General features: G+C 66.3%; 46 protein-coding genes and 4 pseudogenes (1 of these 50 cut by a window edge). 25 read left to right on the forward strand and 25 right to left on the reverse strand.

Features of this window, described 5'->3' with window-relative positions:
• Nucleotides 1–404: 404 nt before the first annotated feature.
• Nucleotides 405–1445: an ABC transporter substrate-binding protein gene (locus C265_RS28255; RefSeq protein WP_037025562.1), complete on the forward strand. Its 1041-nt coding sequence runs from the start codon at nt 405–407 to the stop codon at nt 1443–1445.
• Nucleotides 1446–1619: 174 nt separating this feature from the next.
• Nucleotides 1620–3197, forward strand: coding sequence for a phospholipase D family protein (locus C265_RS28260; RefSeq protein WP_010812451.1), 1578 nt, complete (start codon nt 1620–1622; stop codon nt 3195–3197).
• Between the two features lie 25 nt (nt 3198–3222).
• Here C265_RS28260 and C265_RS28265 read toward each other — a convergent pair whose 3' ends face one another.
• Together C265_RS28265 and C265_RS28270 are read right to left on the reverse strand one after the other, a co-directional pair.
• Nucleotides 3223–3486 (reverse strand): hypothetical protein, encoded by a 264-nt coding sequence (locus C265_RS28265; RefSeq protein ID WP_010812450.1) that lies wholly within the window; start codon nt 3484–3486, stop codon nt 3223–3225.
• 122 nt (nt 3487–3608) lie between these two features.
• The gene (locus tag C265_RS28270; RefSeq protein ID WP_010812449.1) at nt 3609–4868 is read right to left on the reverse strand and encodes a M20/M25/M40 family metallo-hydrolase; all 1260 of its coding nucleotides are present in this window, start codon (nt 4866–4868) and stop codon (nt 3609–3611) included.
• A 185-nt stretch (nt 4869–5053) separates the two neighbouring features.
• On the opposite strand from C265_RS28270, the gene C265_RS28275 reads away from it, so the two are divergent.
• Nucleotides 5054–6136 carry a GlxA family transcriptional regulator gene (locus C265_RS28275; protein WP_010812448.1) on the forward strand — a complete coding sequence of 361 codons (1083 nt, stop codon included), beginning with the start codon at nt 5054–5056 and terminating at the stop codon, nt 6134–6136.
• A 20-nt stretch (nt 6137–6156) separates the two neighbouring features.
• Here C265_RS28275 and C265_RS28280 read toward each other — a convergent pair whose 3' ends face one another.
• Nucleotides 6157–6888, reverse strand: coding sequence for a BON domain-containing protein (locus tag C265_RS28280; RefSeq protein WP_010812447.1), 732 nt, complete (start codon nt 6886–6888; stop codon nt 6157–6159).
• 148 nt (nt 6889–7036) lie between these two features.
• A complete protein-coding gene (locus C265_RS28285) occupies nt 7037–8689 on the reverse strand; it encodes an AMP-binding protein (protein ID WP_010812446.1) in 1653 nt (550 codons plus the stop codon).
• A 240-nt stretch (nt 8690–8929) separates the two neighbouring features.
• Here C265_RS28285 and C265_RS28290 point away from each other — a divergent pair, with 240 nt between their 5' ends.
• On the forward strand, nt 8930–9604 hold the full coding sequence (locus C265_RS28290; RefSeq protein WP_010812445.1) for an SOS response-associated peptidase: 675 nt from the start codon (nt 8930–8932) through the stop codon (nt 9602–9604).
• A 51-nt stretch (nt 9605–9655) separates the two neighbouring features.
• Here the strand turns inward: C265_RS28290 and C265_RS28295 are convergent, their stop codons facing one another.
• The 4 genes from C265_RS28295 to C265_RS28310 form a co-directional block, all read right to left on the reverse strand.
• Complete coding sequence (locus C265_RS28295; RefSeq protein WP_010812444.1) at nt 9656–11863, reverse strand: TonB-dependent siderophore receptor; 2208 nt, start codon at nt 11861–11863, stop codon at nt 9656–9658.
• Between the two features lie 217 nt (nt 11864–12080).
• Complete coding sequence (locus C265_RS28300; RefSeq protein ID WP_010812443.1) at nt 12081–12629, reverse strand: TetR/AcrR family transcriptional regulator; 549 nt, start codon at nt 12627–12629, stop codon at nt 12081–12083.
• Nucleotides 12630–12739: 110 nt separating this feature from the next.
• On the reverse strand, nt 12740–14131 hold the full coding sequence (locus C265_RS28305; RefSeq protein WP_010812442.1) for a dihydrolipoyl dehydrogenase: 1392 nt from the start codon (nt 14129–14131) through the stop codon (nt 12740–12742).
• 138 nt (nt 14132–14269) lie between these two features.
• Complete coding sequence (locus tag C265_RS28310) at nt 14270–15001, reverse strand: glutathione peroxidase (RefSeq protein ID WP_010812441.1); 732 nt, start codon at nt 14999–15001, stop codon at nt 14270–14272.
• A 304-nt stretch (nt 15002–15305) separates the two neighbouring features.
• Between C265_RS28310 and C265_RS28315 the strand changes: the two genes are divergently transcribed.
• Complete coding sequence (locus C265_RS28315) at nt 15306–17024, forward strand: dipeptidase (RefSeq protein WP_010812440.1); 1719 nt, start codon at nt 15306–15308, stop codon at nt 17022–17024.
• 129 nt (nt 17025–17153) lie between these two features.
• Here the strand turns inward: C265_RS28315 and C265_RS28320 are convergent, their stop codons facing one another.
• The gene (locus C265_RS28320; protein WP_010812439.1) at nt 17154–17633 is read right to left on the reverse strand and encodes a nuclear transport factor 2 family protein; all 480 of its coding nucleotides are present in this window, start codon (nt 17631–17633) and stop codon (nt 17154–17156) included.
• 234 nt (nt 17634–17867) lie between these two features.
• On the opposite strand from C265_RS28320, the gene C265_RS28325 reads away from it, so the two are divergent.
• Together C265_RS28325 and ada are read left to right on the forward strand one after the other, a co-directional pair.
• On the forward strand, nt 17868–18644 hold the full coding sequence (locus tag C265_RS28325; RefSeq protein ID WP_371258385.1) for a 2OG-Fe(II) oxygenase: 777 nt from the start codon (nt 17868–17870) through the stop codon (nt 18642–18644).
• Between the two features lie 8 nt (nt 18645–18652).
• The gene (ada, locus tag C265_RS28330; protein WP_010812437.1) at nt 18653–19723 is read left to right on the forward strand and encodes a bifunctional DNA-binding transcriptional regulator/O6-methylguanine-DNA methyltransferase Ada; all 1071 of its coding nucleotides are present in this window, start codon (nt 18653–18655) and stop codon (nt 19721–19723) included.
• A gap of 11 nt (nt 19724–19734) precedes the next feature.
• Here the strand turns inward: ada and C265_RS28335 are convergent, their stop codons facing one another.
• Entirely contained in the window at nt 19735–21471 is a 1737-nt protein-coding gene (locus C265_RS28335; RefSeq protein ID WP_010812436.1) for an FAD-dependent oxidoreductase, read from the reverse strand.
• A 192-nt stretch (nt 21472–21663) separates the two neighbouring features.
• Here C265_RS28335 and C265_RS28340 point away from each other — a divergent pair, with 192 nt between their 5' ends.
• From C265_RS28340 to C265_RS28350, 3 genes are all read left to right on the forward strand, one after another.
• Nucleotides 21664–22395, forward strand: coding sequence for a YceH family protein (locus C265_RS28340; protein ID WP_010812435.1), 732 nt, complete (start codon nt 21664–21666; stop codon nt 22393–22395).
• Nucleotides 22396–22620: 225 nt separating this feature from the next.
• A complete protein-coding gene (locus C265_RS28345) occupies nt 22621–23523 on the forward strand; it encodes a patatin-like phospholipase family protein (RefSeq protein WP_010812434.1) in 903 nt (300 codons plus the stop codon).
• A gap of 152 nt (nt 23524–23675) precedes the next feature.
• Nucleotides 23676–24269: a TetR/AcrR family transcriptional regulator gene (locus C265_RS28350; protein WP_010812433.1), complete on the forward strand. Its 594-nt coding sequence runs from the start codon at nt 23676–23678 to the stop codon at nt 24267–24269.
• A 15-nt stretch (nt 24270–24284) separates the two neighbouring features.
• Here the strand turns inward: C265_RS28350 and C265_RS28355 are convergent, their stop codons facing one another.
• The 3 genes from C265_RS28355 to C265_RS28365 form a co-directional block, all read right to left on the reverse strand.
• Entirely contained in the window at nt 24285–24791 is a 507-nt protein-coding gene (locus C265_RS28355) for a hypothetical protein (protein WP_010812432.1), read from the reverse strand.
• Between the two features lie 214 nt (nt 24792–25005).
• Nucleotides 25006–25686: an Hpt domain-containing protein gene (locus C265_RS28360; RefSeq protein ID WP_010812431.1), complete on the reverse strand. Its 681-nt coding sequence runs from the start codon at nt 25684–25686 to the stop codon at nt 25006–25008.
• A gap of 39 nt (nt 25687–25725) precedes the next feature.
• Complete coding sequence (locus tag C265_RS28365) at nt 25726–26352, reverse strand: response regulator transcription factor (RefSeq protein ID WP_010812430.1); 627 nt, start codon at nt 26350–26352, stop codon at nt 25726–25728.
• A 763-nt stretch (nt 26353–27115) separates the two neighbouring features.
• Here C265_RS28365 and C265_RS28370 point away from each other — a divergent pair.
• Nucleotides 27116–28942, forward strand: a complete 1827-nt coding sequence (locus C265_RS28370) for a PAS domain-containing sensor histidine kinase (RefSeq protein ID WP_010812429.1) — start codon at nt 27116–27118, stop codon at nt 28940–28942.
• A gap of 139 nt (nt 28943–29081) precedes the next feature.
• Here C265_RS28370 and C265_RS28375 read toward each other — a convergent pair whose 3' ends face one another.
• On the reverse strand, nt 29082–29555 hold the full coding sequence (locus C265_RS28375; protein ID WP_010812428.1) for an Lrp/AsnC family transcriptional regulator: 474 nt from the start codon (nt 29553–29555) through the stop codon (nt 29082–29084).
• Between the two features lie 230 nt (nt 29556–29785).
• Here C265_RS28375 and hppD point away from each other — a divergent pair, with 230 nt between their 5' ends.
• The 9 genes and pseudogenes from hppD to C265_RS28410 all read left to right on the forward strand — a co-directional run bounded on the left by hppD (nt 29786) and on the right by C265_RS28410 (nt 38890).
• On the forward strand, nt 29786–30865 hold the full coding sequence (hppD, locus tag C265_RS28380) for a 4-hydroxyphenylpyruvate dioxygenase (RefSeq protein WP_010812427.1): 1080 nt from the start codon (nt 29786–29788) through the stop codon (nt 30863–30865).
• Between the two features lie 174 nt (nt 30866–31039).
• Nucleotides 31040–32434, forward strand: coding sequence for an amino acid permease (locus tag C265_RS28385; RefSeq protein ID WP_010812426.1), 1395 nt, complete (start codon nt 31040–31042; stop codon nt 32432–32434).
• Between the two features lie 109 nt (nt 32435–32543).
• Nucleotides 32544–33740: an amino acid aminotransferase gene (locus C265_RS28390; protein ID WP_010812425.1), complete on the forward strand. Its 1197-nt coding sequence runs from the start codon at nt 32544–32546 to the stop codon at nt 33738–33740.
• 445 nt (nt 33741–34185) lie between these two features.
• Nucleotides 34186–34230, forward strand: a pseudogene (locus C265_RS33245) (hypothetical protein); the annotation flags it as partial.
• A gap of 80 nt (nt 34231–34310) precedes the next feature.
• Nucleotides 34311–34804 (forward strand): annotated as a pseudogene (locus C265_RS28395) (molybdopterin cofactor-binding domain-containing protein); the annotation flags it as partial.
• 111 nt (nt 34805–34915) lie between these two features.
• Nucleotides 34916–35776 (forward strand): MipA/OmpV family protein, encoded by an 861-nt coding sequence (locus tag C265_RS28400; RefSeq protein WP_010812422.1) that lies wholly within the window; start codon nt 34916–34918, stop codon nt 35774–35776.
• Nucleotides 35777–35951: 175 nt separating this feature from the next.
• Complete coding sequence (locus C265_RS28405) at nt 35952–36953, forward strand: tripartite tricarboxylate transporter substrate binding protein (protein ID WP_010812421.1); 1002 nt, start codon at nt 35952–35954, stop codon at nt 36951–36953.
• Between the two features lie 440 nt (nt 36954–37393).
• Nucleotides 37394–37518 (forward strand): annotated as a pseudogene (locus tag C265_RS33035) (IS5/IS1182 family transposase); the annotation flags it as partial.
• 295 nt (nt 37519–37813) lie between these two features.
• Entirely contained in the window at nt 37814–38890 is a 1077-nt protein-coding gene (locus C265_RS28410) for a porin (protein ID WP_010812420.1), read from the forward strand.
• Between the two features lie 45 nt (nt 38891–38935).
• Here the strand turns inward: C265_RS28410 and C265_RS28415 are convergent, their stop codons facing one another.
• From C265_RS28415 to C265_RS31915, 4 genes and pseudogenes are all read right to left on the reverse strand, one after another.
• The gene (locus tag C265_RS28415) at nt 38936–40072 is read right to left on the reverse strand and encodes a 3-deoxy-7-phosphoheptulonate synthase (protein WP_010812419.1); all 1137 of its coding nucleotides are present in this window, start codon (nt 40070–40072) and stop codon (nt 38936–38938) included.
• 500 nt (nt 40073–40572) lie between these two features.
• Nucleotides 40573–41298, reverse strand: a complete 726-nt coding sequence (locus tag C265_RS28420; protein ID WP_037025498.1) for an SDR family NAD(P)-dependent oxidoreductase — start codon at nt 41296–41298, stop codon at nt 40573–40575.
• Nucleotides 41299–41617: 319 nt separating this feature from the next.
• Nucleotides 41618–41907, reverse strand: a pseudogene (locus C265_RS28425) (hypothetical protein); the annotation flags it as partial.
• 284 nt (nt 41908–42191) lie between these two features.
• A complete protein-coding gene (locus C265_RS31915) occupies nt 42192–42584 on the reverse strand; it encodes an alcohol dehydrogenase catalytic domain-containing protein (RefSeq protein ID WP_371258384.1) in 393 nt (130 codons plus the stop codon).
• Between the two features lie 518 nt (nt 42585–43102).
• Between C265_RS31915 and C265_RS28430 the strand changes: the two genes are divergently transcribed.
• Entirely contained in the window at nt 43103–43492 is a 390-nt protein-coding gene (locus C265_RS28430) for a cupin domain-containing protein (RefSeq protein ID WP_037025501.1), read from the forward strand.
• Nucleotides 43493–43694: 202 nt separating this feature from the next.
• A complete protein-coding gene (locus tag C265_RS28435; protein ID WP_010812414.1) occupies nt 43695–44462 on the forward strand; it encodes a sulfite exporter TauE/SafE family protein in 768 nt (255 codons plus the stop codon).
• A 368-nt stretch (nt 44463–44830) separates the two neighbouring features.
• Here C265_RS28435 and C265_RS28440 read toward each other — a convergent pair whose 3' ends face one another.
• A complete protein-coding gene (locus tag C265_RS28440) occupies nt 44831–45625 on the reverse strand; it encodes an alpha/beta fold hydrolase (protein WP_010812413.1) in 795 nt (264 codons plus the stop codon).
• A gap of 853 nt (nt 45626–46478) precedes the next feature.
• Between C265_RS28440 and C265_RS32400 the strand changes: the two genes are divergently transcribed.
• Complete coding sequence (locus tag C265_RS32400; protein ID WP_143010660.1) at nt 46479–46970, forward strand: hypothetical protein; 492 nt, start codon at nt 46479–46481, stop codon at nt 46968–46970.
• Between the two features lie 793 nt (nt 46971–47763).
• A complete protein-coding gene (locus C265_RS28445; protein ID WP_010812412.1) occupies nt 47764–48093 on the forward strand; it encodes a DUF1484 family protein in 330 nt (109 codons plus the stop codon).
• Nucleotides 48094–48304: 211 nt separating this feature from the next.
• Here C265_RS28445 and C265_RS28450 read toward each other — a convergent pair whose 3' ends face one another.
• The 3 genes from C265_RS28450 to C265_RS28460 form a co-directional block, all read right to left on the reverse strand.
• Nucleotides 48305–50485: a phosphocholine-specific phospholipase C gene (locus C265_RS28450; RefSeq protein ID WP_010812411.1), complete on the reverse strand. Its 2181-nt coding sequence runs from the start codon at nt 50483–50485 to the stop codon at nt 48305–48307.
• A gap of 48 nt (nt 50486–50533) precedes the next feature.
• Nucleotides 50534–50719, reverse strand: coding sequence for a hypothetical protein (locus C265_RS28455; RefSeq protein ID WP_010812410.1), 186 nt, complete (start codon nt 50717–50719; stop codon nt 50534–50536).
• 230 nt (nt 50720–50949) lie between these two features.
• A complete protein-coding gene (locus tag C265_RS28460) occupies nt 50950–51909 on the reverse strand; it encodes a MurR/RpiR family transcriptional regulator (RefSeq protein ID WP_010812409.1) in 960 nt (319 codons plus the stop codon).
• 289 nt (nt 51910–52198) lie between these two features.
• Between C265_RS28460 and C265_RS28470 the strand changes: the two genes are divergently transcribed.
• The gene (locus tag C265_RS28470) at nt 52199–52681 is read left to right on the forward strand and encodes a hypothetical protein (RefSeq protein ID WP_010812408.1); all 483 of its coding nucleotides are present in this window, start codon (nt 52199–52201) and stop codon (nt 52679–52681) included.
• Between the two features lie 18 nt (nt 52682–52699).
• Here the strand turns inward: C265_RS28470 and C265_RS28475 are convergent, their stop codons facing one another.
• The 3 genes from C265_RS28475 to C265_RS28485 form a co-directional block, all read right to left on the reverse strand.
• Nucleotides 52700–53353, reverse strand: coding sequence for a hypothetical protein (locus tag C265_RS28475; RefSeq protein ID WP_010812407.1), 654 nt, complete (start codon nt 53351–53353; stop codon nt 52700–52702).
• Nucleotides 53354–53364: 11 nt separating this feature from the next.
• Complete coding sequence (locus C265_RS28480; RefSeq protein ID WP_011616989.1) at nt 53365–54318, reverse strand: 5'/3'-nucleotidase SurE; 954 nt, start codon at nt 54316–54318, stop codon at nt 53365–53367.
• Between the two features lie 285 nt (nt 54319–54603).
• Nucleotides 54604–57671: the 3' portion of an error-prone DNA polymerase gene (locus C265_RS28485; RefSeq protein WP_010812405.1), read on the reverse strand. Its footprint extends 343 nt past the window's final position; the window shows 3068 of its 3411 coding nt (coding positions 344–3411); its start codon lies beyond the right edge, outside the window — the gene reads right to left on this strand; the stop codon is at nt 54604–54606.

Genomic DNA, 57671 nt, shown 5'->3' on the forward strand with positions numbered 1-57671 from the left:
AGCAATTCCCGGCCATCCGGCGTGCGTCTGCGACGCGCCGCGCGGATGGTGAACGCTTCTACTCTTGCCCGAGGTTATGCAGGTTCCGGGCCAGGGGTTTTTGCACCGGGATCGCAGCGATTGCGCCGGGGCTTGCGCCGTGATGGCGCATGCCGGGCAACGGCTTGGTGCATGGCGCCGCGCAGCGCCCGGCACGGATCCTGCTGAAACCGCAGCGGAGTAGAAGCGTTCAGCGGCACGCCGCCCGGAAATTGCTCCCGATGATGTGCACGGTCCCCGCGCATGCCCTGGCCGCATGCCGGCGCGGCGTGGTGCCGGCGTCCTGGGAGGCCACGCTCTCCTTCCGCACCCGCGCCACCGGCCCGCGCACGCATCGTCCAGTGACATTCGTTCCGGAGAAAGACATGCGTCGCCGTTCCTTCCTGCGCGCCACTGGCGCCACCGCCCTGCTTGCCGCCGCCCCGTTCGCGGTGCCCCATGTCCGCGCGGCGGGCTCGCTGCAGAAGTTCAAGTTCAATCTCGGCTGGAAGGTGGAAGCCTCGGGCGCGGGGTTCCTGCTGGCGCACCAGCGCGGCTACTACAAGGACGCCGGGCTAGACGTCACCATCGATACCGGCAACGGCTCGGCCTCGGCCATCAGCCTGGTCGCGGGCGGCGCCTATGACTGCGCCTCGGCCGACCTCGCGGCGATGATCGAATTCAACACCACCAATCCGTCCGCCGCGCTCAAGGCGGTGGCCATCCAGTATGACCTGAATCCGAACGCGATCCTGGTGCGCAAGGGCAGCGGCATCGTCAGGCCAGCGGACCTGGCCGGCAAGTCCATCCTGGGCCAGCCGTTCAATGCCTCGCGCAAGCTGTTCCCGGTCTTCGCCAGGGCACAGGGCTTCGACCCCGGCGGCGTGAAGTGGGAGAGCATCACGCCCGATATCGGCGACACGCGCTTCGTCAAGGGCGACTTCGATGCCGCCGCCTACTTCTTCTTCACCGGCCTGGTGAACCTGAAGGCGCGCGGCATGGGGCCAGAGAAGATCACCGTGTTCCGCTTCTCGGACTACGGCATGAAGTCCTACGGCAACGGGCTGGTGGCCAACCGCAAGAGCATGACATCCGATCCGGAGGTGATGAAGGCCTTCGTCAAGGCCTCTACCCGCGGCTGGCTCGACGCCATTGCCGATCCCGCCGCGGGCGGTGCCGCGGTCAAGGCGCGCGAGCCGCTGGCCGACCAGGCGCTGGAGACTGAGCGCCTGCGCCTGATCGTCGACGGCACCATGAAGACGCCCGACACCCGGCGCGACGGCTGGGGCGCGGCCACGCCGGCACGGCTGCAGGCAACGCTGGATGAAACCGTCGGCGCCTTCGGCATCAAGGCGCCGCTGACGGTGGCGGACATCTGGACTGACCAGTTCCTGCCAGCGCCATCGGACCGCCGCCTCAAGGCGTAAGGAGAGCACGCCCGTCTCTATATCGTCCCTGGCCTGAGCGATGCGCCGGAGCCCCGTGGCGCGCCACCACTTCCCGCTCCCGGTGCGTAATTAAGCCCGCGGCCCGCGCGGCATGGCAACATGGCGGCATTGCCGTAACGATCGGACCCCGCGAGGGGCCCGACAGGACCCGCCATGCCATCGCCGACAGACGCCGCGTTCGCCCCCCACCGCCGCCTGCGCGCCAATTCGCTGCTGCTGTGCTGTGCGGCCCTGCTCGGCGGCTGCGCCTTGCCGCCGCTGGATCCCCGCACCGAATCCTTTGCGCTGACGCCCGCCGAATCCCAGGCCACGCCGCTGGGCCAGGCGGTGGCCGGCGAAGTGGTGCGCCATCCGGGCCTGAGCGGCATCCATCCGCTCGAGAATGCCTACGCTGCCCTCGCCGCGCGCGTGCATCTGGCGCGCACCGCGCAGCGCACGCTAGACGTCCAGTACTACATCTGGCGCGACGACCTGACCGGCACCCTGCTGCTGGAAACGTTGCATGAAGCCGCCGACCGCGGCGTGCGCGTGCGCCTGCTGCTTGACGACAACGGCATCGCCGGCATGGACGAATGGCTGGCGGCCATGGACGCGCATCCGCAGGTCGAGGTGCGGATATTCAACCCGTTCGTGATCCGCCACCCCAAGGCGCTCAATTTCCTGACTGATTTCCGGCGCCTGAACCGGCGCATGCACAACAAGTCCTTCACCGCCGACGGCGTCGCCACCATCATCGGCGGGCGCAATGTCGGCGACGAATACTTCGGCGCCACCGATGGCGTGCTGTTTGCCGACCTCGACGTGATCGCCATCGGGCCCGCGGCCGGCGACGTGGCGCACGATTTCGACCGCTACTGGTCCAGTGCGTCGGCCTACCCGGTGGACCGGCTGGTGCCGCCGGTCAGCGTCGAACGGCTGCAGGCGCTGGTCAGCAATGCCCGCGCAGTCGAGCAGAACCCCGCTGCCGCCGCCTACCTGGCCGCGGTGCGCGACCTGCCTGACGTGCAGCGGATGCTGGACGGCACGCTGCGCTTCCAGTGGGCAAGAACGCGCATGGTCAGCGACAACCCGGCCAAGGCGCTCGGCGAGGCATCGCGCGACACCCTGGTGGCGCACCAGCTGCGTGAAATCCTGGGCGACCCGCAGCGCGAGCTTGACCTGGTCTCGCCCTACTTCGTGCCATCGACGGGCGGCACGTCCTATTTTGCCGACATGGCCAGGCGCGGCGTGGCGGTGCGCGTGCTGACCAATGCGCTGGAAGCCACCGACGTGGCCGCCGTGCATTCGGGCTATGCCAAGCGGCGCAAGGCACTGCTGGAAGCTGGCGTGGACCTGTATGAGCTGCGCCGCTCGGCCGCGCCCGGCAAGAAGGAAGAGCGCGCCGGCCCCTTTGGCAGCTCGGGCTCCAGCCTGCACGCCAAGACCTTTGCCGTCGACGGCACCCGGGTCTTCGTGGGCTCGTTCAATTTCGACCCGCGCTCGGCCACGATCAACACCGAACTGGGCTTCGTCATCGACAGCCCGGATCTGGCCGGCCGGATCGAATCCACCTTCGCCAGCGTGGTGCCGCGCGCGGCCTACCAGGTCAAGCTCGATGAAACCGGCAAGCTGTACTGGCTGGAACGGCGCGACGACGAAGTCATCCGCCACGACACCGAGCCGAACACCAGCTGGTGGCGCCGGCTTGGCATCTGGTTCCTGTCGATCCTGCCGATCGAGTCGATGCTGTAGAACGGGTTCCCGGGAGCACCGCCCCTCAGATCTGGTCGAGCAGGCTGCGCACCACATCGGCCAGCCGGCCGGCGCGCTGGCGCCCCTTGGTGTCCAGCGCCATGCCGCTGCCGCCGGCCAGCGCCTTCAGGCCAAACAAGGCATCGCCCACGTCGCGCCAGGCCGGGTAATCGGCGTGGATTTTTTCCAGCGCGGCGGCACCGGCGGCCACCTGCGCGGGTGCGGGGGTGCGGCCGGCGGCCAGGTCTTCCAGTGCCGTGGCCGCGTCCAGCAAGCCTTTGCGGTTCATCTCTGTCTCCCCCTGCAAGGTCTCTTTTGTCATGGCCGCCGCATGCGGGCAGCCATGACACTGTAGCAGGCTTGCCGGGAGGGGCAACCGGGCGCCGGCAACGCAGGCCTGGCGGCGCCGGCTCAGTTGCGCCCGATATCCTGCAGGATGCGGGTCATCAGGTAAAGGCGCGGCACGATCGAGTCCAGTTCGATGTACTCGTCGCGGGCGTGATAGCCGAAGCCGGCCAGCCCGAAGCTTTCCACCACCGCGGGCTTGCCCGAGCGCGCGGCATAGCTGGCGTCAGTGGCGCCGCCGGTGCCTTCGGCCAGGGCCAGCGTGCGGCCGTCCAGCTCGGCGTAGATCTCCTGCGCGCGCTTGGCCAGCGCGCGGCCGCGCGCGTCGGCCACGAACGGCGGGCGGCCCTCTTCCATCGTCACCGTGGTCTGCGTCTCCGGCACCAGCTGGCCGGACTTGACCTTGTCCTGCAGCGCCACCTTCAGCTTCTCGGCGGCGCCGGCCGCGGTGGTGCGCACATCGCCGTAGGCGACAGCGCTTTCCGGGATCTGGTTGCGCACCGTGCCGGCCTGCGCCTGGGTCCAGTTCAGCTGCGAGCCCGGCACCAGGCTGGCGGTGTCGCGCGTCTGCTGCAGCTGGTGGGCGAGTTCGAGCAGCGCATTGCGGCCGCGCTCCGGCGCGGCGCCGGCGTGGGATGCGCGGCCCTTGACCTGCATCGTGGCGGTGGCGGTGCCGGAAGCGCCCAGCAGCAGCGACTCGGCCTTGACCACGTCCTTGGCCGCGGTCGGCTCGCACGACAGCACCACGTCGTGCTGCGCGGCCAGCGCGGCGATGGCTTCGCCGGAGCCGACCGAGCCGACCTCCTCGTCCGGGTTGAACAGCACCGTGATCTGCGCATAGTCGCGCCAGCCCTGGTTCTTCAGGATCTCCAGAGAGTGCAGGATCACGGCGATGCCGCCCTTGTCGTCGGCAATGCCCGGCCCGTACAGCCGGTTGCCTTCCTCGCGGATGGGCTGCGTGGCGAGGGTGTTGTCCGGATACACCGTGTCCATGTGGGCAATCAGCATGATGCGGCGCTTGCCGGTACCGGTGAAGGTGGCCTTGACCATGGTGCCCGGACCCTTGGTGACGGGCATGCGTTCAACCTTCGCGCCCAGCGCATGCAGGCGCTTCTCGGTATAGCCGGCCATCTGCGCCAGCCCCTTCGCGTTGGCGCTGCCGGATTCGATCGACACCATCTCCTTGAGCGACTGCACCAGCGCGGGCTGGGCCGACTGCGCGGCGGACAGCAGCGCGGCATCGGACTGGGCGGCACTGGCCAGGGTACCGGCCCCGGCAAGCGTCAGGGCGGCGGCAACGGCAACGTGGCGAACGGAAAACGGCATGGAATCTCCTCGGATTGGTCTTGTTGGTGCCATGCCCCGGCGCACGGGCGGCGCCGCGGCACAACGGCACGATGCTAGCCCTTGCCAGAACCTTAGTGGAGGATCAATATCGCCAATCCGGATGCCGATCCCGCCACGGCATCCTGCCAACTCTTCGCGCCATGCACCCGACCACGCCCCCAGGCATGCCCGCCGCCATCGCGCCGCCGTCACAGAACATCCCGCTGCATGTCCGCCTGCTATGGCTGCCGCAAGCCATGCCGGGCAGCCTGTTCACCACGCTCGACGTGCTCCGCACCGTGGCCGGCGTCGCCAGCCTGCAGCGGCCCGACGCCGCGCCCACGCTGAGCTGGCAGCTGTGCGGCAGCAACGGGCGCACGCTGGCGGCGGACCTGCCGGGGCTGGTGTCCTCCACCCGGCGCGCACGGGCCGCGGACCGCCGCACGCTGCTGGTGATCCCGGCCCTGCTGGCCAGCAATGCGCTGCAGCTGGGCGAGATCGTGAAGCGCGATGCCGCGGCGCTGCGCCTGGTGGAACGCCATGCGCAGGCCGGCGGCTGGATCGCGGCGTGTTCGTCGGGGATGGTCTTTCCGCTGCAGCTGGGGCTGCTCGACGGCGCCAGGACCGGCGCGCCGTGGATGTACCAGAGCTGGATGATGCGCCAGTATCCGCATTGCGACCTGGGCAGCGACCAGGCCATGAGCGTGCACCAGCGTGTGTTCTCGTGCGTGGCGCCGGCGCTGCAGGTGGAATTCATGCTGCGCGTGCTGGGCCACCTGCACGACCCGGACCTGGCACAGGCGGCGTCGCGGCTGATGCTGTTCCAGCCCGAGCGCCAGCGCAGCGTGCCGGCACTGGTGTCGCAACGCTGGCTCAGCCGCACCGCCGACAGCCCGGTGTATCGCGCCATCCAATGGCTGCAGGACCATGTGTCCGAGCCCTACAAGCTGGCCGCGGTGGCCCAGGCGGCCGCGGTCAGCGAACGCACGCTGCTGCGGCATTTCCGCCAGGTCACCGGGCTGAGCCCGCTGGACTACCTGCACACCCTGCGCGTGGAGCGCGCACGCATGCTGCTGGAAGTCACGCTGCACGGCACGCAGGGCATTGCCGAAGCCTGCGGCTACAGCGACGCCGCCGCGTTCCGGCGGCTGTTCCAGCGCACCACGGGCATGTCGATGTCAGACTATCGCGCCCGCTTTGCGCTGCGGGCGCGGCGGCGCTACTGGCGCATGGAAGATGCCGCGGTACGGCGCGGCACCGGGGAGTGACCGCGCCCAGGGCAGCGCGCTCAGGTGCGCAAGGCGATGTGGTTGACCACGTTCTCAACGCCCTGCACGTACCATGCGTCGCGCTCGGCCTGGCGCCGCGTGTCCTCGCTGGCGACGCAGCCTTCCAGCGTCACCACGCGGTTCTCGGTGCGCGCGCTGACCTGGCCGGCATCGATGAAGGGATCAGTCTCCAGCACCAGCATCAGTGCCTCGGTGATTTCGTCGTCGCGGTCGGCTTCGGCGGGCGCTACCACCAGTTCATTGACCACGCAGCGGCAACCGCGCGACCACCAGGCCAGCACCCCTGCCAGGCGCATGTGCGACAGGCTGATTACCTGCCCCCACAGCGTGACCACGCCGTCGTGCACTTCCACTTCAATCCAGCCGCTGCGTTCGCCCACGGCTTCGCGCATGGCCTCGGGCTTGCCCTTGACGCGCGCGCAGATCCTGCAATTGCGGAAATCGATGGCATTGAGCAGGCGCTCGCACACCGCGTCGCGCAGTTCGCCGTCGCCTACCTGCATGCCGCCATTGGCCACGCGCAGGTGATCAATCACGCTGGTTACACCGTCCACGCGCCGCACCGTCGCCGCGGCCCGGGTCTTGTCGACGATATCGGCCACCTCGCCTTCCAGGATCAGCGCGCCGTCGGAAAGCCGCAACTGGATGGTGGGATGGAGGACATGACCCTGATAAGGCACATGCGCCAAGGCTGCGCGCGCCTGCGTCAGCACCGCTTCGCTACTCTGCATTTTGTTCGCCTCGCCCGATTGGTCTGGAGATGGAAGACGCGCGCCCCTGCCTGCAGGCGCGCCTTGCGCGGCGCCGCAGGCTCCTTCACCCCCGGGGCCTGGCAACCGCTTCCTCATTATAGGAAGCGGTCCGGGAACGGCTCAGGCCTCAGGCAGCGGCCGCCTCGCGCGCGCGGGCCACTTCCTGGTTGCGCAGGATAAAGCGCTGGACCTTGCCGCTGGGGGTCTTGGGCAGCTCGGCGACGAACTCGATCTCGCGCGGGTAGGCATGGGCGGCCAGGCGCTTGCGCACGTGCTGGCGCAGCGCCTCGGCCAGTTCCGGCGCGGCGCCATATTGCGGGTCCAGCACGACAAAGGCCTTGATCAGCTCGGTGCGCTCCGGATCGGGCTTGCCGATCACCGCGGCCTCGACCACGGCCGGGTGCTCGATCAGCGCGCTTTCCACGTCGAACGGGCCCACGCGGTAGCCAGAGGTGGTGATGACGTCGTCGGCCCGGCCTATGAAGCTGATGCTGCCGTCGTCATTCAGCTCGGCGGAATCGCCGGTCAGGTAGTAGCCGCCGGCAAACCCGCTGGTGGGCGTGCCGTGATAGCCGCCGAACCAGCACATCGGCGAGCGCTTCAGGTCCAGCGCCAGCGTGCCCGGCCGGCCCGGCGGCAGTTCGCGCTGTTCATCGTCCACCACCACCACGCGGTGCCCGGGGCTGGCAAAGCCGGCCGCGCCCATGCGCACCGGATGCGCCAGCGCATGGTGGTTGCACAGCACCATGCCCAGCTCGGTCTGGCCGTAGTGGTCGTGGATGGTCACGCCCAGCTCGCTGGCAAACCAGCGGATCACTTCCGGGTTGAGCGGCTCGCCCGCGCTGCTGACCGCGCGCAGCCGCCCGCGCAGCGGGCCTGACACGGCCTCGCCCGCGGCGATCAGCAGCCGGTATGCCGTGGGCGAGCCGGCCAGGTTGGTGATGCCGTACTTGCGGATCACACGGCATGTGCTCTCCACGGTGAACGGGCCATCGTAGAAGGTGGTGGGATGGCCCAGCGCCAGCGGGCCCGTGACCGCGTAATACAGGCCATAGGCCCAGCCCGGATCGGCCAGGTTCCAGAAAGCGTCTTCCGCGCGCAGGTCGACCGCGTCGCTCATATAGCCGGCAAACGCGGCAATGGCCTTGAGCGGCACCAGCAGCGGCTTGGCCGGGCCGGTGGTGCCGGAGGTGAACATCATCAGGAAGGGGTCGTCGCCCCGGCGCGGCACCGGCTCGAACGACGCCGGCTGGCGTTCCAGTTCGGCCCAGAAGCTGAAGTCGCCGCGCACCAGGCCGCGGCCCTTGTCGCCGGCCACGGTGACGATGGCGGGACAGCCATCCACGTCATCCAGCTTGGGGCGGTTGGCGCCATCGGTGACCACAACCTTCGCGCCGGACGCATTGAGCCGGTGCTCGATGGCCTTGGGGCCGAAGGCCGTGAACAGCGGCTGGTACACCGCGCCGGCGCGCCAGGTGCCGAGAATCGTCACCAGCAGTTCCGCATTGCGCGGCAGCAGGCCCGCCACGCGGTCGCCCGGCTGCACGCCCTGCGCCTTCAGGAAGCCGGCAAACTGCGCGGACAGTGCCTGCAGCTCGGTAAAGGTCCAGCTGCGCGAATTGCCGTCTCGCCCTTCCCAGAACAGCGCGATACGGCCCGGCAGCGCGTGGCGGTCGCAGCATTCGACGCAGGCGTTCATTGCCTCCACGCTGCCGTGCAGTTGCCGTGCCACGGCGTCGTCATAGGAAAATCCGTCGAAGGCTTGGGCGTAGTCGCGCATGATGTCTCCTGTATTCCGGCTGGTGCCTTTTGGTAGGTGGCCGCTGCGCGCGGGGTGCCGGCGCGCAACGGCTGCCGCAAGAGTGTGCGCGAGCGCCACGGGAGCAGGCAATAACCGATTCCGCCAGCGCGGCTGACGGTTTTTGCCATCCCTGCCGTGAACCCTGACGCACCTCCGGGCACCCTTGACGCGGCACCGCCCGGCGCCGACGATACGGGCATCACCGCCACGAGACAGCGCATGTGCACCAACTACGCCCCGGTCCAGAGCCGGATCCTGCGCGAGATCTTCGGCGTGGAACCGCCGCCGGGGCTGTACAAGGCTGAAACCTATCCGGACTACGCGGCGCCGATCGTGCGCGCCGCGGACGATGGCACGCGCAGTGGCGCTCTGGCCTCGTTCGGCATGGTGCCGCGCCCGCGCATCCCGCCCGGCGCACGGCGCTTTGACACCACCAATGCCCGCAGCGAGACCGTGGGCGAACGCCCCGCCTTTGCGCGCTACTGGCGCCAGGGCCAGCTGTGCCTGGTGCCGGCCACGGCGTTCTATGAGTTTGCGTATCCCGAAGATGCAGCGCCCGGCGGCCCGCCCGGCAAGCCGGTGCGCTGGCGCGTCTGGCTGCCCGGCGAGCCGGCCTTCGGCATTGCGGGCCTGTGGCGCAGCTGGCCGGACCAGTCGCTGTCCTTCACCATGCTGACCATCAACTCGGCCCAGCACCCGGTGATGCAGCGCTTTCACAAGCCGGGCGAGGAAAAGCGGTCAGTGGTGATCGTGCCGCGTGAACAGTGGGACGACTGGCTCGCCTGCCGCGATCCCGAGGTCGCGCGCACCTTCCTGACGCTCTGGCCCGCAGACGCCATGCGGGCCGAACCGGCGCCCAAAGTGCAGGGAGCGCCAATCCCCGACTCGGAGTAAGCGCGCCGCTATCGCCGCCCCGGCCGCAGGCGCGCTTCCCTGCAAGGCGGCTCAGAAGCGATAGGTAACGCTGCCCACCACCGTGCGGCGCGCGCCGAAGTAGCAGTCACCGCGCGCCAGGCAGGTGGTCAGGAATTGCTTGTCGAACAGGTTGCTGGCATTCAGCGAGACGCGCAGCGGGCCGTGGTCATAGGCAATCATCGCGTCGTAGAGCGTGACGCCGCCCACCCGGTTCTGGTCGGCACCGTCATAGCTGGGACCGACATAGCGCACCCCGCCGCCGGCGACAAAGCCCGGCACGCCAAACAGCTTGAAGCGATAGTTGGCCCACAGCGACGCCATGTTCGACGGCGTGCTCGCCAGCTTCTTGCCCACCTCGGCCGGCGTGCCGTCGATCACGCGCGCATCCAGGTAGGTATAGGTTGCGATCAGGTCCAGCCGGCTGGACAGCGAGGCCAGTGCCTCAACCTCGATGCCGCGCGTACGTGCCTCGCCCACCTGGACTGAATCGGGAATGCCGTTGACCACGCCGGCGGTCTTGCGGTTCTTCTCGCGCATATCGAATGCGGCAATGGTCAGCGTGGCGTTCTTGCCCGGCGGCTGGTACTTGATCCCCGCCTCCCACTGCGAACCGCGCAGCGGCTTGAAAGCCTGGTTGGCCTTGTTGAAGCCGGCCAGCCCCTGGAACGACTCGGAATAGCTGACGTACGGGTTGAGGCCGATGTCCGAGCGGTACATCAGGCCAGCACGCTTGGTCAGCTCGCTGTCGTCGCGGCTGGCCGAGGGCGTGTTGTCCTGCGCGGCGCGCGACCAGTCATAGCGCAGCCCCAGCATCAGCAGCCACTTGTTCCACGACAGCTGATCCTGCACGTACAGGCCGGTCTGCGCCTGCGTGGCGGGGTTCAGGTCGCGCGTGCCCGGCAGGGTGAAATTGCCGTAGACCGGGTTGAACACATTGAGCGGCGCGGCCGTGCCCCCCACCCCGGCGCGCCCCGTGATCCCTGAGTGCTGGTAGTCGACGCCGGTCAGCAGCGTGTGCTGGACCGGGCCGGTGCGGAAGTTGGTCTGCGCCTGGGTATCGACCGCGAACGAGTTCAGCGTGGGCTGGTTCAGGTAGACCGTGCGGCGCATCAGCGTATCGCTGCCCGGCACCCAACCGTGGCCGGCGCCGTTGAAACCGGCCGCGTAGATGCTGCGGTAGTCCACCGTGCTGTGCGAATAGCGCAGGTTCTGCCGCACCGTCACGGTGTCGTTGAACTTGTGCTGGAACTCATAGCCCACCGACGCCTGCTCGGCGTTGTAGCGGTCGAAGCCGGGCTCGCTGATAAACAGGTGATCGGGGATCTGGCCGGCCGGGTTGGCCTGCAGTGTGCCCCGCCAGGGGAAGAAGCCGACCGAGGTCCCGCTTTCATCGCGCTGGAAGTTGGCCAGCAGCGTGAGCGAGGTGTCCTGGCTCGGGCGCCACGTCAGCGAAGGCGCGATCAGGTAGCGGTTGTCCTTGACGTAGTCCACCTGCGTGTCGCTGTCGCGCGCCAGCGCCACCAGCCGGTACAGCCACTTGCCGTCCGCATCGAGCGGGCCGGTCAGGTCGGCCTGCACCTGCTTGCGGTTGTAGTTGCCGAACTGCACCCCGATCTCGCGCGCCGCCTCAGCCTGCGGGCGTTTGCTGACCAGGTTCAGGATGCCGCCGACCGCGCCCTGCCCGAACAGCATCGACGACGGCCCGCGCAGCACGTCGATGCGTTCCAGCGCGTAAACATCGGGCCGCACGTTGTTGTAGAAGCCGACCTGGTTCAGCAGGCCGTCGCGGTACTGCGTGAACTCGGTGCCCCGGAACCGGCCCCAGTCGCCGCGGGCGTCGTTGCCGAACGGCCCGGCATAGACGCCGGCGCTGTAGCCGATGGCCTGCTGCACGCTCTGCGCGCCTTGCGCCTCCATCCGGTCGCGCGTGATGACGGTGATCGACTGGGGCGTCTCCATCACCGGGGTGTCGGTCTTGGTGGCGGTGGCGCTGCGTTTTGCCACGAAGCCATGAACCGGGCCGGTGGCGGTTTCGTCGTCGCTGCTGGCGCGGATCGTGACGGCCGGCAGTTCTGCCGCGGCACTGGCCGTTGCCGGCGCAGGCACTTCGCCGGATTGGGCAAACACGCCACCGGCCTGCAGGCTCAATACAAGGGTGGTCAGCGAAAGGCCGCGCGGGGTGACAAGCGCGGGGCGGGCAAAGCGCGGCTTTGCCTGCTTGGTCGGGTGGAAATACATCACTCAGGGATCGGAAGGTAGCTACCCCGCAGGCGCGGCGTGGCAAGTGGAAAATTCTGATTACGAATGCGAATAATTCGTAATTACAACAGAATTGTAGCCTGAATGTGTCAGAAGCGAGACATTTTCTATTCGCATCGGATGCTGCCTCGGCGCTAAGCCAGACGAAGGAAGTGTTGGGCAGTCCCCGGCCTCAGTGGCCAGCCCCCCAAGCCAATCAGCCGGCCTGCAGCCGGCCCAGCAACCGCCGCCCCGCCTCGATCACCGCCGCATCCGGCTGCATCTGGTAGCGCACGATCATGCCTTCGATGCACAGCATCGCTTCCTCGGCCACCGCTTGCGGCTGGTCCAGGCCCAGGCGCGTGGCGATGTCGGCGACGAATGCGGCCAACTCGGCCTTGTGCGCCGCGGCCTGTTCGGCCGCGCGCGCGTCGCCGCCCGCCTCGGCCACCACGTTGATAAAGGCGCAGCCACGGAAGTCTCGGCCGAACCAGTCCGCCAGCGCGTCGGCAATCACGTCCAGGTGCGGGCGCGCGGCCAGCCGGGCTTCCACGTCCTGCCGGAACCACGTCATCCACTCGTCATGGCGGCGGTCCAGGAACGCCGAAATCAACTCGTTCTTGGAGGCGAAATGGCGGTAGAGCGACATCTTGGCGACGCCGGATTCGGCAATGATCTTGTCGATGCCGGTGGCGCGGTAGCCCTCCTGGTAGAACAGGCGGGCAGCGGTGTCGAGGATGCGGTCGCGGGCGGAAGGCGTGGCCATGGTGGCGGCGTAGTCGGTAAAGGTGCGCGGCCGGACAGCGCCCTGCGCCGCCCTGCCTCTCTATAGGTCGATACTATGACAGACAGACCTGTCTAGCAAACCTGGCCCGCTCAGGCCTCCAGCTTCGCCTCCGCATCACGCAGCGCCGTACGCAGGCCCTCTTCCACCACCGGGTGGTAGAAAGGCATGCCCAGCATCTGCCCGATGGTCAGGCCCTGCTGGTACGACCACGCCAGCAGGTGGGCGATGTTCTCGGCACGCGGGCCGGTCCATTCCGCGCCCAGGAAGCGGCCCGTGGCCTTGTCGGCATAGACATGCATCAGGCCGCGGTTCTTCAGCATCACGCGGCTGCGGCCCTGGTCCTCGAAGCTGACCTCGCCGGTCACGAACGTGCCTTCGGCCAGGTCGGCGTAACGCTGGCCGACCATCGCGATCTGCGGGTCCGTGAACACCACCGCGATCGGCGCGCGCCGTGCCAGCGGCTTCACTTGCGGATAGCTGGCGGCGTTCTCGCCCGCGGCCTTGCCCTCGTCCGCGGCCTCATGCAGCAGCGGCAGGATGTTGTTGGCGTCGCCGGCAATGAATACCGGTGCATTGCCGCACTGGAGCGTGCGCGCATCGAACAGCGGCACGCCGCGCGCATCCAGCGCCAGGCCGGCATTTTCCAGGCCCAGGCCGCGCACATTGGGCACGCGGCCGGTGGCGACCAGCGCATAGTCGAAGCGCTCGGTCACGCTGCGGCCTTCGCGGTCCAGGTAAGTCACCACCACCTGGTCGCCGTCGCGGGCCATGTCGGTCACCCTGGCGTCCGGATCGAGATAGAACTCGCCGTTGAAGGTCTTCGCCGCGTAGGCGCGGATCACGGGATCAGTCAGCGGCCCGAGCGAGCCGCTGACGCCGAACACGCGCACCCGCACGCCAAGGCGCGACAAGGCCTGGCCAAGCTCCAGCCCGATCACGCCGGGGCCGAACGCCACCACGCTGGCGGGCAGGTCTTCCCAAGCGAACACATCGTCATTGACGATCAGGCGGTCGCCGAACACCTGGAACGGCGCCGGCAGCATCGGCGTGGAGCCGGTGGCAATGACCACGCGGCTGGCACGCACGGTGGTGTGCCCATCCACTTCCAGCGTGGTGTTGTCGATAAAGCGGGCATAGCCGCGGACGCGGTCGGCTTCGGGGATGTTCTCCACGCCGCGCACCACGAAGCCGACAAAGCGGTCGCGCTCGCTGCGCACGCGGGCCATCACCTCGCGGCCATCGATGCGGACCTCGCCATCCACGTGCACGCCGAACGGCGCAGTGTGGCGCAGTTCGTGCGCGGCCTCGGCGGCAGCGATCAGCAGCTTGGAGGGCATGCAGCCCACCCGGGCGCAGGTGGTGCCGTACGGGCCGCCTTCGATGATCACGGCGCGCTTGCCCGCGGCAATCGCGGCACGGTAGGCGGCAAGGCCGGCGGTGCCTGCGCCGATCACGGCGACGTCGGTCTGGATGGTGGTCATGGCGGTCAATTCCTTTGTCTTGATGGCGTCAAGCTGGTGTCAATCAGCGGGCTGGATGGGGCCGCCATGCCGGGCAAGGCGACCCCATCGGGTCCGGCGACTGCCGGTCCCCGGGTGCGGGATGAAGGCAGAATCGGCTTACTTGCCCAGGTACTGCTGCAGCGCCTCGGCGCCGCCGATGAGCTTGCCGTTGATAAAGACCTGCGGTGCGGTCATCTCGCCCGACACGGCGCCCAGCACCTTGCCGCGCACCTTGTTGTCCAGCGGCACGTCGATATAGTCGAAGCCGTTGTCGTCAAGCAGTTGCTTGGCCTTGGCGCAGAACGAGCAGCCGACCTTGGAGAACACCACCACCTGGTCCGGCTTGCGCGCGTCCGGGGCGATATGGGCCAGCATGGTGTCGGCGTCGGACACCTTGAACGGGTCGCCCGGCTCTTGCGGTTCGATGAACATCTTCTGCACCACGCCGTCCTTGACCAGCATCGAATAGCGCCAGCTGCGCTTGCCGAAGCCCAGGTCGGCCTTGTCCACCAGCATGCCCATGCCTTCGGTGAATTCACCGTTGCCGTCGGGGATCATGGTGATGTTCTCGGACTCCTGGTCCTTGGCCCATTCGTTCATCACGAAGGTGTCGTTGACGGACACGCACAGGATGTCGTCCACGCCGTGCTTCGCGAACACCGGGGCCAGCTCGTTGTAGCGCGGCAGGTGGGTCGACGAGCAGGTCGGCGTGAAGGCGCCCGGCAGCGAGAACACGACCACGGTCTTGCCGTTGAACAGCTCGCCGGTGGTGACGGTCTTCCACTCGTTGTCTTCACGCATGCGGAAAGCGACATTGGGAACGCGTTGGCCTTCACGGGATTGCAGCATCAGTTCACTCCTTGGTCTGGATCGGGTTGGTTTCGGCTGCGGGTTGCAGCGAAGGCCCCATTCTGTAGACCGGGATGTGATTTGTACAATTCATCGTTTTAACCACGACGATTGCCTTACGCTATTGACTCGGCATAGCCATCCCCTATTGCGCCGGCCCTTGCACTTCATCCGCGGGCACGCAAAAGCATATTTTTTCGGCAAATACCGGCGAGTGCCCTATCATGCGGCATCCACTCAGACTCCCGTTTTGTCCGCAATGACCCGACCTTGCCGCCTGCCGTCTCTCTGCCGATGGGCCCCGATGCTCGCGCTGTCGCTGGTGCTGGCGCACCCCGCGCAGGCGCAAACCCTGAAGAAACCGGCGCTGGATGCGCTGGTCTCCGGCACCCGAACGGCGGCCCAGGCCGACCTGCAGGCATTCATGGCCGCCGCGGCCAGGGCCGAGCCTTCCGTGGCGCCGGCCGTGGCGGCGTGGCAGGCCCGGTCGCCACTGGCCGGCGACAACCTGGTCAATATCGGCCGCCTGCTGGGCGTCTACAACCGCGTCCGCAACGAGGCCGCGGTGATCGACGCCATCGGCAGGATGGTGGCGCTGCGTACCGTGCGCGACGAGAAAATCCCGCAGCACGAGAACCCCGCCATCATCGAGTTCGGCAAGATGATCGAGGCCATGGCGCGCGACTTCGGGCTGGCCTACCGCAATGTCGACAACCGGGTCTTCGAGGTCACGCTGCCCGGCGGCGGCAAGGATACCTTCGGCATCCTGACCCACGCCGACGTGGTGCCCGCGGTGGCCGAGGAATGGGTACTGGAGGACGGCACCAGGCTGGATCCGTTCCGCATGACGCGCGTGGGCGACACGCTGTACGGGCGCGGCACCATCGACGACAAGGGCTCGATCGCCGCGGTCATGTATGCCATGAAGACCGTCAAGGAAAGCGGCGTGCCGCTGGAGCGCACCATCCGCCTGATGATCGAGACCACCGAGGAAACCGGCGGCGACGGCATGAAATACTACCGCCAGCACACCACCCTGCCCGAGTACAACGTCGTGCTCGACAGCAAATACCCCGCGGTGGTGGCGGAGAAAGGCGCGGGCACGCTGACCGTTTCCTTCGGCATCAAGGCGGCGGACGACAAGAGCGCGCAAGGCAAGTCCGACCGGAAGGGACCTGCCATCGTTGCCATGCGCGGCGCGGCCTCGGCCAACGCCATCCCCGAGACCGCCACCGCGCGCATTGCCGGCGGCGATGCTGCCGCCGTCGCTGCCGCGCTGGAACAGGCACGCGCTGAATTCCTGCGCCGCCACACCCCGCGCGGCAAGTTCTCCATCGACGTGAAGCGCGCCGGCAACGACGTGGAAGTGAAGGTCACTGGCGCCTCGGCGCACGGATCGCGCCCTGAGGAAGGGGTCAACCCGCTGCCGCGGCTGGCGCTGTTCCTGCAGGCCAGCGGCGTGCAATTTGCCGAGAACCACTACCTGAACGCGGTCCGCTACCTGAACGACCTGTACGGGCTGGATTACCTTGGCACCAGGATGGAGGTGGCCTACCGGGACCCGTTCATGGGCCCGCTGACCATGTCGCCCACGCTGGTGCGCGAGCGCGGCGAATACGTCGACGTGGTCACCAACGTGCGCATGCCGCGTGGCCGCACGCCGGACGAGCTGGGCGGCAAGATCACCAAGCGCATCTTCGGCTGGGCCGCCACCCATGGGCCAGTCGAAATCAAGTACGACCAGGGCAACTGGATGGCGCGCGATCCCAAGGGCGCGTGGCTGTCCACGCTGCTGAATATCTTTGGCGATACCACCGGGCTGGAAGCCAAGCCGGTTTCCACCGCCGGCAGCACCACCGCCAAGCTGATGCCCAATGCCATCAACTTCGGGCCGGCCATGCCGGGCAAGAAATACACTGCGCACAACGCGCGCGAGTACAAGGAAGTGGCCGACCTGAACCTGGATATGCAGATGTTCACCGAGATGCTGGTGCGGATCGGGAACCTGGACAAGATGCAGTAACGAGGGTTTCAGGCGTGTCCCTCTACGCTTGTGTGCTCCCTCTCCCCTCATGGGGAGAGGCCCGGGGTGAGGGGTGGTCCAGCTAGGAACCACATCAAGCGGGGCCTTCGGTTTTAGGACCCAACAGCTTCACAACTCCAGTTCACTCAACCCCGCATGTTCATCCGGCCGCCGGCCCAGTGGCCAGTGGAACTTGCGGTCCGCCGCCTTGATCGGCGCATCGTTGATGCAGGCAAAACGCCTGCGCATCAGCCCCGCCTCATCGAACTCCCAGTTCTCATTGCCGTATGACCGGTACCAGTTGCCGGAATCGTCGTGCCATTCATAGGCAAAGCGCACGGCGATGCGGTTGCCGTCGTGCGCCCATAGCTCCTTGATCAGCCGGTAATCCAACTCCTTCTGCCACTTGCGCTGCAGGAAGGCGACGATGTCGGCACGGCCATTGACGAATTCCGCACGGTTGCGCCAGGCGCTGTCGACGGTATAGGCCAGCGCCACGCGCTCTGGGTCGCGGCTGTTCCAGCCATCCTCGGCGGCACGGACCTTGGCGATGGCGGATTCACGCGTGAATGGGGGCAACGGCGGACGGATTTCGGCTTGTGCGGACATGCGGAGGCTCCTTTGCTGAAACAGGGTGAATCAGATGGAAGAACAGGCTGCTCAATATGATACAGACCTGTCTCATTATTGATAGACAGATCTGTCTTGTCAAGGCAGGAGACCGGGCAGAATTCAAAAGCAAGACCCGGAGTGCCAGGTGCACGCGGGCGGCCTAAAGTTGGCACCATGCAAGCGAGAGAAAGGAGACCCGCGGTGAGCATCAGCCAGATACAGCGCCCCGAAATGGCCGTGGCAGGGCCGCGCCGGCCAATACTGCCAGCGCGCGGCACGGCGCGGGGGCATAGGCACGAAGCCGATATCGCCACCCGCGTCGATGGCACCGACTGGGCCGCCATTGCACGCGAGCTCGACGACTACGGCTGCGCCGCGATCCGCGGCCTGCTGTCGGCAGCCGAATGCGACGCGCTTGCCGCCGGCTATGCGCAGGACGCGTTGTTCCGCTCTCGCATCGAGATGCGCCGGCACGGCTTTGGCCAGGGCGAGTACAAGTACTTCCACTACCCGCTGCCCGACACCGTGGCCGCAATGCGCACGGCGCTGTATCCGCACCTGGTGCCGGTGGCCAACCGCTGGAACGCCGCCATGGGCATCGATGTGCGTTATCCCGCCGCGCACGCCGATTATCTTGCCCGCTGCCACGACGCCGGCCAGTTGCGCCCGACGCCCCTGCTGCTGCGCTACGGCCCCGGCGACTACAACTGCCTGCACCAGGACCTGTACGGCGAGCACGTATTCCCGCTGCAGGTCGCCATCCTGCTGTCCGAGCCGGGCCGCGACTTTACCGGCGGAGAATTTGTGATGACCGAGCAGCGGCCGCGCATGCAGTCGCGGGCCGAGGTGGTGACGCTGCACCAGGGCGATGCCGTGGTCTTCGCCGTCAGCCAGCGCCCGGTGCAGGGCAGCCGCGGCAGCTACCGCGTGAACCTGCGGCATGGCGTCAGCCGGCTGCACGCGGGCCAGCGCTACACGCTGGGCATCATCTTCCACGACGCCACGTGAGGTATCCCATGACCCGTCCCACAGAACAACCGGAAGTCAGCACCATCGAACGCGACCCGCGCTGGGCTCGCGTGCTGGCGCGCGATCCGGGCGCCGACGGTGCCTTTGTCTATGCGGTCAAGACCACCGGCGTGTACTGCCTGCCGAGCAGCCCGTCGCGCCTGCCGCATCCGGCCAATGTCGAGTTCTTCGACAATGCCGCCGCGGCCGAAGCCGCCGGCTACCGGCCCAGCCGACGTGCCGCCGCGCCTGCGCTGGCGGCCCGGCACGCAGCCATCGTGGCCGACGCCTGCCGCCGCATCGAGGCCGCCGACACCCTGCCCACGCTGCCCGAACTGGCCAACGCAGCGGGCGTCAGCCCCTATCACTTTCACCGCCTTTTCAAGGCCGCCACCGGCCTGACGCCGCGTGCCTATGCCGCCGCGCATCGCGCCAGGAAACTCCGCGAGCAACTGGGCACCAGCGACTCCGTGACCGAGGCAATCTACGACGCCGGCTTCGGCTCCAACAGCCGCTTCTACGAAACCTCGGACGCAGTGCTGGGCATGACCCCGTCGCGCTACCGCGCGGGCGGGGCCGACACCGAAATCCGCTTTGCCATCGGCCAGTGCTCGCTGGGCGCGATCCTGGTGGCCCAGAGCGAGCGCGGTGTCTGCGCGATCCTGCTGGGCGACGATCCCCAAACGCTGTTGCAGGACCTGCAGGACCAGTTCCCGCGCGCCAACCTGATCGGCGGCGATGCGCAGTTCGAGCAACTGGTGGCGCAAGTGGTGGGCTTTATCGAGGCACCTTCAATCGGCCTGGCGCTGCCGCTGGATGTGCGCGGCACCGCGTTCCAGCAGCGTGTATGGCAGGCCCTGCAAGAGATCCCCGCGGGCAGCACCGCCAGCTATGCCGAGATCGCGGCCCGCATCGGCGCGCCGCGTGCGGTGCGCGCGGTGGCGCAGGCCTGCGCCGCCAACCACCTGGCGGTGGCCATTCCCTGCCATCGCGTGGTGCGCAGCGACGGCAACCTGTCGGGCTACCGCTGGGGCGTGGCGCGCAAGCGCGAGTTGCTGGAGCGCGAGGCGCAAGCCTGAGTGGCCCGCGCTCAGCGCGCCACGGCTGCCTGCACCCGAGCCAGGTAGTCGTGGATCTGCGCCACCACCGCCGCGCCCTCGCCTACCGCCGCGGCGACCCGCTTGGTCGATCCCGCCCGCACGTCGCCGATGGCAAACACGCCCGGCACGTTGGTCTGCAGCGGATACGGCACCGCCGACGCGCAGCCCAGCTCGCCGCCGCCGGTGCGCACGAAGCCCTTGTCATCGACCTCGACGTTGCAGGTGCGCAGCCACGACGCATTGGGATCGGCGCCGATGAACAGGAACAGGTGCCGCACGTCCATCGTGACCGGGGCCGGGCTTTCCGCCCGGCATTCGTAGCGCACGGAACTGAGCCACCCTTCCCCCGCCAGCGCGCTGATCTGCGCGTGCGTGTGCAGCGTGATATTGGGCAGCGAACCGATGCGGTCGATCAGGTAGCGCGACATGGTGGCGGCCAGCCCCGGCCCGCGCACCAGCATATGCACGTGCGCCGCGTGCGAGGCCAGGTAGACCGCTGCCTGCCCGGCCGAATTGCCGCCGCCCACCAGCATCGCCGGCTCGTTCTTGCACAGCTTGGCCTCCACCGGCGAAGCCCAGTAGTAGACACCACGCCCTTCAAAATGCTCCAGCGCGGCGATGTCCGGGCGACGGTACTGCGCGCCGGTGGCAATCACCACGGTGTGGGTCGGGATCATGCGGCCATCGGCCAGCTCCAGCCGGATCGGGTCCGCGCCGCAATGCAGTGCCTTGACCTCCAGCGGGATGGCGATATGCGCGCCGAACTTCAGTGCCTGCACGAACGCGCGCCCGGCCAGCGCCTGTCCGGAGATGCCGGTGGGAAAGCCAAGATAGTTCTCGATCCGCGCACTCGCACCCGCCTGCCCGCCCGGCGAGCGGCAATCGATCACCGCCACCGACAAGCCTTCGGATGCGGCATACACGGCCGTGGCCAGCCCCGCAGGCCCGGCGCCGACCACCACCACGTCATAGACATGGACCGGATCGAACTCCGGCAACAGCCCCAGGCACGAAGCCAGCTGCCCTTCGTCCGGCGCGCGCAGCACGCGGCCGTCGGCGCAGATCACCAGCGGGAAGTCGCTGGCGGGCGCGTTGGCGTAGTCGAGCAGCAATGAGCAGTCGCGTTCGGCGTCGATATCGATAACCGTATGCGGGTAGCCGTTGCGCCGCAGGAAGGCTTGCAGTGCCACCAGCTGCGGCTCGGTGCCGTGGCCGACCAGCACCGGCCCACTGCCGAATTCGATCAGCCCCACGCGGCGCAGGATCAGCGCGCGCATGATGCGCTCGCCCAGTTCGGCCTCGGCCACCAGCAGGGCGCGCAGCCGCTCTGGCGTGATCACATAGCCCTGGGTATCGGTCACGGCCACGCCGTCGACCAGCGCCGGGCGGCCGCTGAGCGTGCCGACCTCGGCCAGGAAGTGGCCGGCGCCCTGCTCGGTGATCTGGTGCTCGCGGCCCAGCCCGTCGCGCCGCATCAGGCGCACGCGGCCGCTGCCGATCAGGTACATGCCCCGGCCCGTATCGCCGATGGCAAAGAGCTTCTCGCCCGCGCGCCAGCTCTGCGGCGTGCCAAAGCGGCGCACGCGCGCCATGTCGTCGGCGCCGAGCTGCGGGAACATCTGGTGCCAGCGTGACTCCAGCGTGGAATACGGCGCCTCCAGGCCGCCGCCGGCCTCCGGGCCGGTGTCCTCATCCGGGGCCATTGCCTCCGACTGCGAAATCGCCATGCTCCCTCCCCGTCTGGACCCGCGCCTGCCCTGGGCACATCTTCCCGGTTGCGCGCGGCCTATCGATAGTAGACGGCTGCGCGCAGAATGCGAGAATCGCACGGCGCAGTTGCGGATTGCGCTGGCTTGGGATTGAATGAGCGCCTCGGCGTGTCGGCATTCGCCGTCACCTTCAGCAAAAAACCAGTCTTGATGCAATCCAACCATGATTCCGACGCCAGCCAGGCTGGCGACCGCCCCGCCCGTCCGGCATTGCGCCCCCTGACGCCCGTCGAAGGCCGCGTGCTCGGCGTGCTGGTCGAAAAACAGCACACCGTGCCCGATACCTACCCGCTGTCGCTCAATGCGCTGGCCTCGGGCTGCAACCAGAAGACCGCCCGCGCCCCGGTGATGAACGTCAGCGAGGCCGATATCCTTGAAGCCATCGATGGCCTCAAGGGCCTGAGCCTGGTCTTTGAAGGCAGCAGCAGCCGCGTGCCGCGCTTCGAGCACAATATGCAGCGCGTGCTGGCCGTGCCCAGCCAGTCCGTCGCACTGCTGGCCATGCTGCTGCTGCGCGGCCCGCAGACCGCGGCGGAGCTGCGCCTGAACACCGCGCGCCTGCACGGCTTTGCCGATATCTCGTCGGTCGAGGCCTTCCTTGACGAACTGGCCAGCCATGCGCCGCCCTTTGTCGTCCGGCTGCCGCGCGCGCCGGGCGCACGCGAAAATCGCTGGATGCACCTGCTGAGCGGCGAAGTGAGCGCCGCGGCGGACGCCGACGATGCCGACCGCACCACCGGCGGCGCCACCGCCGCGCCGGGCGAACTCGAACAGCTGCGCGCCGAACAGCAGGCCCTGACCGAGAAGGTGGCGAAGCTGCAAAGCCTGGTCGAACACATGGCCGGCCAACTCGGCATCCCTGTCGACGAGTTTCTCGACTGACACCGCGCCTGCGTCATGGCTGACGGTACCGACCACCCTGCTGTTAGCCAGCATTGGTGGTTGGAGGATATTGCTGGCGGTTAATTGCGTTATTACCTCGCGAAGGCGAGCCACAGGCTCAGACCCCAGCGCGGCAGACGGCTTGCCGTCCGACCTGCCCGATGGCCCGGATGTCACCTATCCTTTGCTCAGGACCGCAAACTGGACAGGGAGACCGGCGCAGCCATGGACAAGACAGCCTTCGTATTTGCGGGCGGCGGCAGCCTGGGTGCGATCCAGGTCGGCATGCTGCGCGAACTGGCGGCATGGGGCGTGATGCCCGATATCGTGATCGGCGCCTCGGCCGGCGCCATCAACGGCGCCTACTTTGCCTGCAATCCGGGCGTGGCCGGCGCCGGCCGGCTTGACGCGCTGTGGCGCGGCATCCGGCGCTCGGACATCCTGCCGTGGAGCTGGCGCAGCGTCTGGAGCATGTTCGGCGGCAACCGCGGCCACCTGGTGGAGGCGGCCGGGCTGCGCCGACTGCTGGCGCAGCACTTCGGCACGCTGCGGCTGGAAGCAGCGGAACTGCAGCTGCACGTGGTGGCCACCGACATGCACAGCGGCGACGAAGTCTTGCTGTCCAGCGGCAGCATAGTCGACGCGGTGCTGGCCAGCGCGGCCATCCCCGGCGTGTTCCCGCCGGTGCAGTTCGAGGGCCGCACGCTGATCGATGGCGGCGTGGCCAACAACACCCCGGTATCCACCGCGATCGCACTTGGTGCCACGCACGTGATCGTGCTGCCCGCGGGCTTTACCTGTGCGGAGCGCCGCCCGCCGCGCGGCGCGCTGGAGCATGCGTTCAATGCGCTCTCGCTGCTGGTGGCGCGCCAGCTCGTGCACGACCTGCAGCACTTCGCCGACCGCGCGCAGATCAGCGTGGTGCCGCCGCTGTGCCCGCTCGACATCTCGCCCTACGACTACTCCAAATGCGGCGAGCTGATCGACCGCGCCGCGGCCACCACCGCGCAATGGCTGCAAGGCAAGGGGCTTGACAGCCAGCGCATACCGGGCGCGCTGGCGCCGCATTCGCACGACGAAGCGACGCCCAGCTGCAGCGCCGACATCCCGGCGGCGGCGCCCCACTGACGCCGCTCAGCGCCGGGTGGAAGTACCCGAACGGATTGTGCCGCGCCGCATGCTGGCCGCCCTGGTACCGCCCTCATCGACGCGGATCAAGGCAAGCCCACCCTGCCCGCGCGCCAGGCTGCGCTCTGGCAGCCATTGCTACAATCCGACAGATGTCCACCCAAGCCGAACGCAGCGCCAGCACCCGCCAGTCCCTGATCGACGCCGCCGTGACCTTGCTCGTCGAGCAAGGCTATGCGGCCTTTTCAGAAGCGCGCGTGTGCGAACTGGCCGGCAGCAGCCGCGGCTCGCTGCGGCACCATTTCCCCGAAGGCCGCTATGACCTGCTGCCAGCCATGCTCACCTGGCTGCTGGAGCGCGAGGCGGCGCGCCTGGCCGCGCTGGGCCCGCTCAGCCCCTCGCTGTGCCTGCACCTGATGCTGCATATCCTGGCGACCCGCCCACAGCGGCATACCTCGCTCGCCATACTGGAGGTGTGGATGGCAACGCGTGGCGACGCGCGCCTGGCCACCGCCGTGCGCGCGCCGCTGGAGGCTGTGCCGCAGATGCTGTTCGGCCAGCCGCCGGACGCGCCGCCGGAGCCGGAATGGCTGGCGCTGCGCTGTTTCCTGCACGGCGCCACGCTGCACAGCTTCGCGCCGGACTACGACGGCCAGGGCTTGTCCGAAGCGGTGCGCTGGCTGATCGCGCGCCTGCCGGCCCCGGCGGGGCTGGACGCCTTGCTGGCGCGCATGCACGCAGACTAGTTGTAGAGCGCCGGATCAGGGCAGCCGCGCCAGCAACCGGTCGCCCAGCGTGGGCGGCAGCGCCAGGCGCCCTGCCTTGCCAGGCGCCGCGGCATCGAAGACCACGGCCTGGCCGTCCCAGCTGAGCCGCACCGGCCCGCTGCTGTTGAAGGTGCGCTGGGCCAGCACGCGGTCGCGCTCCACGCCGTAGATGCGCAGCAACACCCGCTCCCGACCCAGATAGCAGTATTCCGCTGCGTAGCGCGCGGCGGCATCCAACGACGGCAGGTGCCGGCAGTTATGCGCGCCGGCGCGCTCCCAGGCGCCGTGGCCATAGGCGATGGCGGTCCAGATACCGCCGAGCGCCAGCAGCCGCCCCGCGGTCACCAGTGCCAGGCGCTGCGCGCGGGCCTTGCGCCCGTCCGGGGTCGCCATCACGTGCGACACCGCGCGATACAGCGCCAGCCCCAGCAGCAGCATGGTCACCGCCGCCAGATGGAAATAAAACGCCGACTCCGGCATTGACGCCATGATCTGACCCATGCCCGCTCCCGGAAAATATCGTCAAACTAACCGTCCTGCCGAATATCAAAATCCGGCGTCCGCGCCGTCATATAAAAACGCACCGCATTAATCGGCGTCATTAGTTCCAGAATATTGAAAATCGGCGCCCTGATATATCCGAGCATAATCAACCGACCGCACCGGGCCAATCCGGTGTATTCCCGCACCGGAGCTGCCGGCGACCGCCGCCATCCTATTTTTCCGATGGCAGCGCCGCCAGCAGGGCGAGCAGCCGCGCCACCGTCGGCGCCACGATCGCGGCCAGCGCAGCGGCGTTGGCGGCATCGCCCTCGCTGGCGGCATGCTCCAGGCGCTGGGCAAGAGCACGCAAGGCATGGCAGCCGACGTAGTGGGCAGATGCCTTGAGCCGGTGGGCGACGCTGCGCACGGTGTCCAGCGCACCGTCAGCGGCGCGCAACTGCGCCAGGTCGGCCTGCGCCGAGGTGACCAGGGCGTGCACCAGCTCAGCGGCAAAGGCGCGGTTGCCGAAGGTCTGCGACGCGATGGCTGGCCCGATTCCCGCGGCCTCGCGGGGGGACAGCGCCAGGTAGCGCTGGCGGGCCAGCATGGCGACGATGGCCGCTTCGGTCACCGGCTCGCGCAGGCAGGCGATCACACCTTCGTCCGCGCCGGGCACCGGCACCGCGTCGGCCGGCAGCACCACGGCGCAGACCGGGCCGGTGGCACGCCAGGCGCGCAACAGGCTGTCAGGGATCTCGGTGGCGGCGCCGGCTATCACCAGGCCGATGTCTGCGGCGGCGTCCGGCGCGGGCGTGTCGGTGTGCACATCAAAGCCGAGATCGCGCAGGATCGGGGCAACCCCGGCGACCCAGCGCGTGTCGCCGGGCGTGGCAAGCAGCAACGCGCCGGTCATGCGCCGCTTCTCAATGCGAGTCGAATCACGGGCAGCATGCTAGCCGATCGCGATATGGTGGCGCCGCGCAAAGTCGATGACATCGACAATCGATTTTGCCCCGAGTTTTTCCATGGCCCGGGTCTTGTGGGTGCTGACCGTCTTGTTGGAAATAAACAGGGTTTCGCCGATTTCCTTGTTCGACATGCCCTTGGCAAGCATCTGCATGACCACCAGTTCCTTGTCGGAAAGACTGGCCAGGCGCGCGGCTTCGTCGGCGTGGCCGGCGTTGTTGCCGCGGTCGGTTTCGGGCATCACCGTATAGCCGGCCAGCACGGACTCGGTGCAGCGCACGATCTCGGCCAGTTCCTGGGTCTTGCTGACAAAACCATGCGCGCCGGCCTGGCGCGCGCGCGGGGCAAACGTGTTCTGGTCCTGGCCGGAAATGACCAGGATGCGCACGGCGGGGTGGCAGGCCTTGAGGCGGGGGATCACGTCCAGCCCGTTGATCTTCGGGATGTCCAGGTCCAGGATCACCACGTCGGGGGTGTACTGCCGCACGATCTCGATGGCGGCCTGGCCATTGTCGGCCTCAAGCACATGGGTGATGCCCAGCACCTGGGAAAAGTGCGTCTTTAGCACCACCCGCACGGGCGGGTGGTCGTCGACGATCAGGATTGTGGTCAAAACTTGAACTCCATAACAGGCGCCCTGATGTCCGGGCGCCCATGCACATCATTTTGCTCAGCATTTGTGCCGGAGGGCACCGGAAATTTCCGAGCGCGGGCTTGCTTCTTCCGAAAACCCGGCTGGTTTTGCAGGCCTGGCGCAATGCGGACCATGGCAGTTGCGCAATCCAATCATAACGCTGCCGCCACGGGTGAAAAACCACGTCGCCGGACCATGGCAGGGGGTACCGGAAGGTTTTGTTTTGGACCTGCCTGCCGCCATCGGGTTTCTCGACGCTGGCGCGTGCGTGCCTGGCTGATGCCGGCGTTGGCCCCGTGAGATGCTGCCCGGCATTTGTCCTCGATATGTGACGTGAAAGGCATCAACAGCGCGTGATCCGGAAATTTCACCCCCAATCTCAGATTCGTCCTAATGAGATATCGAGGCTGAGCCCATAGAGTGAAAACTATCCAGCCACCGCTACGCCAACCGCGCGGCGGCCGCTGCCATGTTTCACTGAATTTTGCCGCCCCGCTTGTCCATTCATCAGCCCATCCATAACGAATCTCCATCGGCCACCGCTTGCCCGCACCGCTTCACGCGCGCCTGGCGGCTGGCAAGTGCCGCGTTGTTCGTCAGCGTATTGGCCTGCGCCGTTGCCCAGCGGACGGCAGATCCCGCGCCAGCGCCATCCCCGGCCGGCACGCCAGTCGCCTTGCCCGAGGCACCGGCCCTGCAACCAGCCCCGCCACCACAAGCAGCGCCACAGGCGCACTGGCAGGTGCTGGGGTGGACGACCGGGCTGCTCTGCCTGCTGACGCCATGCCTGCTGGCATGGATCTTCGTGCTGTATCGCGAGGTGCGCCGGCGCCGCGCCGCGGAGATTGCGCTGAAGGACAATATCGCGATCCAGTCGGCGCTGCTCGACGGCATTCCCCAGCCTGTCTACCTGCGCGATGCCTCGCTGCGGCTCATCACCTGCAACCGCAGCTATGAAGAACTGGTCGGCGCCACGCGCGACACCTTGCGCGGGCAGCCGCTGGACACATCGGTCCAGGTGCATCCCATCGCCATCGACATGGCCGAGGTGGAGCGCGACTACCGCAAGGTGATCAAGGACGGCATCCCGCTGCACAAGGACCGCTGCCTGCGCCTGGGCGCGCGCACCCACCACGTGCTGAACTGGCTGACACCGCTGCGCGGCGCCGATGGCACCGTCAAGGGCCTGGCCGGCGGCTGCGTCGACCTGACCGAACGCCACGACATGCTGGCCGAACTGGCGCAGGCCAAGACAGAAGCCGAGGCCGCCAACCGCGCCAAGTCCACCTTCCTGGCCTCGGTCAGCCATGAGATCCGCACCCCGATGAACGCCATCACCGGCATGCTGGAGCTGACCCTGGCGCGCTGCCAGCTGGCCGAGCAGGAACGCCTGCAGCTGGTCACGGCGCATAAGTCGGCAGTGGGCCTGCTGGCGCTGATCGACGACATCCTGGACCTGTCCAAGATGGAGGCCGGCAAGTTCAGCATCCACCCGGCACCCGCTTCGCTGCCCGGGCTGGTCAAGGACACGCTGCTGATCTTCGGGCCGGTGGCGGCACAGAAGGGCCTGCCGCTGACCAGCGGCATCGGCGTCGCCGTTGCGCCGCTGCACCAGGTCGATGCGCTGCGTTTCCGTCAGATCCTGGCCAACCTGGTGTCCAACGCGGTGCGCTTCACCGACAGCGGCACGATCCACGTCAGGCTTGACGCCCTGGCGCCTCGCGACGGCGTGCAGCAGGTCATGCTGACCGTCTCCGACACCGGCATCGGGATACCCGCCGGCGCGCAGGCGCGCATGTTCGAACCCTTCGAACAGGTGCATGACCGCACCCGGCCCCATGCCGGCGGCACCGGGCTGGGGCTGGCAATCTGCCAGCGCCTGGCCAGCGCGATGGGAGGCCAGATCTCGCTGTCCAGCCAGCCGGGCCAGGGCACGCGCGTCATGGTGACGCTGCCGTTGGCGCTTGCCGTCGCCACGGAACTGCCCGAGCCGGTGCCGCCGCCCATGGCGGGCTGCGCACGGCGCCGGGTCAACGTCCTGGTGATCGACGACCATGCGCCCAACCGGCTGCTGCTGCAGCGCCAGCTGGAGCACCTGGGCCACCGCGTGAGCACCGCCTGTGATGGTCGCGAAGGGCTGGCCATGCTGGACCGGTCCAGCTTCGACGTGATCTTGTGCGACTGCGCCATGCCGGTCATGGACGGCATGGCATTCGCACGGGCGGTGCGCGCACGCAAGGATGCGCGCGGCAGCGTGCCGGTGATCGGTTGCACCGCAAGCGCCGTCGCGGTGGACCATGCCGCGGCGCTGGCGGCGGGCATGAATGCCGTGATCGTCAAGCCGGTTGGCCTGCAGGCGCTGGATGCGGCGGTGGCACAAGCCTGCGCCAGTGGCCACCGGGTGCGCGAGATAGCCGTGCCAGTGCGGGTCAGCGCGCCCGACAGCCAGGCCGGCACGCGTGACGAGGCCGCCCACTGCGGCGTCAAGCCCGGCTCGCGGCCATCATGGTGCGCGGTGTGCCGGGCAATGAACGTACAGTGCGACCGCCTCGACCAGCCGGAAGATTAAGAACCCGTTTCAGAATGAAAAAGGGGCGCGAAGGCTGCTGCCGGGCGGCAGGGCGTTGTTGCGGCCTCCTTGCGTGGAATAACCACGCGGCGTCGACCACGCCTAGCCCTGCGGCCCGGCAGCAGCCTTCCCTTCGGGTTCAGGCCTCCAGCGGCACCGCGCTGGTGCACTTGATCTCGTCCAGGCACACGCTGGACTTCACGCCGCTGACACCCGGGATACGCATCAGCGTATCGAGCAGGAAGTCAGACAGCGACTTCAGGTCCTTTGCGACCACCTTGAGCACGTAGTCGATATCCCCGGTCACCGAGAAGCATTCCTGAATCTGCGCCAGTTCCGCCACCAGGCGCTTGAAGTTGGACAGGTCGCGGATATGCCCGCGCTCCATCGTCACATGGATAAAGGCCACCACGCCAAAGCCCAGCGCCGCCGCGTCCAGCCGCGCCTCATAGCGTTTGACCAGCCCGGCCTCTTCCAGGCGGCGGTGGCGCCGCAAAGTCTGCGCCGGCGACAGCGCGATGGCCTCTGCCAGCTCCAGGTTGGAGGCCCGCCCCTGCTCCTGCAAAACCCCCAGCAAGCGGCGATCGGTACGGTCCAGCTCGATCGATTGCACTTTGATTTCCTCACATCAGAGATTCACGCAATCGAATTTCATAATCTAGGGTTTCCCTGCCTGTTTTACGAAATCCAATTTTGCCGTCAGGAATATACACTGCATCCCAAGCAAGCGCACTACAGGCCTGTCCTGCAACAGGTTTCCGCCGAGCCGACTGACTCCGGCGCGACCTCGTTGCCAAGTGCCGCAGCCACAATATTATTTCCCGCCCCTTTAGTGAGAAAGCCATGGCCGACCTGTTTGACAACCCGATGCAGCTGATGGGCTTCGAATTCGTGGAATTCGCCTCGCCCACCCCAAACGTGCTTGAGCCCCTGTTCGAGCAGATGGGCTTCACGCTGGTGGCAAAGCACCGCTCCAAGGACGTGGTGCTGTACCGCCAGGGCGAAGTGAACTTCATTGTCAACCGCGAGCCGCACAGCCACGCCGCCTACTTTGCCGCCGAGCACGGCCCGAGCGCCTGCGGCATGGCTTTCCGCGTCAAGGATTCGCACAAGGCCTACGCCCGTGCACTGGAACTGGGCGCCCAGCCGGTCGAGATCCCGACCGGCCCGATGGAGCTGCGCCTGCCCGCGATCAAGGGCATCGGCGGCGCGCCGCTGTACCTGATCGACCGTTTCGAGGAAGGCAAGTCGATCTATGACATCGACTTCGAATTCATCGAAGGCGTCGACCGCCACCCGGTCGGCCACGGCCTCAAGCTGATCGACCACCTGACTCACAACGTCTACCGTGGCCGTATGGCTTACTGGGCCAATTTCTACGAAAAACTGTTCAACTTCCGCGAAATCCGTTACTTCGACATCCAGGGTGAGTACACCGGCCTGACCTCCAAGGCCATGACCGCGCCGGATGGTAAAATCCGCATCCCGCTGAACGAGGAATCGTCCAAGGGCGCCGGCCAGATCGAAGAGTTCCTGATGGCCTTCAACGGCGAGGGCATCCAGCACATCGCCTTCCTGACCGACAACCTGATCGAGGTCATCGACCGCCTGCAACTGGCAGGCGTGCCGCTGATGACTGCGCCGAACGACTACTACTATGAAGCACTGGACACGCGCCTGCCCGGCCACGGCCAGCCTGTGGAGCAACTGAAGTCGCGCGGCATCCTGCTGGACGGCACCACCGAAGGCGGCAAGCCCCGCCTGCTGCTGCAGATCTTCTCCAAGACCGCGCTCGGCCCGGTGTTCTTCGAGTTCATCCAGCGCCGCGGCGACGAAGGCTTCGGCGAAGGCAACTTCAAGGCCCTGTTCGAGTCGCTGGAACGCGACCAGATCGAACGCGGCACGCTCAAGGTCGAGGCCTGACCGGCATCGATCTTCCCTGACCGGCTCCGGCCGGTTCCGGAAACGCGCACACCTCCTTCGCGGCAGTGACCCTGCCGCGCGGGCGGTGACGTCCCCCAGGCCCAAGCGTCCGACTCGACAATAGCCAGAGGCGCGGGCCCGCATTCCATGAGAATGGGTAGAGGAAACAACTGAATGCATGCAAGCAGCAATGACGGCACGCTCAAGCGCGGCCTGAAGAACCGGCATATCCAGCTGATCGCGCTGGGTGGCGCCATCGGCACCGGCCTTTTCCTGGGCATCGCCCAGACCATCAAGATGGCGGGGCCCTCGGTCCTGCTGGGCTACGCGATCGCCGGCATCGTGGCGTTCTTCATCATGCGCCAGCTGGGCGAGATGGTTGTGGACGAGCCCGTCGCCGGCTCGTTCAGCTACTTCGCCGACAAATACTGCGGCCACTTCGCCGGCTTCCTGTCGGGCTGGAACTACTGGGTGCTGTACATCCTGGTGAGCATGGCCGAGCTTTCGGCCGTTGGCATCTACGTGCAGTACTGGTGGCCCGAGATCCCGACCTGGGTCTCGGCACTGGCCTTCTTCGTGATCATCAACCTGATCAACCTGTCGAGCGTGAAGTCCTTCGGCGAGATGGAGTTCTGGTTCTCGATCATCAAGGTCGCGGCCATCATCGGCATGATCGGCTTCGGCGGCTACCTGCTGCTGTCCGGCAATGCCGGCCCGCAAGCGAGCGTGGCCAACCTGTGGCAGCACGGCGGCTTCTTCCCCAACGGCATGGGCGGCCTGGTAATGGCCATGGCCGTGATCATGTTCTCGTTCGGCGGGCTGGAGCTGGTGGGCATCACCGCGGCCGAGGCGGATTCTCCCGAGAAGACCATCCCCAAGGCCACCAACCAGGTGATCTACCGCATCCTGATCTTCTACGTGGGCGCGCTGGCGGTGCTGCTGTCGCTGTACCCGTGGGAGAACGTGGTCACCGGCGGCAGCCCGTTCGTGCTGATCTTCCACGCGCTGAACAGCAACTGGGTGGCCAATGTGCTGAACGTGGTGGTGCTGACCGCGGCGCTGTCGGTCTACAACAGCGGCGTGTACTGCAACAGCCGCATGCTGTACGGCCTGGCGCAGCAGGGCAACGCCCCCAAGGCGCTGCTCAAGGTCAACCAGCGCGGCATTCCGCTGACGGCGCTGGCGTTCTCGGCCGTGGCCACTGCGGCCTGCGTGGTGATCAACTACTTCATGCCCGGCAAGGCCTTTGAGATGCTGATGGGCCTGGTGGTGTCGGCGCTCATCATCAACTGGGCGATGATCAGCCTGATCCACCTGAAGTTCCGCGCCGACAAGCGCCGCGCCGGCCAGGCCACGAAGTTCCAGAGCTGGGGCTATCCGCTCACCAACTACCTGTGCCTGGTGTTCCTGGCCGGCATCCTGGTGGTGATGTACCTGACGCCTGGCCTGCGCCTCTCGGTCTACCTGATCCCGGTGTGGCTGGTGGTGCTCGGCGTGAGCTACCTGGTGCGCCAGAAGAACGCGGCCGCCGCGCTGCAAAGCGGCATCGCCGCCCAGCAACTGCGCTGAAGCGGCAAGGCGGCGCCTGCAGACTGCGGGCGCCGCCGGTTAGAATTCAGGCTGCGCGACGCCCCCTGCGCCGCGGCAGCTGCCCCCCGACCCAATTCCATCGCATCCCATGTTTGCACACATCGAGGCATTTCCCGGCGATCCGATCCTCTCGCTCAACGAGGACTTCCAGCGCGACCCGCGTACCGACAAGGTCAACCTGAGCATCGGCATCTACTTTGACGACGAGGGCCGCCTGCCGGTGATGCAGGCCGTGGCCAAGGCCGAAGCCGCGCTGCTGGCCGACATGGGCCCGCGCCCCTACCTGCCGATGTCGGGCCTGGTGGCCTACCGCAACGCGGTGCAGGCGCTGGTGTTCGGCGAAAACTCGCCGGCGCGCGCCGCCGGCCGCATCGCCACGCTGCAGACGCTGGGCGGCTCGGGCGCGCTGCGCGTGGGCGCCGATTTCCTCAAGCGCTACTACCCGCAGGCGCAGGTGTGGATCAGCGATCCCAGCTGGGAAAACCACCGCGTGGTGTTCGAGCGCGCCGGCTTCACCGTCAATACCTACCCGTACTATGACGACGCCACCGGCGGCCTGAAGTTCGACGCGATGATGGACGCGCTGCGTACCATCCCCGCGGGCAGCATCGTGCTGCTGCACGCCTGCTGCCACAACCCGACCGGCGTGGACCTGAACCAGGACCAGTGGCGCCAGCTGATCGCGCTGCTCAAGGCCAACCAGCTGCTGCCGTTCGTCGACATGGCCTACCAGGGCTTCGGCGCCGGCCTGGAAGACGACGCCTTCGCCATCCGCGAGCTGGTGGCGCAGGACGTGCCCTGCCTGGTGGCCAACTCGTTCTCGAAGAACTTCTCGCTGTACGGCGAGCGCTGCGGCGGCCTGAGCGTGTTCTGCAACACCGCCGGCGAAGCCACCAACGTGCTGGGCCAGCTGACCGGCGCGGTGCGCGCCAACTACAGCAACCCGCCCACGCACGGCGCACGCGTGGTGTCCAAGGTGCTGACCACGCCCGAGCTGCGCCAGCTGTGGGAAGAAGAACTAGCCCAGATGTGCGGCCGCATCGCGCGCATGCGCGAGGCGATCCATCACAACCTGCGCGACCATGTCAGCGGCGAGGCCCTGTCGCGCTACCTGACCCAGCGCGGCATGTTCACCTACACCGGCCTCACCGCCGACCAGGCCGAGCGCCTGCGCGAGCAGCATGGCGTGTACCTGCTGCGCTCGGGCCGCATGTGCGTGGCCGGGCTGAACGAGCGCAATGTGGGGATCGTGGCCAAGGCCATCGGGAGTGTGCTGAAGGGCTGAGCCTGACGGCAGACGGCATCACCAGGCGGCGCCTTCGGGCGCCGTTTTTTATTTGGCGGCGCATGGGACGCGCCAGCGCAATTTCTACAAACGCCGTGGAGTTTTGACTTTCCAGCCATGGCTTCCCCCGGCTTTCCTCAGGCCCATCGCCACGGCCATCCCCGGCACTGAACTTGCAGCCTTCCTGCATCCCAGGCACCGTCCCCAACCGTGCCGGAGTTCCCACAGAAGGCCCGCAAATGTCCGAAGACAAGGCCCCCGCCCAGTGCAGCAACGCCCTGCCCCCGGCACCGCCGCCCGCCCTGTCACGCTGCACATCAACGGCAAGCCCTGCACGCTGCAGCTGGAGCCCCGCTGCACGCTGCTTGACGCGCTGCGCGAAGTGATCCACCTGACCGGCGCCAAGAAGGGCTGCGACCGCGGCCAGTGCGGCGCGCTGCATCCGATGCAGGCCGCCTTCCTCGCGCACGACGCGCTGCAGTGCGGCTTCTGCACGCCGGGCCAGATCTGCTCTGCGGTGGGCATGCTGGCCGAGGCCCAGGCTGGTGAGGCAAGTTCGGTTCAGCCGCTGCCTCGCCGCTGTCGGGCGTGCCGGCGAAAGAAGTGGAGATCAGCGACGGCTGGCTGCAACGCCGATCCGATCCGACGCAGCGCGAATCCGTGTCCGCGCCGATCACCCGCGCAGGCGGCCACGCGATTGAAGCGCGGGCCAGCGCCAGGCCCGGCAAGGAGCGGAAGCAATACGCAATGCACGCGTTTGGCGCGGTCTTTGCAGAGGTCCACGTCGATCCCGACCTGGGCGAGATCCGCGTCCACCGCATCGTCGCCAGCTACGGCGTGGGCCGGCTGCTGAACCGCAAGACCGCGCACAGCCAGCTCAAGGGCGGCATTATCTGGGGCATCGGCATGGCGCTGCATGAGAAGACCGAGCTGGATCCCGTCACCGGGCGCGTTGCCAATGCCAACCTGGCCGAGTACCACGTGCCGGTCAATGCCGACGTCGGCACCATCGACGCCGGCGCGTACGGGACCTGCCGATTACGCTGGACAAGCTGCTGGACTGAGGCCCGCCCAGGCCCCGGGTGGTTGCGCTGGCCGCCATCCAATGGAAAGATGTCGCCCACGGGCCTCATGCCCGCAACCTGACTGCCCGCCTGGCGGGCGTGGAGGCTGCCGTGACCGAGCTCTACCCCAAGCGTCCGTTCTCGTGCATTGCCCTGCTGCTGGCCGCCGGCGCCGTCCTGGCCCCGGGCCTGGCCAGCGCCCAGACCCCGGCACCGCTGGCGGAATGGCAGTTCTCCGCCGGCATCCCGTTACAGAAGCTGTTTGAAGACACCATCCCCGACTGGCAAGTCCGGCTCGGCGCCGCGGCCATGGTGCGGCCGCGCTACGACGGCTCGTCGGAATACATCCTCATCGGCGGGCCCAGCATCGATATCCGCTACCGCGACCTGGCCTTTGCCTCGATCGGCGAAGGGCTGGGCGTGAACCTGCTGCGGGGCAAGAACTGGCGCGCGGGGATCGCGCTGTCCTACAACCTTGGGCGGCGCGCAAAGGAGGACTCGCCGCACCTGGACGGCATGGGCAATATCAACCCGGCGCCCGAAGGCAAGCTGTTCGCTGAATACGCGGTCTCGAAGGAATTCCCGCTGGTGCTGCGCATCGACGCGCGCCGCAGCCTGGGCGGCAGCGACGGCTGGGTCGGCGATATCGGCGCCTATATGCCGCTGCCGGGCAGCTCCGAGAAATTCTTCTGGTTTGCCGGCCCCACCGTGACGCTGGCCGACTCGCGCTATATGAACGCCTGGTACGGCGTCAGCGACTCGCAGGCCCGCGCCGGACGGCCCGCCTACCATGCGCGCGGCGGCATCAAGTCCTACGGCTTCGGCGTCAGTGCGGTGTGGTATTTCAACAAGCACTGGTTTGCCACCAGCGACATCGCGATCTCGCAACTGGCCGGCGATGCGGCGGACAGCCCGATCACGCGCAAGTCGACCAACGGGGTCTTCGACCTGTCGATCAACTACGAATTCTGACGCCGATAGCGGTCCGCCCAGTGCGGCTATCGCACAGTGGATGGCCCGCGCCCGCGATTTGGGCGGTACCGCCACGGTTCTTCGAAACTGCGTCCCGCATAATTGGCCGGCCGGAATATCCGGCCGCAGCATCCCCGCCAGGGGATAGTCGAAGAAGCCAAAGAAGGAGATGTAGTTGAAGTCCAGCATCAAGCACCGCGTGGCGCGCAGCGCGCGTTTCGCCGCCATGGCCATTGCCGGCCTGGCCGCCGCCCACACCGCCCCCACTGCCCTCGCCGCCGAAGCGTGGCCGGCCAAGCCGATCAAGGTGATCGTGCCTTACACACCGGGCGGGTCCACCGACACCGTCTCGCGCGTCGTGTTCGAAAGAGTCTCGCAGCGGCTGGGCCAGCCGATCATCATCGAAAACAAGCCCGGCGCCAACAGCACCCTGGGCGTCGGCGTGGCCGCGCGCTCGGCGCCGGATGGCTACACCTTCGTGTCGGTACTTGCCGCCTACAGCGCGAACATGTCGCTGTATTCCAAGCTCAGCTACAAGCCCACGGACCTGGTGCCGGTGGCGGAAATGGCCGAGCTGCCGCTGTTCCTGTTCTCCAGCAAGAAGCTGCCGGTCAAGACCGTCGCCGAACTGGTCGACTACGGCAAGAAGCACCCCGACACGCTGACCTTTGGTTCTAGCGGCGTCGGCAGCTCCGCGCACCTGACGGGCGAGCGACTGGCGATGGAATCGAAGCTCAAGCTGACCCACGTGCCGTACAACGGCAGCGCGCCGATCCTGCCCGCGCTGGTGTCCGGCGAAGTCTCGGTCGCCTTCGACCCGCTGCTGGTGCCGATGCCGCATGTGAAATCGGGCAAGATCAATGTGCTGGCCGTGGCCTCCGCCAAGCGCTGGCCAGGCGAGCCCAACATCCCGACCATGGAAGAAGCAGGTTTTCCCGGCTTCGTGATGAGTTCCTGGACCGGGCTGATGGCGCCTGCCGGCACGCCCCAACCGATCGTGGCCCGCATGGCCAGGGAAATCGCCGCGGCCACGCGCAGCCCGGAGGTCGCGAAGAAGCTGACCGATCTCGGTTTTGTGCCGGTGGGCGGTACTTCTGAAGAATTCCGCAAGCTGATCGAGCGCGATACCACGCGCTACGGGGAGATTGTTAAGGCGGGGAAAATTACGCTGGATTGAGGTTGCAGACCGCGATACAAGCCCGGGTATAAACGTGGCGAGCTACCAGGCTCGCCACGTTTTTTTTGGGATGGCGACTTGCGGGGTGAACGAAGGCCTCTTGTCGACCCTGAGCAGTCAGATGAGTCTCCCGAAAAATCGACGCCCAGTTTTCATTGTGGTGGTGGCGCCGGCACCAGCCCGTACCTAGACATGACATCGATAAGCTTCGAGCGGTCGAGCGGCCCGCCGGCGCTTACGATTGTTCCGACATCACGAAAATACAATCACTCGTCCGCAATGCGTGCGCAAGCGAACATCGCGTGTGGGTGCCCATCTGCACACTCCGGGAGGCAGGCTCCAATCCAGCCTGCAATGCCTTGAGCGCCCCGCTAGTCCCCCGGCTACGGGGTGCCTTTTTGCTACAAATTCCTGAATAGCGGATCAGCGTGGAGCGCTCGACTGGCTCCACTCGTTCAGACGCCTAGAGCTTCGATACGAACGATATGTCGATGTCCTCGAACCCTCCCTGTCCCTTGCCTGTTCACTGATTTGCCGGAGCAGGCTAAAGCACTGCATGAACTGATTTCGCAACAGCTTCTTGTGAGGCCGCAGATCACGTTCCCTTCCATCACAGCGTATTCGGTGGGCATTCGCACAAAGCATCGCTCAATAGTCCATCGTATCCAGATACACAGCAATACAATTCAGCTTCAAAGTGCGTGTGCCGCGGAATGACCTGTGTCGATATGTACGCTTGTTCCGTGGCTACGCGCGGCATGGACGGGGTATGCAAGCATTGGCCGCCGGTAGTTGGTTAATCTGCGGGCACTGCATGGCAGTGCCATGCACGTCTGCCCATGAGCAAAATGAGAGGTCAGATGAAAAAGATTCTTGCGGTCGTTGCCGCATCCGTCGCAGCCAATGCCGTGTCTGCCCAGTCCGGCGTGACGCTGTTCGGTATCGCCGACGCTGGTATCGAGTTCAACAACAATGCTGGGCGCAACGGTGACAGTGTCGTGCGACTGGTTTCCGGGAACCAGTCTGGCTCGCGTTGGGGTCTGCGTGGCGTGGAGGATCTGGGCAGCGGGCTGAAGGCGGTCTTTTATCTGGAAAGCGGCTTCGACATCGATACCGGCAATTCGGCCCAGGGCGGGCGTCTGTTCGGCCGCGGCGCCTATGTGGGGCTGGATAGCCACTATGGCTCACTGCTGTTCGGGCGGCAGCAGACCGCCATGCGCGAATTCGGCAATATCTACGATCCTAATGCGATTGCTGACCGCTACGGCATCCTCTCGATTGCTCCAGAATTTGGAGCGCGCGCAGACAATGCCGTCAAATATGTCGGAAAGTTCGGGAGACTCACCGCACAGGCTTTCTACTCCTTCCAGGCTAATGGCAGCGAAGTGGCGGGCAGCAACGTATTCGGGCGCAATTTCGGCGCGTTCGTCAACTATGCCTCCGGCCCCTTCGCGCTCGGCGTGGCCTATGACGATGCGCACGTCGGCACGCCCTCAAACCAGGCGCCGGTCCTGCGACGCGTTTCCGTGGCCGGCACGTATGCGGTGAGTGATGCCAAGGTATATGTGGGCTACCGCCTGGCGAAGGCCTATGATGGGGCCATGCTGCCGGGCGCCCAGGAGGCCAATGCCGGCTCGAACCTTTACTGGCTGGGCCTGGCTTACAAGCTGACGCAGGCGTTTTCCCTGACTGGCACGGCCTACTACCAGGACTTCCGGCAGACTGGGTCTGACCCGTGGCAGTTCGTGCTGACCGGCGACTATTTGCTCAGCAAGCGCACCGACCTCTACGCGTCAGTCTCCTACGCGCTAAACAAGGATAATTCGGCACTGGGCGTCAACGGCTTCAACAGCGGCAGCGGCACGTCGGCCGTCTTCAACGTACAGCCGGGCAAGAACCAGGCGGGTGCCGTGATGGGCGTTCGCCACCGGTTCTGATGCGAATACTGGAGGCATGAAGTGTCCTGACGTCTTTTCCTATGGCTACAAAGCCAACCTGCGGCGCAGGTTGACCGCCTCACTAAGCATGTCCAGCACTGCCACCGAGTCGTCCCATCCGATGCAGGCGTCCGTGATGCTCTGTCCGTATGACAACGCCGACGGACTGTGCACGCCCGGGGTGAACTTCTGCGCGCCGGGGACCAGATGGCTCTCGACCATCACCCCGAAAATGGAGTCACTGCCGCCGCTGATCTGTTGCGCCACGTCCCGCGCGACATCGACCTGCCGCAGGTGTTGCTTACTGCTGTTGGCATGGCTGCAATCCACCATCAGCGAGTTACCGAGCCCGGCCGCTTCCAGTTCCCTGCAGGCGGCCGCCACGGAATCCGCATCGTAGTTCGGGGCCTTGCCGCCGCGGAGAATGACGTGGCAGTCCGGGTTGCCCTTGGTATGCACCGTCGCCACCTGCCCGTTCTTGTGCACTCCCAGGAAGTGATGTGGACGCGATGCGGCCTGGATAGCGTCGATGGCAATCTTGATGTTGCCGTCAGTGCCATTCTTGAAGCCAATCGGTGCTGAAATGCCCGAAGCCAGCTCGCGGTGCACCTGGCTCTCGGTGGTGCGGGCACCAATCGCGCCCCAGCAGATCAGGTCACCTATGTACTGGGGCGAGATCACGTCCAGGAACTCACCGGCCGCCGGCAAACCGAGGCGATTGATATCAACCAGCAGGCTGCGCGCGATGCGCAGGCCCTCGTCGATGCGATAGCTTTCGTCCAGGTAGGGGTCGTTGATCAGTCCTTTCCAGCCCACCGTGGTACGCGGCTTCTCGAAGTACACACGCATCACGATCTCCAGCGACCCGGCGTAGCGCTGCCGCTGCTCCATCAACCGCCGTGCGTACTCGAGTGCCGCCTGCGGGTCGTGGATCGAGCAAGGTCCCATGATCACAAGCAGCCGGTCATCCTTGCCGTGCAGAATGCGCGAGATTCGCTGGCGCGTCTGGGTGACCAGGGATTCGACCGGCGTGCCCCGGATCGGGAAGAAACGGATCAGGTGTTCAGGCGGAGGCAGCGGAATGATGTCTTCGACGCGGGCGTCGTCAGTCACGCTGGTGCGGTCCGGTGGCGCCTGCCAACCCTCGGCAATGGTCAACGGGGATTTCTGTGGATCATTCATGGCTAGCTCCTGGAAAACTGGGACAGGAAGACCGCCGGCGGGTGCCAGTCAGGCGCAGCAGCGGAGTCCGGGCAATATGTCGTTGCGATGCGGCAGGTAGCAATGGCGAGGGATCCTGAAGGGCGGCCCAGGCGCGCTGGTACGCGCCAGCAAACGCCGCATCCAGCCAGGAGCTGGCTGTCCCCCTCCTCAGCCCTCGTCGTTATGCATCCTCCCAAGACCACTGTCGTGATTATCAGCCCGGCGCAGCGCAATGCCAACCATGGAGATTGGCGAACCGCCAATCAGCGGTCCCGGTTTTTGCGGGGGAACTACTATGTCAGGCCGCCCGCCGAATGCCCATAGCCGGGCAAGACGGCAGCCGTTCGCGCCACGAAGCTTGGCTCGAATGCCGTCTGTGTCGCGTGCTGCGATTCGCGGAAGATCAAGCCGTAGACGCCCGGGTCGGAGCGGATTATCGAATCGATCTCACGGCATGCCAACCGAAGATCCGCACTTCCTTAAAATCGCGCCCGCCCACCGGACATGTCAAAGACAGCGCCTGCATTAAAGCGGCTGGCGTCCGAACATAGCCACGCTACCAGGTGCGCAGCCTCGGCCGGATCGCCCAGGCGCCCGGCCGGGCTATCAGCAACCATGGCCGCCACCTCGTGGCTGCCGAGCCCGTGAATCATGTCGGTATCCATGGGCCCGGGCGCCACGCAATTAACGTAGATGTTGCGCTTCACCAGTTCGCGGCCGATTGCTTTGGTTAGAACGACCACGCCGCCGCTGGCCGCGGAGTATGCAGCCAGCCCGGCCAGCCCCTCCTTGCCGGCCAGCGAGCCCATATTGATGATACGGCCGCCTCCCCAGCGCAACATGTGCGGCAACATCGCCTGCACGACGTACATGGTCCCCAGGAGATTCACGGCGATGATGCGATGCCATTGTGAAGCCTCGTGATTCTCGAATGGCTGCATCGGGCCAAGGTAGCCGGCAGCGTTGACCAGGATGTCGAAGCGATATCCCGCATCGACCAGTCGCGCCAGCGCCAGCCCCACCTGCCCGGCATCGGAGACATCGACGACCTCAGTGCTGGCACCTTCCATCTGGAACGGCACGATATCCCAAGCATGCACACGCGCACCACTGTCGATCAGTTGCGCAACGATCGCCCGGCCGAGCCCCTTTGCACCGCCGGTCACCAGCGCTGCCTTCCCCGAAAGATCATAGAAATTTGACACGGCATCCCCAGCGCGCCATGGCTGCGCAGAAGCGGTAGCGCCCACGGCACACGCCGCCCCGCCTTATGACGCAGGCAACTGCCCTGAGCCTTGCCTCGTCGCGTCATCGGCGACAGGGCTTGCCATGCAGCCCACCCGCCGATCCCAACGGTACTAGCCCTCGTCGGACATGCTCTGTTCGCTTCCAGACAAATACGTGCATGGTCGAAGGCGGCCACACAGACATGGTGTTCGCCGGCCGTCAGATGTCAGCGGAGTCCCTCTCGCGGTCGTCAATCTGCGCCACCGCGAAGGCTGACGCTCAATATCGGCCCAGACCGTGACCAGCTAGCTGCCAGTCGACGTGTAGTGGCGCAGCCCGGTACGCCATGCGCCGATGGCCGCCAGGAGAAAAACGAAACCCGTCGAATTCGCCGGTACGCAAAAAGGTCTGCCCAGCACGTCGAAACCGCGCCCGATGGCATCGGCGATGGCGAACATGCAGTTCACCAGCCCGTAGAACAGCGCCACTTCGCCGATGCGCCAGCCCTGCACGTCGCCGAAGCGGTCGAACAGCGCCCAGACCGCGACCACCTCGATTCCGGTGACAAGGAACTGACCCAGCGTGAGGCATCCCGTTATCTAAGGTGAACGAAGGTCTCTTGTCGACCCGTCTGCGACGGTCAAGGTAGCCAACCCAAATGGCGGTAGACAGTCCGGTAGCGTTCGTTCGTTTTCACTAGGGCGCAGCAGCGCTATGGCTGCCAACCTCTTCCGTCTTGCGGACTCCGTTCTTGTGCGGGTCTTATCGACTTACGGCCATTGAGAACGTGAATCCGATCAGCAGCGCCAGAAGCGAAGGCACGTTGCTTTTCCCGGTCCAGCATGACACGAAGTAGCCTTCTACACGTCCTTCAGGGAAGGTCTGTGTTGTCTGGCAATTTGACGGCCTGCGTCGCGGGCAAGACGATATACTCGGCGGCCGTTCCAAGCGGACGTTGCCACTGCCCGTTCCAAATCCAGACCCGCTCACCGAGCCGGGCAGCAGACACTTCCGCACCCAATGCCTCGATGACACCGGCGCCGTCACTGTGCGGGATGATTCGGTCGCTGGTCAGGGGACGACTGCGCCGGGACTTCACGTCGGACGGGTTCACCCCTGATGTGGCGACTCTGACACGGACCTCCCCGGGGCCTGGGGTCGGAATTGGCAGCTCTCCAGTTACCAGAACTCCACGGGCTTCGCCGTTTTTGGTGTACCAGGCGGCTCGCATGATGGCTCCCACTTTGCGCATAGCACTTGCCATTGACGGGGCACAGGCATCGGCCCTTCAGGCGCTTCGTGGCATATTAGGCCGAAAAATCGGTATCGGCTGGAAAAAGGCCGAATGGAGGCAGCAGAGCGGGCAGGCGGTGCGCAGTCGCTATGTCGCTATGTCGCTATGTCGCTAAATGAGTAGCGCCTGGAGACCGTGCGGCACGAGTTCAATGCCTTGGTCTCGCCTCTTTCTCGGCGAGTCGTCGTCGGGTCGTGGGACGTCTTAGCGGCGCCATTTGGATTGTCACGCTTGCCTACTCCGTTCGTTCTCGTACATACAACGAGAGGCGCTGGCAAAAGACTCGCTTTAGTCGGCGGCTTAGCCGGCTCGAGGCACCCCGAGGGACCAACACATGCTTCGCGTTTGCGAATCACTGTATATGTCTTTGCGATCGCAGTTATGGCTGCCGGTCTACGGTGCGCGGGGTTGCCGCCTATATCGCGTCACTACTCTGCAGGTCGCCTGCTGGCACCTTCGAAACTCCAACAAAAGTCTAAGGAGACATCATGCACTACAAGAGTTTGATCATGTTGGGCGCGGTGGCACTGGTGGCAGGTAGCGCGCTAGCGCAGAGTTCGGGCCTTACCCGTACTTTGGTAGGAAGGGCCGATGTATCTGTACCAGGTCGCGAAGCTGTTGTCGCGCGCGTGGAGGTAGCGCCAGGCGCCTATGCCGGGCGTCATACGCATCCCGGCGACGAGATCAGCTACGTCATGGAAGGTGAGGTGCAACTCCTGATCGATGGTCAGTCGCCGCGCACGGTCAAGGCCGGTGAATCATTCGTAGTGCCTGCCGGCGTTGTGCATGATGCCCACAACAACAGTAGCGCGGCGGCGCGGGTTCTTGGCGTGTACGTGGTCGAGAAGGGGAAGCCGCTGGCATCGCCGGCCCCGTGACGGGCCTGGCACCCTCAGCCGCGGAGATCGTTGAATTGGTGGGCATTGGGCGCGCCACGGCTGGAGCGTTAGCCGTAGTGGTTTGCGGTCACTTCTACAAGAAGTATTGCATTCGAGATGCAGGGAGGCCTTCGCTTGTGCAGGCGAAGCGAAGTTTTCCGTAAGCTGGGGAGACGGATGCTGGCACGGGAAACATTGGTCCATGGATGCAATGATTCTGGTCTTCTCTGCGGGAGTATTCGCTGGCGCGATGAATGCGCTGGCCGGGGGCGGCTCGTTCGTCAGTTTGCCGGCGCTGATTGCAGTGGGCGTACCTCCGGTTCAAGCGAATACTTCCAGCACGGTCGCGCTATTTCCTGGCGGGCTTGCCAGTGCTTGGGCCTATCGAGATGGACTGCGCCCGGTCGGCTCCGTGGCGCTGCGCGCTCTCCTGCTGGCGACGCTATGTGGCGGCTTGGTGGGGGCCTACCTGTTGCTGCGAACTTCATCCGCGGCGTTCACGTTCGTTCTGCCCTGGCTGCTTCTGGTTGCGTCCGTTGCCCTGGCGTTCGGGCGACGCTTTGGGGAGGCAATGCGCACACGCTGGCACATTCACGCGTCTGCGGTACTGGCCGTCCAGTTCGTGCTTGGCATCTATGGCGGCTACTTCGGCGGCGCGGTTGGAATCATGATGATCGCGGTGTGGAGACTGCTCGACAACTGCGACCTAAAGTACCTCAATGCGGACCGTACGCTGCTGGTCAGTGCTGCCAACGCCGTAGCGGTGGTCGCTTTCATCGTGGCCAATGCGGTGCGCTGGCCAGAGACGTTAATCATGCTGATGGGGGCGATCATTGGTGGATACAGTGGCGCGCGGATCGGGCGCCGGGCGACGCCGGGGACTATCCGGGCCATCACGCTACTTGTTACCTTCTGCATCACGCTAGCATTCTTCGTGAAGACCTACGCGGCCACTCTGCTGATTCGGTGACTAGCCCCATGCGCGGAACGACGCTTTCCGGCGTTGGAAGCGATCTGAGGCCAAGGCGTTTCAGTACCCCCTACGAGTATTTGCAGGCTTGGGTTCGTGATGGCCTCGTGCGATAACCCGAGTGTCCGCTTTATAGCATTAGCCAAGACGCTCGAACGTCGGCTCATGGCCGACCTCGGCCCTCGGCCTACCTGTGGCAGGGCTTGCACCGGAGACGACTTCCGATCCGTCTCGGTCATTCGCGCACCCATCTGCGGACGACCGAAGTTCGGCCGAACCGGCCGGTCGCAGGCCGCGGCTAGATAACGGCCCGCTCGCAGCGTCACTCTAATGGGAGGCTTCCGCCTACCGGCAGAGAGCTAAGCTCATCATTTTTCGTGCTTGGCGATGAAGGCCTCAACAGTGTCGTGCAGTAGTTCGGGCTTTTCTAGGAAGATGAAGTGACCACTGTCCAGGATGGCAAACTCGGCTTCCGGAATCAGCTTTGCAAGTTCCGCGGAGAAGTACGGCGGGGCGCAGAAGTCGCGTTCGCCCACCAACACCAGCGTCGGCGTCGCGATCGAAGGAAGCTCATCGAATGCGTCGTGCCCCACGATCATGTCGATCCGGGCAAAGGCGATTTCCCGCTCAAATGTGCCAGCCGCCGTAGCGTTCACCCACGCCTGCACCTGCTCCGGGTGCTCGCGCATGAATCTCGGATCAAAGAGGAATAGTGCGTTGGCCTCGGTGGACGCGCGCAGGCCGGAATCGGTCAACATGCGTCGCCGCATGTCGAACTGACGACGGTAGAACGCGTCCGCCCGTGCAATCGAAGACACAATGCTTGCGCTGCGTAATAGCTCGCGGTGATGGATCGCCAGCAGTTGCGCGATGGCGCCACCGGTCGAGGAACCGACCACGTGGACCGGCCCGCATCCGACCGCCTCGATGACCCGCGCCATGTCCCGGGCGTGTTGTGAAATCGTCATGTCGCGCGCGGTGTGCTCAGACGCGCCGGTGCCGCGGTGGTCAGGGACGATCACTTGGTGATGCTCGGCAAACAATTCGATTAGGAGGCCCCACGATGCGCCGATCCCCGCAAGTCCTGCCAGAAGAAGCACAGGCGAACCTTGGCCCTTGACCTCGTAATGGATTGAAACACCGTCGGACGTTATGTTTGGCACTTTGCTTCTCCGTTTCTGCGTGAGGCGAATGAGAAGGCGAGCACGTCGTCGGGCGCTGCGGTTTCTTAATATTAGATTTGGAAATGCAGCACCTACACCTAGCCAAAGCCCTGATGCGGCCACGCCGCCAGCTTCAGTGTTCTACGGCCATTTGATGGGCGGCTGCCAAGGTTGATTGCCCTCTCCCGCCCCGGTTGTCGGCAGCCATATCAGCACCCTTGCACCGTAGCAGCTTTGTCGTAGGCGTGCAGTACGAATAAGGCAGTAGCCACGCACAGTCGGTTTCAAGTCAGAAACGTTCTCACCCATTGCCCGTGTAGTGGCAATGTCGACCTGCCACATCCACTTTCTTGTTACGACAACCTCTGTGCTCACCTGCACCACACTACGCGAAGAGTCCATGAGCTTCATGGCTAACCGTTGAATGGGTAATGGGTTCGGCGTGAAAAGTGCTGAGGCATTCAGAAGGAAGCTACTCAATTAAAATCATCATAGACAGCTCCCAATTAGGGTCATGTGAATCTTGCTCATTTCAGATTGAAACGATATCCATAACGTATCACTAATGAAACTGCCGAAGCGGCTTGAGGGGCTGCCTGACCGAACGGCCGCAGTCGCTGATGAAGACGATTGTGGAGAGCAATCAAGCGGGTCAGTCGACAGCAAGTAGCCACCACGAAGGCCGCTACTTCTTCCTCAAGGACCGAGCTCACCGCCGCCCTGGTTGGTGCATTGACCCTTCCAATTTGCTGGGCTAGAGTAAATGTGGACTTAAGCGAAATGGCATTGACTTTGCCGCTCAAGCCCCTTCACAACGGGCAGAAAGTCCAGTCAAGGGTCGAGTTTTGTGTTCTTGTACGTTTTGCTCGAAATGACCTGCTCGGTCCGCGATTCTGGGCAGCGTTTGATGTCGCTTTTTCAGGCGAAATGGGCTTTAGCAAGTGCCATTCAGACTAAAGTCACTGTCCTCGTCGACCGGATGTCATTTTCCACAGGGAGTCTTACCATGGCGAATTGGCAAGTTGGAAGCAATTGGGATATTGTTCAGGGCAATGGCTTTCGTGTCCACGTCTTCCTGACGCAGAACGAGGATAGGATTGCAGGCTCGGCGGAAACTTCCGACGGCAGTCACGTAAGCTCTCGCCTCGAAGGTTTCGTAACAGATAACGAGTTTCACCTATCCATCCTCTGGAAAAATGGCTCAGATGGAAGGTACATCGGGTCATTTAAGGGCAAAGGCTTCCCAGCCGGTCAAGGGGTACTTGAGGGTTTTACTGGCGACCTAGCGCATCCGGAGAGCAGTACAAAGTGGTTCTCGGAGAACGTCATCTTCAAACGTGCGTAGTGATCCCCGGGCGGAAGATTGGGCCCTCTGCGGGCGAAGGCTGCGAGCAAGTGGGTGTTGGCCGTCACGTTGTCCGCTCAATAGATGGCGCATCAGTACACGTTGCGCCACCTGCAGCACCGGCGTGACCAGCTCGGGCTTCGCGGCCAGCAGCAAGCGCAGCGGGATGGGCAGCGACAACACCCACTGCCGCCCCGGCACGTGTGGGATGACGTGATCGACAAGGTATGCTGCGGTCTACGACATCCGACGAGCACCGCCTGAGGTGCAAAACCGTCGGCGCTTGCAGTTGGAGGCCAGCAGCTTTTCTTGCCCGCATTCGCCGCAGCGCATGCATCAGGAGCCCGTGCGCCAGGCTCGAGGAAGGCGTCGAACTCGTCCTTGATGACCCGGGAAGTTCAATGCGGCCTCGGTGTGGGTGATGAGGCTGGTCGCCTAGCCCGGGAAACATCTCGCATCAACGTCCCTTGTTTGAGCAGAACAGTCGCTCGAGCGGCAGCGCCACCGCGATGGGAAGGACGGCTTATGGCCGACAAGCGACCTCCGCCAGAACACGGGTTCGGTAACGTTCCGGACAAACTTGCAGTCGCCCTCTGACCTGCATACCTGGCCAGTATGTCAAAATTCGTTTCCAATCGGCCAGCTTCGTTGACCGGTCATGTGCGAGCGTTTGATTCCTCGCGGCGGGCCAGCCCTCCTTGCTCCAGGGGAGTCATACTGACTAACCCGGCCCTGTGCTCGCCCCCCGGTTAGCAGCGGACTGCGAGCCTCCATCACTCACTTGGAGGTAATCATGCAAAGCAACACCCCGGCTCCCCAAGAGCCCACCCTCGCCCAAAAGCAAGCCCAACTAGCCGAGAACCTGGCCAAAATCGACCGCGCCCAGGCTCGTCACCACGCAAAGCCGCCCCCCCCCCCGCCCAGCAAGGCCGTCCCCCTGGAGGACCACATCCTTGAAGTCACCGACGACATCCTGCGTGTCAGCGTCGGTCTTCAGTCCTTCCTGACCTTGCTGGACCTGCAGAGCGACACCATCCCCCAGGGCATCGGCCTCCACGCCCTGCTCTTGCCGCTCAAGCAGCAACTGGACGAGAGCGCCAACCGCCTGCAGGCGCTGGTCTGACGAGGGAGCGCTGCTGTCCCGCGCACGGATGAGCAGCGCTGAAAAGCAAACGGCGCGAGCCAGTTGGTCTCGCGCTGTTTGCATCTTCCCGATGGTCGAGCGGTGCAAGCCGCAGATCCGCATCGAGATCGGGAGCTTCGAGGCGATGTGCCATCACCGCACAAAGCTGCGGTCCGGCACGCATTCCGGCCGGACCGCGGCGACCAGACGCTCAGCCCAGCCCGGTTGCCATCGCCGGGTCCGTCACGCCATGCTGGCCGGTCTCCAGGCGACCGGCGAAGCGGCGTTCGAATCCGCTTTCGGCTTCCGTGACCGTGAAGTCGTACCAGTTGCCGCTCTCCTGCAGCGGCCAGTGGTGCTCCACCTCGGCGCCGGCCGTGATATGGAGTTGCCACGGACCGTCGTTACGATAAGCATTGGGCGTCACCACCAGCGTCAGCGGCTTGCCGCCACCGTTGACTGCGCCCTTGCCGTCGTTGCGCGCCGACAGGTAGACGCTGCCCTTGCCCAGGTCGTAGCAGACGCGGACCTCAGGGGCATCGGCCATGGCGTCCGCGGGCAACTGGCCCTTGAACATGCGCACGAAGCCGTTAGGCCCGTAGACCACCAGGTCATAGCGTCCGTTGTCCGTGGCGCGCGCATCCCATTCATCGTCCAGCATCTTGCCGGGCTCGACCATGTAGCGGCGCGGAATCTGGTCCAGATGGAGCCGGTCGTAGACATGGAAGACCGCGCCCTGCTCCCCCGTATTGCTGAAGATCAGCTTCAGCTTGCCGATGGTGGGCTCGGCCAGCGCACTCGCATGGAGGACATAGGGCAGCGCGCGCGAATACTTGGTGCCAGTCTCCTGGAACAGCGACGCCGGCACGGCCGGTGCCGCCGCCTTGGGTTTCGCCAGCTGTTCCGCGATCACCTGCTTGTAGTTGCTGGTATCCGGCAGCGTCGGAAACACCTGGTCATTCGGCGTCCTGAAATCGAAGACCGAAGTCAGGTCGCCGGCCACTGCGCGGTGCCACGGGCTGATCGCGGGCACCGTGATGCCGAAGCGCTGTTCCAGGAAGCGCCCCATCGAGGTGTGGTCGAACACCTGCGAGTTGATCCAGCCGCCGCGCGTCCACGGCGAGATCACATACATCGGCACGCGCGGGCCGAACCCGTACGGGCGCAGGCGGATGGTCTCGCCGCTGGTGGTGGTGCCGTCGAGCGCCGTATTGCCGGCGGTGTCGAAGTATTCGCCGGTGACGTCGACGGTCGACTTGCCGTGCAGGACACCATTGGCGTCGTAGGACGGCACCGCGGCCGGCGGCATATGGTCGAAGAAGCCGTCATTCTCATCGAAGGTGATGAAGAACACGGTCTTGCTCCAGACCTCCGGGTTGGCGGTCAGCGCCGTCAGCACCGTGTTGATGAAGTCCGCGCCTTCGGTTGCGCTCGACGGGCCGCCCGGATGTTCGGACTGCGCCGGCGTCGGCAGGATCCAGCTCACGGCCGGCAGCGTGTCGTCCCGCACATGCGCGGCCATCTGCTCGATGGTCCAGCTGCTCATGCCGTTGTCATAGAGCGGATTGCCCGGCTGCGCTTCACGGAAGCTCTTGAAGGCGAGCCCGCCATGCAGCAGGCCGCCCCAGTTGGCGTTGGGGTTCTGGTAGATGCGCCAGCTCACGCCCTTTGCCTGCAGCAGTTCCGGCAGCGTGGCCCACTGGAAGGCGGAACCCTTGTAGGTGTAGCCCGGCGTGGGCAGATTGCCGCTCACGCTGCAGCGCAGGTTATTGACCTCCGCATCGTCAAGCGTGCAGTTGCGCCCCGCCTCGCGCATCGCGGGGTTGTAGTTGGAGCCCGACATGAAGGTGATGCGGTTCGGGTCGGTGCCGCCGGCGTGGCTGCAATGGTAGGCGTCGCAAAGCGTGAAGGCCTCGGCCAGCGCGTACTGGAACGGAATGTCTTCACGACGGTAGTAGCCCATCGAATGGTCGTTCTTGTACTTGGCCCAGAAGCCGAAACGGCCCTGGTTCCACGCATTCTGCGCATCCATGAAGCTGTGCGGCGTGCCGGAGACGCGCAGCGCGTTGACGGTCGCGCTGTCGAGGTGGAACGGCGTGATCTCGCGCGCGCCGTTCGATTCGAACCACACCGGCTTGCCTGACGGCACCGGCACCGGGAAGCGGTCGCCGAAGCCGCGCACGCCGCGCATGGCGCCGAAGTAATGGTCCAGGGCGCGGTTTTCCTGCATCAGGATCACCACGTGCTGCACGTCCTGGATCGTGCCGGTATTGACCGCAGCGGGAACGGCGAGTGCGCGCGCGATGCTGGGCGGCAGCATCGACAGAACCGAAGCAGCGGCAGCGCTTTTGACGGCGCCGGAGAGGAAGGTGCGTCGATCGATTTTGGTCATGATCGGGGAATGGTAGGAGCGGACGATAGAGGAAGGGTCGCGGGTGTGTCAGGGTGCGCAGTGCATGCCCTGCTTCGACGCTGCCGCGTCGCCGGCTGGTGCCGCCTGCATGGTTGCCTTGACGGCCTGGGGAGCGAGGGTGCTGCCATCTTCGCCACCACCGCATGCGGTGAGAGCCAGGGACAAAAGCGCCGCGAGCAGCGCGGCGCGGCCAGACCACAACGGGTTGTTCATGAGGACTCCTTATGTTCGAGGGCCAGGGGGAAGGGACTGACGCGACTCGAAGCGTAGGGGCCCGATGTGACATCAAAATGAATATTGCTCAATATAATTGTTTTAATATTTGAATTATCCTCATTTTCTGGCCGTGGAACGGCGCACCCGCCCCCGTCACTGACGGGAGCAAGGCTGGACGACAACTGCAGCAGGAATATGTCAGGATGCCGGCGCGGGCCGGCCGGGGCTCAATATCGCTTGAGCGACAGGACGTCGAACGTACGCCGCAGCGTTTCGACGGAGGTGTCGTAGTCGGTAAGCGCGAGGCAGGCGATCAGCACATCGATGATCGCCAGTTGCGCCAGGCGGCTGGTCATCGCCTCGGTCCGGAAGCGGGTCTCGCGCGCCATCGTGAACAGCACGACGTCGGCGAAGGCCTGGATCGGCGACTTGCCGAAATTGGTGATGCAGATGGTGCTGGCACCGCTCTCCCGGGCCAGCCGCGTGGCCGTCACGGTTTCATGCGTGCTGCCCGAATGCGAGATGGTCAGCGTGGCAACCCTGGGGCCCGCGAGCGATGCGCTGATGGCCTGAATATGCGAATCCACCACCGCCTTCACGTTGAGCCCGATGCGCAGCATGCGGTACTGCGCATCCTCGGCGATCGGCGCCGCGCTGCCAATGCCATAGATCTCGATGCGTTCGGCCGCCCTGAGCAATGCGACCGCGCGCTCGATCGCGGCCACGTCGAGCACGGCGCTGGTGTCATGCAGCGTCTGGACGTTGCTCTGGAAGATCTTGCGCATGACCGCCGGGCAGGTGTCGCCGGGCTCGAGGTCTTCGTGGATGATCTGGACCCCCTGCACCAGTTCCTGCGCCAGCAGGATCTTCAGTTGCTGGAAGCCCGTCGCGCCCAGGCTCTTGCAGAAGCCGACCACGCTGCCCTCGCTCGCATTGGTGCGCTCGGCCACTTCGCTGACCGACATATGGATCACGGTCTGCGGATACCGGGTCACGAAATCGGCAATGCGCTGCCCGGCCGGCCCCAGCGAGTCCCGCATGCTGTGGATGCGCGCGAGCATCGCCGACGTGGTGGGCGACGGCGGCGCTGGCTCGGCGGTCTGCGCGGGCTCCGTTCTGGCCGATGACGCCTGCCACGACGATTTCCGGGCCGGCGCCGCGCCCGCGCCGCGGCGGCCCTTTACCATGGGCCCCGCCCGCCCACGGACTGACGGTACGGCGCGAAGCCAGGGTGGCAAGACGGAATCGGCATCAATCGACCTGCAAAGTGGATAGTGAATTCAGTGTTCCGGATGAAACCGGCAAGGCACGGCACGATGATAACTGTTTGCGTTGACGGTACCGTTCTCCCTTGCCCCCGCTGCCCCTGCGGCAACTCAAGTCCCGGCCAGAAACTGCCGATATCCGCAAGGAACCGGCCAATTCCGTGGCGCCGTTGCCAAGGGCCGGCAGACCAGGAGAAGTACGACCGTGACGATGATCGAGCCGACTGCCGCGAACGCAGCGGCAGCCGTTTCCATTGACAACCCGGCAGTCACGCCGGCCGTAGCCGCCAGCGAGACCGCCGGCGACACCGCCGGTATCCGGGCGCGGCCCGCATCCAGCACCGAGATCCATATCTCGGCACCGGGGCAGGCCCTGGCCGGTGGCGGACAGGCGCCCGCGGTGCGCGACAACAGCGACGTCGACAACAGCGGCCTGCCCGACCAGGCCAAGGATGCGATCAAGCGCCTGCGCGAACTGCGCGCGCAACTGGAGCGCAAGCTGCAAGAGCTGGAGGCAGTGAAGAATGCGGCCACCGGCACCCCGGACCAGAAGCGCATCCGCATCGCGGCCCTGCAACAGGAAATCGCTGGCCTGGGCGCAGCCATCAACAGCACCACCGCGACCCTGAACCAGGCTATCCGCAAGCTCTCCGCCGAGCAGAAACTGGTGGCGGGCAGCCTGGCGATGAACTAGCGCGCCAGGCAGCGACGGTCAGTCTCGATACGCCCACAAGTCGACCACGCGGCCGCCATCGTCCGCAATGAGGCGGAAGGCGGCAGGCTGGTAGTCGGTGTCGATGGCCAGGACGCCGGTGGCGCTGGCGGGCACCATGCCGCAGGCCGACGCGGCAAGCTTCAGGCTCAGCGTATTCGGCATGGCGTGCGCGGCGACCGTCCCGGAGAGCTGGCACCCCGAAGCGCCGGGCGCGATCTTGCCGTCCGCCGTGACCGTGAAGCTTGCGCTGGCGCCCGAGGGCAGCACGACCGTGTACGAGCCTGCCACGCTGCCGGGTTCCACGCTCGCCGCCGGCACGGGATCCTGGCGCAGCAGCCTGACGCTGGCAGCAGCGTCCGCGCCCGGGGCGGCTACCCAGCTGCCACCCTTGTCGCGGCGGTAGATGATGGTGGCCTTGTCTTCGGCACCGGCTAGCGCCAGGTAGCGGCTGCCGTCCGCGCCAGCGTAGTACTTGCCGACCGTGGGGCTGTCGGCGTCGCCAACGCTGACGACGTACGCGCCGGGCTCCAGATCCGTGACCGACAAGCTCGCGGTGGCGGGCGGCGTGGTGTTGTCAGGCGCGTCGTTGCCGCCGCAACCGGCCAGCGCCAGCGCGGCCATCAGGGGGAACAGGGGAATGAGGCGTTTCATCGGGACATGCCTCACTGGCCGAACAGTTCACCCAGGCGCAGGCGCAGCCATTGCTGGCCCGCGGGACGCTGGTCGAAGCCGATCTGCATGGCGGTGACAGCCACCTTGGTCTTGTAGACGACGGACTCATCCTCGCCTTGTGCGGCGGTCGGCGTGCCGCTGCCGGCGCCGATGCCCAGCCCATACGGCGCCGTGCCGTTGAACTTCAGCGCATACGCATCGAAGGTGCCGTGCCGCGAGAACGCGAAGGGAGTGGCGGCCGACGGCGCGTTCGGGAAGTTGACGTTCAGCGCCAGCCCTGCGGGCAGCAGCGGACCGCCGTTGGCCTTGGCACGCAGCGTGTTGACCAGCTTGATGGACAACTGCGCCACCACGCCGGACACCGGGCTTGCCAGGCCCGCATTGTCGACCGAGTCCGTACCCGCGCTCAGGGCGATGGACGGGATACCGCGCGATGCGGCGAACTGCGCATTGCTGACGGTGCCCGAGCTGTTGACGATACGGCCGACGTTCTGCCCTTCGTTGGGCCCGGACAGCACCAGGTCGGGGGCCTTGCCCCAGCGCGCCGGAGCCAGCACGTCCAGCCCGTACATGGTCGCCATCACCGGCGTGCCATGGGCGTAGTTGTAATCGCCGTTGGTGTAGCCCGGCTTCGTGAAGGGGCCCACCGCCGGCTCGCCGGTGGCCGCCGCACCGTTGTGGCAGCCGCCTTCGGCCTCGATCTGGGTCTTGTCGTTGTCGGGCACGATGACCGTGGTGCTGTACATCACGATGCCGGCGCCGCGGCCACTCTGGCCGGTGCAGGGCACGCTGACGATGACGTTGTGGCCTGCGCCCTTGAGGGCGTCGTACAGCGCCTTCAGGTTGCTGGTCAGGCCATCGTCGTTGGTCAGCAGGATGTTCAGGGCGAAGGCAGGGCTCGCCGTGGCGGCCAGCAAGGCCGCGGCGATCAGTCGGGTTTTCATGGCGGTGGTGTCGAGGCGGTTCAGGAGTGCGGGCAAAGCGCGCCCACGGTGCAGACAAGGCAATTCCGGGCAGCCCGATCAGGCTGGCTGGCGCACACGCCGGCAGCGCCAGGTGTGGGGGCGCGGGCCGGGCGCAGCGCCCTGTGGTGTCCGGTAGTGGACGGACGCTACGTTACCCGCGCTTCGTTACAGTTGCGTGAACAACAAAGCGGTGCCTGGCGATGAATCAGGCGTGCAAGTAAACCGCTCCAGGCACAGGCATGACCTGGCTTCTGGCCGTGCGTCTCAATGAAAATCCCGGCTCCCCACCATCAACCGCCCCAGCATCGGGCTTAAATCCACCAGCTCCTTGGCCACCAGGTGGCGCACGTCGCCCTGGCGCTGCCAGGTGCCGACCACGCCCAGCAGCGTGGCGCTCAGCACCTCCTTGCGCTGGCGCTCGACCAGGTCGGGCCACAGGATCAGGTTGACGGAGCCGGTCTCGTCCTCGATGGTGGCGAAGATGGTGCCGCTGGCGGTGGATGGGCGCTGGCGCACGGTGACGATGCCGCAGGCGCGCACGCGGCGGCCGTTGGCGCAGCGCGCGAGCTGGCTGGCGGTGGCAAAGCGCATCGCCGTCAGCTTGCGCCGCAGCAACGCCAGCGGGTGCGACTTGAGCGACAGGCCCAGGCTGGCATAGTCCGCCGTCACGTCTTCGCCGAGCCGGGGCTCGGGCAGCGCCAGCGCGGCTTCGGCGGGCGGCGCTTCGTACAGCAGGTCGCGGTGCGCGGCATGCGCGGCGGCGGCGCGCGCCTGCCAGCGGGCCTGGCGGCGGTTGCCGGCCAGCGGCGCCAGTGCGTCGGCGGCGGCCAGCACGTCGATGTCGTGCCGGTCCAGGCTGGCGCGCAGTGCCAGGTCTTCGACGCTGTCGAACGGACGCTGGGCGCGCGCGGCCTCGATGCGCAGCGCGGCCGCTTCGCGCATGCCCTTGACGCGGCCCAGGCCCAGGCGCACGCGCGGATGCTGCGGCCTGGTGCGGGCCTGCGCGTCGGCGACATCGGCCTCCACCGGCTCCAGCGTGCTGTCCCAGCGGCTGATGGTCACATCCACCGGCAGCACCTGCACGCCATTGCGGCTGGCGTCCTGCACCAGTTGCGACGGTGAATAGAACCCCATCGGCTGGCTGTTCAGCAGCGCGCACAGGAAGGCGGCCGGATGATGGCACTTGAGCCAGGCGCTGATATAGACCAGCTTGGCAAAGCTGGCCGCGTGGCTCTCGGGGAAGCCATACTCGCCAAACCCCTCGATCTGCTTGCAGATCGCCAGCGCGAAGGATTCCGGGTAGCCGTTGCCGGTCAGCGCGCGCACCAGCGCATCCTGGTGCTGGCGCAGGTCGCCGCGCCGCCGCCACGCCGCCATCGACCGGCGCAGCTGGTCGGCCTGTCCCGGTGAAAAGCCGGCCGCGTCGATGGCCAACTGCATCACCTGCTCCTGGAAGATGGGCACACCCAGCGTGCGGCCCAATACCTTTTCGATGACCGGGTTGAAGTAAGTGGGCGGCTTGCCGGTGCGGCGGAAGGCCTCGCGCCGCTTCAGGTAGGGATGCACCATGCCGCCCTGGATCGGGCCGGGCCGCACGATGGCGACCTCCACCACCAGGTCGTAGTACTGGCGCGGCTGCAGCCGCGGCAGCATCGATTGCTGCGCGCGCGATTCGATCTGGAATACGCCGATGGTCTCGGCCTTGCAGATCATGTTGTAGGTGTCCGGGTCTTCCTTGGGGATGTCTTCCATCCGCGTCGGCAATGCGGCGCGCGCCGGGTCCGGGTTGGGGATCATCTCCAGCGCGCGCCGGATCGCCGACAGCATGCCCAGCGCCAGCACATCGACCTTGAGCAGGCCCAGCGACTCCAGGTCGTCCTTGTCCCACTGGATCACGCTGCGGTCGGCCATGGCCGCGTTCTCGATCGGCACCAGCCGCGACAGCTTGTGCTGCGCGATCACGAAACCGCCCACATGCTGCGACAGGTGGCGCGGAAAGCCGCGCAGCTGCGCGGTCAGGCTGGCCCACTGCTGCACCGCCGGCGATTCGGGATCGAGCCCGTAGCGGGCGATCTTCTCGACAAAGCCGCGGCCGCCGTCCCACCAGGCCTGGCCCTTGACCACCTGCTCCACCACGCTGGCGTCGATGCCCAGCGCGCGGCCCACGTCGCGCAATGCGCTGCGCGAGCGGTAGGTGATCAGCGACGCCGCCAGCGCTGCGCGGTGGCGGCCGTATTTCCTGTAGATGTACTGGATCACCTCTTCGCGCCGCTGGTGCTCGAAGTCCACGTCGATATCGGGCGGCTCATCGCGCTCGCGCGACAGGAAGCGGCCGAACAGCAGGTTGGCCTGCTCGGGACTGACCTCGGTCACATACAGGCAGAAGCACACCAGTGAATTGGCGGCCGAGCCGCGGCCCTGGCACAGGATGCCCTCCCCGCGCGCAAAGCGCACGATGTCGTGCACGGTCAGGAAGAAGGGTTCGTAGTGCTTTTCTTCGATCAACTGCAGTTCTTCTTCGAGCTGTTTCTCCCACTCCGGCTTCAGGCCGTTGGGGAAGCGTTCACGCTTGCCGCGCGTGACCTCCTTGCGCAGGTAGGAGATCGGCGTCTCGCCGGCCGGCACCAGTTCCTCGGGATATTCATAGCGCAGCATCCCCAGCGAGAAATCGCACGACTCTGCGATCTTCAGCGTCTGCGCCAGCGCCTCGCGCGGGTACAGGCGCGACAGCACCTGGCGCATGCGCAGGTGCTGCTCGGCATTGGGCGCCAGCGCCATGCCGCATTCGGCCAGCGGCTGGCCCAGCCGGATCGCGGCCAGCACATCGGACAGCGGCTTGCGCGAGCGCACGTGCATGGTGACCGCGCCGGCCGCCGCCAGCGGCACGCCGGTCTGTGCCGATACCGCTTCCAGGCGCGCGCGATGCAGTGCATCGGCATGGCCCTGCAACTGCTCCAGCGCGATCCAGGCGCGCTCGCCGAAGACCGCGCGGCACCACTCGGCCTGCTCTCGCAGCAGTTCAGGATCGGCGCAATAGTCGGGCAGCAGCAGCGCCACGCAGCCGGGCACGCCGCGCAGGTGCGCTTCATCAGCAGCGGGCGCGGCCAGGTCTTCGGGATGCAGCCGGTAGCTGCCCTTCTGCGCGCGCCGCCGGCCCAGCGTGATCAGCTCGCTCAGGTTGCCGAAGCCCTCGCGGTGCTGCGCGATCAGCACCAGCCGCAGCGGCGGGCGCGCCGAGCCATCGGCCGGGGTCAGGCTGAAGCGGCTGCCGATCAGCAGCGAGAAGGCATCGGCGGCGCGGGCCAGCGCCTGCAGCCGCTGGTGGCGGCTGG

This window comes from Cupriavidus sp. GA3-3, from assembly GCF_000389805.1.
Taxonomy (GTDB): Bacteria; Pseudomonadota; Gammaproteobacteria; order Burkholderiales; family Burkholderiaceae; genus Cupriavidus; species Cupriavidus necator_D.

Excerpts from the sequence above, each read along its gene's own strand:
- C265_RS28255 (WP_037025562.1), top strand. The coding sequence starts at position 405 with ATGCGTCGCCGTTCCTTCCTGCGCGCCACTGGCGCCACCGCCCTGCTT.
- C265_RS28260 (WP_010812451.1), top strand. The coding sequence starts at position 1,620 with ATGCCATCGCCGACAGACGCCGCGTTCGCCCCCCACCGCCGCCTGCGC.
- C265_RS28265 (WP_010812450.1), bottom strand. The coding sequence starts at position 3,486 with ATGAACCGCAAAGGCTTGCTGGACGCGGCCACGGCACTGGAAGACCTG.
- C265_RS28270 (WP_010812449.1), bottom strand. The coding sequence starts at position 4,868 with ATGCCGTTTTCCGTTCGCCACGTTGCCGTTGCCGCCGCCCTGACGCTT.
- C265_RS28275 (WP_010812448.1), top strand. The coding sequence starts at position 5,054 with ATGCCCGCCGCCATCGCGCCGCCGTCACAGAACATCCCGCTGCATGTC.
- C265_RS28280 (WP_010812447.1), bottom strand. The coding sequence starts at position 6,888 with ATGCAGAGTAGCGAAGCGGTGCTGACGCAGGCGCGCGCAGCCTTGGCG.
- C265_RS28285 (WP_010812446.1), bottom strand. The coding sequence starts at position 8,689 with ATGCGCGACTACGCCCAAGCCTTCGACGGATTTTCCTATGACGACGCC.
- C265_RS28290 (WP_010812445.1), top strand. The coding sequence starts at position 8,930 with ATGTGCACCAACTACGCCCCGGTCCAGAGCCGGATCCTGCGCGAGATC.
- C265_RS28295 (WP_010812444.1), bottom strand. The coding sequence starts at position 11,863 with ATGTATTTCCACCCGACCAAGCAGGCAAAGCCGCGCTTTGCCCGCCCC.
- C265_RS28300 (WP_010812443.1), bottom strand. The coding sequence starts at position 12,629 with ATGGCCACGCCTTCCGCCCGCGACCGCATCCTCGACACCGCTGCCCGC.
- C265_RS28305 (WP_010812442.1), bottom strand. The coding sequence starts at position 14,131 with ATGACCACCATCCAGACCGACGTCGCCGTGATCGGCGCAGGCACCGCC.
- C265_RS28310 (WP_010812441.1), bottom strand. The coding sequence starts at position 15,001 with ATGCTGCAATCCCGTGAAGGCCAACGCGTTCCCAATGTCGCTTTCCGC.
- C265_RS28315 (WP_010812440.1), top strand. The coding sequence starts at position 15,306 with ATGCTCGCGCTGTCGCTGGTGCTGGCGCACCCCGCGCAGGCGCAAACC.
- C265_RS28320 (WP_010812439.1), bottom strand. The coding sequence starts at position 17,633 with ATGTCCGCACAAGCCGAAATCCGTCCGCCGTTGCCCCCATTCACGCGT.
- C265_RS28325 (WP_371258385.1), top strand. The coding sequence starts at position 17,868 with ATGGCCGTGGCAGGGCCGCGCCGGCCAATACTGCCAGCGCGCGGCACG.
- ada (WP_010812437.1), top strand. The coding sequence starts at position 18,653 with ATGACCCGTCCCACAGAACAACCGGAAGTCAGCACCATCGAACGCGAC.
- C265_RS28335 (WP_010812436.1), bottom strand. The coding sequence starts at position 21,471 with ATGGCGATTTCGCAGTCGGAGGCAATGGCCCCGGATGAGGACACCGGC.
- C265_RS28340 (WP_010812435.1), top strand. The coding sequence starts at position 21,664 with ATGCAATCCAACCATGATTCCGACGCCAGCCAGGCTGGCGACCGCCCC.
- C265_RS28345 (WP_010812434.1), top strand. The coding sequence starts at position 22,621 with ATGGACAAGACAGCCTTCGTATTTGCGGGCGGCGGCAGCCTGGGTGCG.
- C265_RS28350 (WP_010812433.1), top strand. The coding sequence starts at position 23,676 with ATGTCCACCCAAGCCGAACGCAGCGCCAGCACCCGCCAGTCCCTGATC.
- C265_RS28355 (WP_010812432.1), bottom strand. The coding sequence starts at position 24,791 with ATGGGTCAGATCATGGCGTCAATGCCGGAGTCGGCGTTTTATTTCCAT.
- C265_RS28360 (WP_010812431.1), bottom strand. The coding sequence starts at position 25,686 with ATGACCGGCGCGTTGCTGCTTGCCACGCCCGGCGACACGCGCTGGGTC.
- hppD (WP_010812427.1), top strand. The coding sequence starts at position 29,786 with ATGGCCGACCTGTTTGACAACCCGATGCAGCTGATGGGCTTCGAATTC.
- C265_RS28385 (WP_010812426.1), top strand. The coding sequence starts at position 31,040 with ATGCATGCAAGCAGCAATGACGGCACGCTCAAGCGCGGCCTGAAGAAC.
- C265_RS28390 (WP_010812425.1), top strand. The coding sequence starts at position 32,544 with ATGTTTGCACACATCGAGGCATTTCCCGGCGATCCGATCCTCTCGCTC.
- C265_RS28410 (WP_010812420.1), top strand. The coding sequence starts at position 37,814 with ATGAAAAAGATTCTTGCGGTCGTTGCCGCATCCGTCGCAGCCAATGCC.
- C265_RS28415 (WP_010812419.1), bottom strand. The coding sequence starts at position 40,072 with ATGAATGATCCACAGAAATCCCCGTTGACCATTGCCGAGGGTTGGCAG.
- C265_RS31915 (WP_371258384.1), bottom strand. The coding sequence starts at position 42,584 with ATGGCAAGTGCTATGCGCAAAGTGGGAGCCATCATGCGAGCCGCCTGG.
- C265_RS28430 (WP_037025501.1), top strand. The coding sequence starts at position 43,103 with ATGCACTACAAGAGTTTGATCATGTTGGGCGCGGTGGCACTGGTGGCA.
- C265_RS28435 (WP_010812414.1), top strand. The coding sequence starts at position 43,695 with ATGGATGCAATGATTCTGGTCTTCTCTGCGGGAGTATTCGCTGGCGCG.
- C265_RS28445 (WP_010812412.1), top strand. The coding sequence starts at position 47,764 with ATGCAAAGCAACACCCCGGCTCCCCAAGAGCCCACCCTCGCCCAAAAG.
- C265_RS28450 (WP_010812411.1), bottom strand. The coding sequence starts at position 50,485 with ATGACCAAAATCGATCGACGCACCTTCCTCTCCGGCGCCGTCAAAAGC.
- C265_RS28455 (WP_010812410.1), bottom strand. The coding sequence starts at position 50,719 with ATGAACAACCCGTTGTGGTCTGGCCGCGCCGCGCTGCTCGCGGCGCTT.
- C265_RS28460 (WP_010812409.1), bottom strand. The coding sequence starts at position 51,909 with ATGGTAAAGGGCCGCCGCGGCGCGGGCGCGGCGCCGGCCCGGAAATCG.
- C265_RS28470 (WP_010812408.1), top strand. The coding sequence starts at position 52,199 with ATGATCGAGCCGACTGCCGCGAACGCAGCGGCAGCCGTTTCCATTGAC.
- C265_RS28475 (WP_010812407.1), bottom strand. The coding sequence starts at position 53,353 with ATGAAACGCCTCATTCCCCTGTTCCCCCTGATGGCCGCGCTGGCGCTG.
- C265_RS28480 (WP_011616989.1), bottom strand. The coding sequence starts at position 54,318 with ATGAAAACCCGACTGATCGCCGCGGCCTTGCTGGCCGCCACGGCGAGC.